Here is a 57671-nt window from a genome sequence, read left to right on the forward strand (position 1 = left end):
AATAAATCCTTTTATATTGCGTGTTGATGGACATAATAAACCTTCTTATATCAAACTTGAAATAAGAACTATATTAATGAGTTTAAAATGAAAAAATAACATTGAAAATATACGAATTGAATTGACAGTTATAAACACAAATTATAGAATTAAGATAAATAAAAGTGATATTTTTTGCTTTTTTTGAGGTATTAATAAGGTTTTTAAAATGAATTTACTGTGAGTTTTTTATCATGGAGAGGTTCTGTAATGAATAAGCAGTACAAAGTCATTTGGAGTAAAGTAAAAAACAGTTACGTAGTAGTATCTGAGTTGGCCAAACGTAATGGCAAAGCCGGATCTACACATAGCCAGTCAGGCCAGAAAATTGGCGTGGCTCTTTCTGTGTTGGCACTGTGTGCTGGGATGACAGCCGGGGTAAGTGCGGCTGATCAGTATTACAGTGTTAATGATATGAATGGTGCATTATCACAATTTGGGAATAAAAGTAACGACGGAGCCCAAGGTGTTGGCTCTGTAGCTGCCGGTGCAGGTGCTAAGGTTGAATCTGCTTCCGGTAGTTTCCAAGGTGCTATGGCTACCGTTGTAGGCTCTTTGAATACTGTAGCAGCTGGAACTCAACAATTTGATGGAGTTGCTAATTCTATTGTTGGTGCAGCTAATGCCACGCAGAATGCCAATGCGACACTTATTTTTGGTGCCGGTAATGCGGTAACTAATTCTTATGGTAATGTAACCTTTAATGTTGGTAATGTTGATCCGACTGATCCAATCGCTACGGCTAAAGCTTTAGCTGCTTCGGTAGGTGACAGTGGTGGTCAAGTTTTGGTTGTTGGTGGTGCTAATACAGTAGACTATGCTCGTTTCTCGGCTGTTACCGGTGTTAGCAATAAGTTGAATGGTGCAGACGGCAATACCAGTGATTATAACTTTATTACCGGTGCAAAAAATACTTTGACCAATACGGATGGCACATATGTAATCGGTTCCAGCAATACTGTGTCAGATGGGACGTCCAATATTGTAATTGGGGATAAACGTAAATTGACGGGGGCGACTAATGACGTTGTCATCGGGTCTGCTGATGCAGAAATGGCAACAACTGTATCCAACGCAACTATCCTTGGACATAATGCTAATGCAACCGTAGATAATGGCGTAGCTTTAGGTTCTAACTCATTGGCTAATGTAGATTATGGTGTTGCAGGTTATGATCCGTCCACAAAAGCTGCTTCTACGGATACATCAGCGACTTGGAAATCTACTTTGGGAGCTGTATCTGTTGGTGTACTTGGTAGTGATGGAACAGCAACTGCAACTCGTCAGATTACAGGTGTTGCAGCCGGTGTGAAAGACACTGATGCTGTTAACGTGGCACAGCTTATGGCTGTTGCCGGTAATAGTTCGGGCGGAAGTTCGGTACATTTTTTCCAAGTTAATTCAGGCACTAGTGGTACTAACTATAATAACGATGGAGCTAAAGGGATAGACTCTATTGCTATAGGTAAAGCTAGTACAGCTGCAGATAATAGCATTGCTATCGGTAACGGTGCAAGCGTTTCTGATAGTAATGGTGGTAAGGGTAGTGGCGATATTGTCATCGGTAACGGTGCAAAAATCAATAACTATGTAGACCAAAGTGCTAGTATTGCAATAGGCCAAAATGCGCAGATTGATAACATGGCCGGTATGCAAGAATTTATGTTTGGGCTAGGACAAACTAATTATAATATAGTTGATAGACCTGGTGGCGGTATGGCATTTATTCCGGAAGATCCTTCGAAAGTAGCTACCGGCATTGCGATTGGTGAAAACACCTTCGTTCGTACCGGTGGTTTGATGATTGGTACGCATAATTATCGTGGAACTCTAGGCGATGTTGATGTAGATAGTGCCAATATCCGTGCTACCGGTGTTAATGTTAATAGTACGACTTTAGGTACAAACAGCTATAACAGCGGAGCTTTTGCCACTATTGTAGGCTCATACTCTATTGCAAGCGGTAACTATGCCAGCGGTGGTGATGAGAATAATGCCGGCAAAAATCTGGGAACTACTATTGTAGGTTCTTTGAACAGTGTAGAATCCTCTACTGCTGAAAATACTACATCAGGTGTAGCCAATAGCGTTGTTGGTTTTGCAAATCGTACCTTTAATTCAAATGGATCTTTAATATTTGGCGCGGGTAACGAGATTACTAACTCTGTAAGCAAAATTGAAGGGGTAGATATTTCGCTTGATGGTTCGGCAAAAGATTTACAAACTGGTTTAATAGAAGGTATTAAGAATGCTAATAGTGGCGGATCCACGTTGGCGATTGGTGGTGGCAACAAGGCAGATTACACGCAACAATCGGCCCTCGTCGGTGTTAATAATACTTTAGAAGGTACTGAGGATTCCGTAGCTCAATATAACGCGTTAACCGGTTTTAACAATACGGCAACCGGTGTAACTAATGTAACTGTAACAGGTAGTAATAACACGGTTAGTGGCTCTACATCAATTGTTAACTTAGGTAATGAAAATGCGGTAGCAGACTCTAACAATACTATTCTTCTTGGCGATAATCGTACTGTAACAGGTTCCGATAATAGCGTTATCTTAGGTCGTGCTAATAAAGAAACTACGACTGCGCTTCGTGCCGCAGCTGATACTACTTTAACTACAACAGCAGATAACGTTGTTGTTATGGGTTACAATGCTAATGCGACTGTTGATGATGGCGTAGCGTTAGGATCTAATTTTGTTGCTAGTGTTAATAAAGGTGTAGACGGTTATAATCCTAGTACAAAAGAATTATCCGGTACTGCATGGACTTCTACGATAGGTTCGGTATCTGTAGGTGATGCAGCAAATGATATCACTCGTCAGATTACTGGCGTAGCAGCTGGCACTGCAGATACAGATGCCGTTAACGTAGCTCAGTTGAAAGCTAATAAAGTAACGGTAACTGCAGGTGATAATGTCACACTTACGACTACAACTGGCACTGATGGATCTACAGATTATAAGATTGCTTCTACAGATAAAAATATATATCTTACTAGTGCAGCTTTTGACAATGGGACATTAACTCTCACTCAGACTGAAGGTACACCTATTACCGTAAGTGGTTTAGCAACAGCCGCTCAAGTTGAAGCTAATAAGATTCATTACTTCCAGGTAAATTCTGCGGCTAATGGCACTAACTATAATAATAATGGCGCAACCGGTACAGATGCAATTGCTATCGGTAAATCCAGTACATCCGGTGCTAATAGTATAGCTATCGGTCAATCGACTACAGCTGCTAATAATAGTATTGCTATCGGTAAAGCAAGTATTTCAGATAGTAATGGTAAAAAAGGTAGCGGTGATATTGCTATCGGTAATGGTGCCAATATTAATAACTACGTTGATCAAAGCGGAAGTATTGCTATCGGTCAAAATGCGAAAATTGAAAACATGTCAGGTATGCAAGAGTATCTATTCTCTATGGGACAAACAACGTTCACTGCAGGTAATTGGCTCGGTACTCTTCAAATACCGAATGATCCATCCAAAGAAGCAACTGGTATTGCTATAGGTGAAAATACCTATGCTCGTACAGGTAGTCTTATGGTTGGTTCGCATAATTATCGTGGATTATTAGGTGATGTAACGGTTGATAGTGCTGATACTAAAGCACAAGGTGTAAATATTAATAGTACTACATTAGGTACGAATAGTTATAATGGTGGTGCATTTGCAACGATTACGGGCGCTTATTCGATTGCCAGTAGTAACTATAATGGCGGTGGTTTTTCTTCTAGTGCAGGGAAAAACTTTGGTGCTACCATTATGGGTTCTTTGAATAGCATAGAGTCTGCTACTGCGTCTAATTCATCCGGTATCGCTAATAGTGTTGTAGGTGTGGCTAATAGAACCTTTAACTCCAATGGTTCCTTAATCTTTGGTGCTGGTAATGAAATTACTAACTCCATTACAACAATAGCAGCACCAAGCTCTGCAGGAGATTCTGCTAAAGCTTTACAGACAACATTGATGAATTCTATTAAGTCGTCCAATAGTGGTGGCTCGACTCTTGCAATCGGTGGCGGCAACAAGGCTGATTATACTCAACAATCTGCCCTCCTTGGTGTTAATAACACCTTGACCGGTGCTAGTGACAATATTAGCCAATACAACTACATTACAGGTTTTAAAAATACCGGTACTAATGTAGATAATGTAACGATTATCGGCACAAATCGTACGGTATCTGATGCGGCTAATAGCGTAGTTATCGGCTCGGCTGATTCTGTAATGACATCGAGTGCAAGTGATGCGGTTACTATTGGTCGAAATGCAAATACAACTATTGATGGTGGTGTAGCTTTAGGCTCTAATTCTGTGGCAAGCGTTGATAAAGGCGTAGATGGATATAATCCTAGCACTAAAGCGTTAACCGGTTCTACATGGACCTCTACAGTTGGTTCCGTATCTGTTGGTGATGCAGCCAATGATATTACTCGTCAGATTACAGGTGTAGCAGCCGGTACTCAAGATACAGATGCTGTTAACGTAGCTCAGTTGAAAGCAAATAAAGTAACCTTGAAACAAGGCGAAAATGTAACGATTACTACTGATGTGGCTGATGATGGTGCAACAACGTATACAATTAAATCAACAGATACAAATACAGTTTTAGCTAAAGGCGAAGTAACATATGTTGGTGCCGATGGTACATTAGTTTTGACTGACTCTGATAATAATCCAATTACCGTGACCGGTTTAAAAAATACATACCTTACGGGAGCATCTTTAGAAAATAATACTTTAACACTTACTCAAAATGAAGGGGCTCCTATTACCGTAACCGGTATTGCTACAACAGCTGAATTGGCGGCTAATAAAGTTAAATACTTCTCTGTAAAATCTGAATTAGCAGCTAACCAGAATAATGACGGAGCTAAAGGCACAAACTCAATTGCTATTGGCCCGAATGCTGTAGCTCAACGTGAAAATGGCATAGCTTTGGGGACCAATGTCTATTCCGGCGGCAAGGGCAGTATTGTCATCGGTAGTGATGCTAAAGTTTCGGAAAATATTGCTTTGGATGGTAGCATTGTTATCGGTAAAGGAGCCGTAGCCTTCACCGGTGGCGGTGAACAAGAAGCCTTATTGGGAATGGATCCAACGAATTGGCCTAAGCGTGGTTCCGGTGGATATGATAATCCGACTGATGCTAGCCGAGTAGCTACATCTATCGTTATCGGCACAAATGCTTTTGGCCGTACGGGTTCGATTGATATTGGGGATCGTGTATACCGAGGCACCATGGGTGGTAAACAAATTACTGATAACAACACCAGTTTTCATGTAAATCAGACTACCTTGGGTACGAATACCTATAATAAAGGCTTGTTTTCGACTATGATGGGCTCTTACTCTATTGCTACGGGTGGTTTTGATGGTAGTGGTAGGTTGAATACCGGTGCTTATGGGGCACAAAACTTTGGTGCTACTGTATTGGGCTCTTTAAATAGTGTTAGATCTAATGAAAAGTTACCTGAATTTTTTGGTGTACCAATAGATTCGTCTTATCAGGGTATTGCAAATACTATTGTTGGCTTAGGCAATATTACGGATAATACTAACGGTTCATTAGTATTTGGTGCCGGGAATAAGATCACAAACTCTATTACCTCTATTTCTATGCCAACGAGTGGCGCTGATTCCGTAGATGCTATGGTGGATAAGCTCCAAACTGTGATTAAAGACTCTAAAAGTGGTGGTGCGACCTTAGCTATCGGCGGTGCTAACACGGCTGATTACACCCGTACATCTTCTATCATTGGTGTGAACAATACCTTGAAGGGGACAAGTAGCAACATTAGTCAGTTTAATGCGTTGACCGGTTATCATAATACAGCAACTAATGTAGATAACGTAACTGTGACCGGTTCTAATAATACTGTAAAAGATACAACGACTGCTGTTGTAATTGGTGATAATCGTACATTAACCGGTGTCAATAATAATGTTGTTATTGGATCCGCAGATTCCGCACTTGAAACAACTGTTAGTGATGCAGTAGCTGTTGGTCGAAATGCTAATGTTACTATTAAGGGTGGCGTAGCTCTTGGTGCTAACTCTGTGGCTCGTACAGATAAGGGTGTTGTAGGTTATGACCCATCCGGTAGAATTACCGATGCGGATAGTATTTTAGGTAGTAATACACAGTATCAGAGCTTACAGACGGAAGTAACTGATGCACAAACAACGGTAAATGATTTAACCGCTAAGGCAGCTGAATATCAAGCTAATATTGATATGATTGTTTCCATGTATCCGGATAATTCGTATGAACAAGATGCGGGATATCAGGGAATAAAAGCATCTCTTGAATCAACACAGGCTCAGTTAGCTACAGCTCAGGCAGATTTGGACAGCAAACAAAGTGCATTGGCTGAAGCAGGTAAAGCTTTGTATACATGGCAGTCCACAGCCGGATCGGTATCGGTGGGCGATGTTTCTAAAGGAATCACCCGTCAAATTACTGATGTGGCAGCTGGTACTGCTGATACTGATGCCGTTAACGTGGCACAGTTAAAACAAGTGGCTGAAGCTGCTGAAGATGCCGGTAAGACAACTTTGAACTTCACAGGTGATGATACCACAGCTACTATTGCTCGTGGCAATGGTCAGACCTTGAATATTACCGGTGGTGCAACAGCAACTGATGCCGATGGCAACAGCTTATTGACTGATAACAATATAGGCGTTGTAAAAGACGGCGATAATGCACTGAAAGTACAGTTGGCTAAAGACCTTACAGGCTTAAATAGTGTTAAAGTTGGTAATGCGGTAACTCTTGGTACAACAGGCTTGATAATCACTAATGGTCCATCTGTTACTACAACAGGCATTGATGCAGGTAGCAAGAAGATTACTAATGTAGTAGCGGGTACAGATGATACAGATGCTGTCAACGTAAGTCAGTTGAATAGTGCTATTAAAGGTGCAAAACATACTGAAGTTACCCTCAATGGCGATGCTCCGACTGCAGGTGCAAATGGTGCTTTAGGTGAGTACATCGGATCTAGCAACCTTACTATGGCTGTGCAAGATGTTGACGGCCAGAAGGTTTACGACTTGAAGATGAGTAAAGACCTAGTAGCTGGTACTAAGCCTGGTGCAGATGGTAAAAACGGCGAAGCCGGTAGTATTACTATTATTGGTGAACCTGGTAAAGATGGTGCTGATGGAAAGAACACAAGTGCCAATATTACCGTTAAAGACGGGAAAAATGGACTTGATGGTACAGATGGAATCACACGTATTGTTTACAAAGATGAAGACGGTACAGATCATGAAATTGCAACCATGGATGATGGTTTAAATTTCACAGGTGACACAGAAAATGTAACCATTGCTAAGAAGCTTAATGAAACCTTGTCAATTACCGGTGGCATCACTAAGGCAGATCAACTTACAACGGAAGATAATATCGGTGTTGTAGCAAGCGACAGTGGCTTAAAAGTAAGATTAGCCAAAGACTTGCAAGACCTCAACAGTGTTCGTATTGGTGGTACAACTGAAAATGGTAAAGGCATCTACATTGCTAACCAGTCTGTAAGCACCTCAAAAGGCAATGCTGAAGAAGGTACGATTGCGTCTGCTGAAGATGCGCTGAGTCTAGGTAGTTATGCCAATGCAAGTAAAGATACAGCTGTTGCTCTAGGTGCGTATGCTAAAACTAATCGTGGTGCCGGTGAATTATTTGGCTATGTACCAGGCTTAACCGGTGATGAATTGACTAAATTCCAGACGGATAACGCAGGTTCTGTTATTTGGAACAGTAATCGTGGTGCGGTCAGTGTTGGTATAAAAGGTAAGGAAACTCGTCAAATTACAAATGTGGCAGCCGGTACCGAAGATACGGATGCTGTTAACATAGCGCAGTTGAAGGCGATAGATAGTAAGGTTGATGCTAATAAAATTTCTTATTTTTCTGTAAATTCTTCAACAGAAAGCAATAAAGATAATGATGGTGCTACCGGTGTAGAGTCTATTGCCATAGGTGGAGGAGCTAAGGCGAAGCACTATCAGAGCATTGCAATTGGTGGATTTACTGAGGCTGCTAATATAGATAGTATTGCAATTGGGTACTTGGCATCGGCAACAGAGATGGCCGATAACGGTGTAAGTATTGGACGAGAAACGAGAAATACAGTTCCTAATGGCATTGCTTTGGGAAGTTATTCTGTTGCTGATCGTAGAGAGAATATTCTTAGTTATGATCCTCTTACAGAAACTAATTTTAACTTTACACCTGAAATGCAGACTGCGTTAGACGCATGGAATGCGGCGGCTGCTGTATATTATCAGAACCCAACTCCGGAAAATGCACAGGCGGCTAAGGATGCCGGTATGAAGTATCGATTGATGGTTGCACCGTGGATGGCCGGCATGGGGTCACTCTCGCTTGGTAATGGTGAAGAAGGTCTTACCCGTCAGATTACTAATGTGGCAGCCGGGACAATTGATACTGACGCAGTTAATATAGCCCAACTTAAAGCTGCCAAAGTTGAAGTGCTTGCAGGCACTAATATCAGCAGCATAGATAAAGATACGAGTGCGGGTTATACTCAGTACAAAGTTAATGCAAAAGATACAATAACTGATAGTGCTACATTGAGTGGCGATACGATTACCTTTACTCGTAATGATGGAACGACTTATAAAGTAAGTGGTTTAGCATCAACTAGTGCACTAGATACTAATAAAACAAGATATTTTTCGGTAAATTCTACTGATGCGGGAAATAGAGGTAATGATGGTGCTACAGGGGCAGGTGCTTTGGCTGCCGGTGTAAATGCTAAAGCTACTAAGTCAGCTGATACAGCTATTGGTAATGGATCGAGTGCGTCAGGCGGCTGGAGTATTGCTGCAGGGGCTGGGAGCAACGCTTCAGGCACAGTTGCAGTAGCAATGGGGTATGGTGCTACTGCGGCTGCTAATCAGTCCGTCGCAATCGGCTATTCGGCTAAAGTAACGAGAAATGACTCGATAGCGATTGGGCGTGAAACGCAGGCAAATGAATTAAATACGGTAGCTATTGGTCTTCAAACAAAAGCTAACGGCAATCAAAGTATGGCTTTAGGTTATGGAGCCCTTACTGAACGTAGTGCTAATAATGGTTTAGCAATTGGTGTAAGTGCTTATGTGGGTCCTATACGTTCTACTGACCCAGTGCAAGGTGTGCCGGGTAATAGTACATCAGTTGTAGATGATGACACTGTGGTTGAAGCAGGCAAAGAACAAATGAACTCAATTGCTCTTGGCAACTCGGCTAAAGCATTTGGCTATCAGACGACTGCTTTAGGTGCCGGAGCTGAAGCACATGATACGAATAGCTTGGCAGTCGGCATAATGGCTATTGGTAAAGGTAACTATGCAACGGCATTAGGCAAACAGGCGTATGCTAATGGTAATGAAGCAACGGCACTTGGGCACTGGGCGCGTGCGTACGGCGATAATGCAATTGCTATTGGATCCTATGCAATTACTAATACCTTGGATGGAACAGGCACGGTAAATAATGGTATTGCTATTGGTCAGAAAGCGCGTGTTGCCTCTAATAATTCAGTCGCTTTGGGGCAAAATTCTTTAGCATATATTCCTGATAGTGTGAAAACGGAAGCCTACTTAACAAACGAAGCTTTTGCAGCGGAAAATGGTGTGGTTTCCGTAGGCAATGCTGAATACACAATCGGTGATGATACTGTAGCAGCTAATCGTCGTCGTATTACGAATGTGGCCGGTGGTGCTGATGATTATGATGCCGTTAACGTGGCACAGCTTAAAGAGTTATCTTCTAAATTAACTCAAGAGGCTACCAACAGTAAATTATCTTCCGGTAAAAATATTACTATTAACACAACAACTGATGATAATGGAGTTAAGACAAATACTATTGATTTGAATGATAAAATTACATTGAATAACGCAGCTGCACCGGGGCAACAAGTAGTAGTTGATGGTACGACATCGAATATTACTGCCGGTACAGGCAATAATCAAGTAGTAGTTAATGGCTCTAATGGGCAAGTAACAATTGGTGCCCAAGGTAGTCAGCTCACTATTGGTAAGCAAGGTGATACGGCGAAAGACAAAGAGGGCAATCTGATTAATCCGGATAAGACAGGTCACTATATTACAGGTCTCGACAATACGACTTGGAAGCCTGAAACGAACGGTATCGTGGAAAACCGTGCCGCAACTGAAGGACAATTGCGTGATGCGGTAAATAATATTGGAACTCAAATCGGTGACATTAATACCGATATTGAGGCCATTCAAAATGCTAAACGTGAGTTTATCAGCGATACCGAAGAAAAAATTGAAGTCGGTAATGCTGAAACCTTAAGTATCACCGGTGGAGCGATGGAACCTCTGACTGAGGGCAATATTGGTGTCGTGAATGACGGAACTAAAGGTTTTAAAGTTAAATTATCATCCAAACTTTCCGGTTTAGAACGTGTTACTGTAGGTTCTGGTGATACAGCAACTGTTATCGGTACTGATAGTGTAACGACTACGGAACTTGTAACGGGTAATACTACGGTTAATACGGATGGTGTAACGATTAAGACTACTGATGCAGTTAAATCAGATATTAAGCTCACTAGTGATACTATCAGCATGGGTAAAAATCAGATTCATGATGTAGTAGCCGGTGAAGCTGAAACTGATGCGGTCAATGTTGGTCAGTTAAATAGTGCGGTAACGAATATCGGTTCCAATATGAACTATTTAGGTAATCAGATTAACAAACTGGATAACCGTGTGAACCGTGTCGGTGCCGGTGCAGCAGCTCTTGCAGCTTTACATCCGTTAGATTACAATCCGACGACAAGATGGGAATTTGCAGCCGGTGTGGGTAACTACAAAGGTGCGAATGCAGTAGCAGTTGGTGCGTTCTATCGTCCACATAGCGACATGATGTTCAGCCTCGGCAGTTCCTTTGGTGGCGGTGAAAACATGGTTAACGCCGGTGTAACTTGGCGTGTTGGTGCCGGTCAGACAACTAACTACGGATCTAGCCAAGCGATGGCTCAGGAAATCGATAGTCTCCGTAGTGTAGTTAACGATCAGCAGTCCATGATTCAGTCGCAAAATCAAAAATTGGATACGCAAAGCGCTCAATTGGAAGAACAGAAACAACGTATAGAAGAGTTGACTCAGCTCGTAAATTCGTTGGTTAACAAATAAGAGTAGAGAACATTTGCAGCTAAATAGTGTGTAGAGGTTAAATGTTGCATTATAACTGCATAGAGCTTACAACTGAATAATTAAAAAGAGCGATAGTACTAACTATAGCCGGATCACCGGGATTAGTATTACTATCGCTCTTTATTTGATTTTAAGTGCAATATATCAAATTTTGGACATAAAAATGGTGGACCACCAGGGGTTCGAACCCTGGACACCCTGATTAAAAGTCAGGTGCTCTACCAACTGAGCTAATGGTCCATAACAACATAGCTATTATATACTTATTGTTTCGAAATGTAAACCCTTATAGCAGTAAAGTTTAAAAATTATGTAAAATTTAAAGAAAACATAAGCTTTTAAAAGTTTCCGATATTCGTTTATTTTTAGGGGCCGGGAGATTTTTATTTTTTACAACATTTTGTAAAAATAATGTAATAACTTATAACGGTGCCGTAATTAAGGGGGAAAGCGTCGCTGTTGGTAGGTAGAAAAAAATGTGTATTTTCGGTATAATTAATTGAAAGAAGTAATAGAGAAATTTTCTATTATTATTTTAGATTAGTAGAAGTATGAGGGTAGAGAGATGAAGTATCGAAGTACACGAAGTGAAGAAACGGTAAGTGAAACGTATGCATTGCTCCATGGCTTGGCAAGTGACGGGGGTCTATATGTGCCGGCCTTATTTCCGGAACGCTGTCTGACTTATGACATGGTGGCGGAGAAATCCTACGAGGACATTGCGTATACCGTATTAAAAAATCTTTTCACAACTTTTGATGAAGCGGAATTACGTTCCATGATTGCGTCGGCTTACAGCAAAGCAAATTTCAGTACGCCTGAAATTGCACCGTTGCATTCTATTTTGGAACGTTTATCGGTGCTCGAATTGTTCCACGGACGTACGCAGGCGTTTAAGGATATGGCATTGTCCTTGTTCCCGTATTTGTTGGTAGCCGCCAAAGAAGCGGAAAAAGAAACGGATGAGGTGCTTATTTTGACGGCCACTTCCGGTGACACCGGTAAAGCGGCGCTGGAAGGTTTTAAAGATGTGCCGGGCACTCACATTCAGGTTTTTTATCCGACCGATGGCGTGAGTCCGATGCAGCAAGAACAGATGCAGAAACAAGAGGGCGATAATGTTAATGTAACGGCTATTCGCGGTAACTTTGACGATGCGCAGCAATTTTTAAAACGCCTCTTTGTGGACGAATCGATGGCTGAAAAAGTGGCGGCTAAGGGAGTTCGTTTCTCCAGTGCCAACTCCATTAATGTCGGTCGTTTGGCACCGCAGGTGGTTTACTATGTGGCAGCCTATGCAGAACTTGTAAACCAGGGTGCTATTCATCGCGATGAAGTGTTTAATGTGGTGGTCCCTACCGGCAACTTCGGCAATATTTTGGCCGCTTATTATGCGAAAAAGATGGGAGTGCCAATCGGTAAGTTGATTTGTGCTTCCAATCGTAATAATGTGTTGACGGACTTTTTCAAAACGGGCACCTATGATATGAAGCGTGAATTCTACACGACCATTTCACCGTCCATGGATATTTTGGAAAGTTCCAACTTTGAACGCTTCTTATATTATGTGAGCGGCGAGGATTACGAAGCCACCAACAGCCGCATGAAGGATTTAAAACAAAACGGTTCCTTGTCGGTAACGGCCGAAGAGTTACAGCGCATTCAGAAGGATTTCAGCGGTCAATTTGTTTCCGACGAAGAAACGAAAGCTGTCATTGCGCAGGTTTATAACTCCTACGGTTATTTGTTGGATCCGCACACGGCGGTGGCCATGGGGGCCTACATGAAGGAATTGCAGGCGCATCCGGAAGATGGTGGCCGTCATACGGTGATTGCGGCGACGGCCCATCCGTTCAAGTTCCCGAATCCGATTTGCGAAGCCTTGGAAATTCAGACCGGCGATACGCCATATGAAAGCCTTGAGCACATCAGTGCGGTGACGGGCGTGGCGTTCCCGAAACAACTGGCTGCTTTGCAGGCGAAGGAATTGCGTTTTACCAAAGTCATTGATAAAGAATCAATGGGGAAAGAAATACTTGCTTTTGTCGATACTTTTAAAAAATAAGCTATATTGAGTCAGACGCATCCTACTTATTAACGATATAAGTTGTTGGTTGATACTATATAGCAATCAAAATAGTAGTAATACATTAAGAAAGTAGTGACAACGTGAGACAAGCTTTTTTCTATGCCATTGCATCCGCTTTGGCGTTTAGTATCATGAATTTATTTGTAAAAATGCTGGGGCAAGCCATGCCGGCGGCGGAGATTACCTTTTTCCGCGGCCTCATCGGCACGGTGGCAGTCCTTATCTATATGCGGGTCAAGGGCATTGCCTTTTCCACGGAAAATCGCGGGATGCTTACGGTTCGCGGGATTTTCGGCGGTTTAGGCAACTTGTGTAACTTTATTGCTTTGGCGTACATGAAGTTGGCCGACGCGGCGATTTTATTTCAGTTGTCCGGCATTTTCGTGTTTATTTTTAGCACACTCTATTTGAAAGAGTCAGTTCCGAAAGGGGCCGGTAAATGGCTTCTTTTGATTTTGGCGGCTGTTTGCCTTATGATTAAGCCTTGGTCGTTTAGTGAGTTCCATTGGTATTCGCTCTACGCCATCGCCGGTGCTGCCTTTGCGGCCGCTGCCTACACTACGATTCGCAAGCTCAGCCAAGTGGGACATCACAGTAATTATGAGATTATGTTTTATTTCTTAGTGACCACCATGATTGTCGGTGGTATCTTGATGGGACCTGATTTTGTATGGCCTGATTTGCGGCAATGGGTAATCCTTGGGATTATCGGCGGGATTTCCGTATTTGCCCAATTCTTCCTAACCGGTGCATTTGTGGCCACCAATGCAGTTGTGGCGCAATTTTTACAATATATCGGCGTATTCTTCAACGCCATGTGGGGCTTTGTGATTTTTGACGAAACCTTATCGTGGCTGACGGTCTTGGCCGGTATTATGATGTTTGTCGCATCGGTTATGATTGCTCGTTTAAAAGAGCAACACGTCAAAGTATAAGCCCTAACAAAGGTAGGTGCCGATATGTACTTAGCAACTTTGGAAATTGAGAATTTTCGTAACTTGAATCAAACGAAGTTGAGTTTTCACGAGCATTGTAATTATCTGATTGGTGAAAACTCGATTGGGAAGTCTAATTTGTTGGCCTTGATTCAGATCATGACATCCGGCAGAAGGCTGGTGGAAGGGGATTTTTTTGATATCGTAAAACCCGTCAAGGTTCGCCTTGAAATCGTGGTGACGCCGCACGAAGAGTTGCCTCCCTTATTGATTAAGGCGGTTAAAAACGGTCGTATTCTGCTCGAGTGGGAGCAGGTGAATGTAGCGACGAAGCCGCGTCTTTATGAGGTGTTGACTACGACGGCACGGCGGTCGGTACCGCTTAAAACGCTCACTTACATGGCCTATTTTGCCTTGAAGGATATTGGCATTTATTCTTTCGACACGAAGGAGGAGTCCTTTTACGAAGAGCTCCGCGATTTGTTGGGCGAGGCCCTCGATGTGGCGATTTGTAAAAAAGATTCGCCCGTCACGAAGTCTATGTCGCTCATTGCGCTGCGCATTCGGCAGTTTCAAATGGTCATGCCTCATTTGCCGATTTACATGATTATTGTATTGGCTCAGTTGACGCAATGGCCGCTTATGGAACGAGGATCCATGACGCATACGAAAATTGATAAGAGCGAGCGTTATGCCGGCTTTTATACGCCTGATGCGCTACGCCTCGTGGCCATGGTGGTATTTCGCTTGGTGCAGAAGATTTTTCGTTTGAAAAAACAAAATCGCCTCGAGTCGCGTATTGTCGTGATGAAGGGAAAACGGTATTTACCGCTGGCTATCAGCCTCGATGAAGTAGAAACCCATTTGAACCCGCTCATGCAGCGGGCCATGGTAGATTATTTTAAAGAAATGATGGCCAATGAGAATATCGGATTTTTGCGCATCTTAAAAGATGTGTTCGGCATTGACGGTATTTTAGGCCAGGTCTTTATCGTTACCCATTCGGCGGAAGTTTTGTCCGATGATTATCGGCAGATTATTCGCTTTTATCGCCAGCCGTCGGGGTCGTTGAAGATTGCCTGCGGGGTGACCTTTGAAGTGTCGTCGGAGGCGGAAGAACATTTGATTGCTTATTTTTCAGCGGTCAAAGAGGCCCTCTATACACGTTGTGTTATGATAGTAGAGGGCGAAACAGAGTACAGTAGTTTTCGGCAGTTTGCCAAAACGCTCGGTATTCCGCTCGACTTTTACGGCATCGGGCTTATCAATGCCCGCGGCCAAGGGTCTATCAGCCGATTGGCTGAATTATTTAATCGTTTTGACATTCCCGTCATTGCCCTATATGATAGGGATGTGCGTACCGACGTACGGGCGGGTAAAAAGCAAGTATATTTCACGGATACAATTTGCTATGAATATGATTTGGTCAGTCACTTGATTCGCCGGCGCCAACGGTCCGTTTTGGATAATATTGTGCGCATGGTAGTCAGTCTTGAAGGCGGTTCACAGCTGGTGTCCAAAAAAGCCATCACCCAAGGGGTGGATAAGCTGATTAAGTACGCCAAGTCGCAAAATGAGTCAGCTCAAGGTCTGGTGAACCGGGCGTTTCACGAACGCAAATTAAATTCGATTCCGAATCGGGAAGAACACCTATTGGAAGTGTATTACTTCAGTTGGCTGTTTTTTCAAAAAGGAATTACTATCGGCAAGTGTATTGCGTATAATATAAAAGAGCGGGAGGATATTCCCCCTGCGTTTGTAAGAGTTATAAAAAAAGCACAGCAGCTGGCGCAACAACAGGACGCCTGGCTGGCTGTGGCAGAGGAGACGAAATATGGAAAATAAGACATATGAATTCGGTTTAGTCGGTTTGGCCGTTATGGGTCAAAACTTAGCGCGTAATGTGGCACACAAAGGTTTTAGCATTGCTGTTTATAACCGTACGCCGCAGAAAACGGATGAGTTTTTGCAAAAATTCGGTCACGAAGGCAACATCGGCGGCGCTCACAGCCCTGAAGAACTCGTTAACATGCTCGCTAAACCTCGCAAAATCATGTTCCTCGTAAAAGCTGGCCAACCGGTAGATGACATGATTGAAGCGTTCTTGCCATATTTGGATAAAGGCGACATCTTAATCGATGGCGGTAACTCGTATTTCAAAGATACGCGTCGCCGCAGCCAGGAACTCGAAGCTAAAGGCTTCCGCTTCTTAGGCGTTGGCGTATCCGGCGGGGAAGAAGGGGCTCTTAACGGTCCAAGCCTCATGCCGGGCGGTAACGAAACGTCCTATAAAGAAGTGGAAAAAATTTTCACGTCCATCGCCGCTCAGGTGGCTGACGGTCCTTGCTGCAGCTATGTTGGTGATGACGGTGCCGGTCACTATGTAAAAATGGTGCACAACGGTATCGAATACGGCGATATGCAGCTCATCTCCGAAGCGTATTTCATGATGAAAGAGTTGCTCCACATGAGTGCCGAAGAAATGGCCGAAGTGTTCACCGAATGGAATAAAGGCGTACTCGATTCTTATTTAATCGAAATCACGTCTAAAATCTTGCGCGTACGTGACAAAGAAACGGGCGAGCCTTTATTGGAAAAAATCCTCGACAAAGCGGGCCAAAAGGGTACCGGTAAATGGACGAGCCAGGAAGCCCTTGATTTAGGAGTACCAATTCCGACTATCGCGGAAGCTGTATTTGCGCGCGGCATGTCGGCTTACAAAACGGAACGCGTGGAAGCGGCTAAGATGCTCAAAGGTCCTGAAGGGGAATACAAAGGCGACAAAAAAGCCTTTATTGATGCTATTCATTCCGCATTGTATGCATCCAAAATCTGTTCTTACGCACAGGGCTTTGCGTTGATTAAAGCAGCAGCCAAAGAATACAACTGGAATATCAACTTTGGTGATATGGCGCTCTTATGGCGTGGTGGTTGTATCATTCGTGCCGTATTCTTGGAAGATATTAAAAAAGCGTTCGAACGCAATCCGGAACTTACCAACTTGCTTCTCGATCCGTTCTTCATTGAAGCCATCGAACAGCATCAGGCTAAATGGCGTGAAGCGATTATCGAAGCCAAACGTTTCGGCATTCCGACTCCGGCGTTCTCCGCATCCCTTGATTACTACGACAGCTATCGTCGTGCCAATTTGTCCGCTAACATGATTCAGGCGCAGCGCGACTTCTTCGGTGCACATACGTATGAACGTGTTGACCAAGACGGTATTTTCCATACCGAATGGGAAGCTGAATTGGAAGGGAAATAAAATTTTTGGTGGGTTAAGTTTGTCGTTACACGAATGCTCTTATTAGATATTTTAGGCTTCGTTTGAATTGAATAAAACTTGCACGAAAGGGGCACATCATGAAGCATAATAAATTTATGGATAGCACATGTTTATTAATGCATAAGGATGTGCCCTGTATTTTATTTTCTTTTGATAATATGATGCTTTGGGCACAGGTTAATGAAGTGTTAAGTATTGCTCATTTGCCACCATATATGATTGATAACTTCCGTGGCTACGAATATAATTTGAATAAATTTTTGGATCATCGAGTTATTCCTAAAGAACGGCCCAATATCAGTGCCATTAAGGATTACTTTGACAGTGATTCCTCGCTGGAACTATCCTTGCGCTCCTATATGCTTAGCGTGTCCGATCATTATTGGATTAAACCGGCCGACAGTAAAGTAACTTGGGCTGATGTAAACTTCTATGATAATTCATTTGAAGATGATTCGATATTTATCTCATCTTTGACGACGTTGAAAAAACAGATTGGCGATAGAACGCTGATTTCGTTTCATAGTCATACGCCGAATACTTCGAATAACGGTACTTTACCGCAGATGTGGTTGCATACAGATGAATCGCCGGTTCTATATAAAACAGGTAATCAGCCGTTTATGCAGGAGCCTTTTAATGAAGCGGTGGTTTCCGATTTATTAGATGTACTGGGTTTTAACCATGTGTTGTATCGTTTGGGAACATTCGGTGGCTCGGTCGTATCCGCTTGTGATGCGTTCACGACGGCGTCCATCGAGTTTATACCGGCTTGGCAATTGGAAAAATCCAGAACCAATCATTTAAACGGGTTAGATAATTATTTGGAATTTCTACGACAAAATGGTTGTGCCGTAACGGATGAAATTCGTAAGCAGCTGGAAGAAATGATTATTATTGATTATCTGACAATGAACGATGATCGTCATTGGGGGAATTTCGGTATCTTACGGAACAGTGAGACACTTGAGTTTATAGGTCTGGCGCCTATTTTTGATAATGGCCGAACCTTTGCATATAACTCTTTTAGTGGTGATTATGAAGCACAGCCGGCACCATATAATTTGTCTAAAGCGTTTGCTGAAAACGGTACTCATGACCGTGAACTTACTTATGTAACAGGGGTTCATGATATCGATTATGCTGCATTGAAAGCGGCAGTGCCGGATATTTTTGAAAAAAGATTAATTGAAGTGATGGCACGCTTTGAGGCGGTTGATACGAGTAGGGAAGTCGTGGTAGTGCTCGAGCGAAAAGTGCCCGGGTTGATTCAGACTTTATTAGGACGTATTGATGCGATGGCGAAAGAACTCGGTTAAGATGGCTTTATTTAAAATTAAATACGGGCATGGTTTGACTTTCTTGCTCTAAATTTATATAATTAGAGCAAGAAAGTTATTTTGTTTTAAGGGGGGAGCTATATGAGTAAAAGTGCTGTAATAAAAATGGCCTATGAAAATAATGGTATTGTTACTTCCTCTATGGTTTCAGAAGCCAATTTATCGAGAAATTATTTATCGCAACTTGTTAAGGATAATAAATTAGAGAAAGTATCTCGTGGTGTATATACGTTGCCGGAAGCATGGGAAGATGAGTTTTTAAACGCACAAGTTAGCTATAAAAGAGGAATTTTTTCATTAGGGACAGCTTTGTATTTACATGGTTTTACAGATAGAACACCAATGCAATTACAGTTTACATTTCCTGAAGGTTATAATACATCGGCCCCCATTAGAAGTGGGTTTAGATGCAATAAAGTAAAGAAAGATGTATTTGAGTTAGGTGTTGAAGAGGTGACTAGTCCATCAGGTAATTTGGTCAGAGCGTATAATATTGAGAGAACACTTTGTGATATTGTGAAAGTCACTAATAGAGTTGAAATTCAAGTGATAACAGATGCCTTCAAACAATATATGAGTAGTAAGTCTAAAAATATTCCCTTATTGTCATTTTATGCCAAAATATTAAAAGTGGATAAGAGAATTAGACCTTATTTAGAGGTATTGCAATGAGTAATGTTATGAAGTAGTATATATGATAATAAAATTGAATTAATTATAAATTTATTGTAACAAGAAGTAGGCGTTATGAAAGAAGTCTGTAACTAAATGGTTCTTTAACCGCATTTAGTTACAGACTTCTTTGTTAAGAAAAAGAATTATCTTTAAAAAGGTTTAACCAATACATTAAATTCCACTTTACTGATTGAACCTAAAATTAAGATGTTATTATTATTAATCATTTGCCAATCGTAATATATAGGTTGTATAGTTTGATAATTTTGTTGATATGGCATGATAGTTTGATTAGGAACATAGGTAACTATGCCTGTAGCAGTATAGTTAAAGCATCTAGGAACGATAGTATCTTGAACTATAGTTTGATTGTTATCAACTGCTTGAATTGCAATAATAGAGAAATTGGGCACGGGTTTTGTAATCGAATCCAAATATACTATATCGCCGTAACTGATTCTGGGGGCAAAGCTATTATCGCCAACCTTATAAGAGTTATTTTTAGGAAATTTATTTGAATATTCAATTTGCTGATCGGTAGGATTAGGTGGTCTATTATCAGCGTTTGAAAATGGGGGAAAATAACTTGAATCTTGAGTAGATGTTTTATATCCCTGTTCATCTACCCATCCCATAAGATATTCAGGAGTTGTATTTAAAGCGTCAGCGAATTCTTTAATTTTGGATAAAGATATATCAATTAATCCCTGCTCGATTTTAATGATGGTATTTCTTGACGTATAATTTACTTTTTTGGCAAACTCTTCTTGTGATAGACCGAGATTTTTTCTTAGTCTTTTTATACGGTCAAATATTGTTTCCATAATTTCTTCCTTCATAGCAATTCATATAAGTGTAATTTAAAGTTGCATTTTTGTTTTTTTGTGTTGACTTTTGGTGTGCATAAATGTTAATATCATAGTGTAAGATAGTTTAGATATCGCCGGCAATGAATAATTCGATTCAAACAATTAGCTATGTGCTTAGCCAATTGGATTATGGAGAAAATAACTGTTTGAATTATGCATTATATAGAATCTAGGTATCTTATTGTAATTTTATAGGGTGTTGTATTTGAAAAACTTAGTTCATCAATAATTTAGAGCGTTGATGTCATTATTCATTGAGCTAAGATAAAACCTTTTAACATTCATTTTTGATGTTTAGTTGCTAGCTGTATTATAGCAAATAGTAGCATATTTTGCAGTAAGGGCCTAATATTATTACAATAATTGAAGGAGGCCAAGGGTTATGGATAACAATATAAGCTATTTATCTGCTGATTTCTATTTAGATGTTGAGCCTAGTGAGGTTAAATATATGATTAGAAACAAGTTTGGCTCATTGACTAAGTTTTGTAAAGCTTATGGATTTGCTTATCGAACTGTATGGAAAATTCTGAATGATGAAGGAGTAAAATGTAATACTGCTGCTAAGTTTTCAGCGGCTCTAGAAGAGGAAGACTTATTTTATCTTGATTTAAGTTATAAAGAAAAGAAGATTTATGCGTAATGTGAAAACTATCGCTTTAATGTAGAAGCTTATATAAAAAGAGAGTATAACATAAACGTTATACTCTCTTTTTGGTATAGTTATACACATAAAAGGAGTATACTAATAATCAAGAGCCGTTATAGTGTGACTAGGTCATCTCTGTTAAGGAGGTGAGATCATGAGTGTATTCGAAGCTTTATCCTTAATGATAGCGTTCGCTACTCTGGTGGTCTTAATTCTTCACGAAAAATGACCTAATCGTTAAGTAACGACTAGGTCATTTCTCAATTTCCAAATTTCACCAGAGATGAGCCTAGCGGTACTAATCACTATGACGGCTCGTCTTATGTATATCTTAACGCAATAAGGTATAAGCGTCAAGTTAATACCCCCGGGCCCCGATATGAAAGCCATAATTTAAAGATAAAACCACCGGCGAAAACCGGTGGTTTGAGAGTAATTATCTTTTTAAAAATCTTCGTAATCTTCGATTTCCGTAATCGGTGCGGACCGTTTAACCGTATTGGTCAAGGTGCCGATGCCCGGTACGGTGATGGATACGAGATCGTCTTCCTGCAAGAAGCGAGGTGGTTCGAGACCGACGCCTACACCCGATGGCGTACCGGTGGCGATGATGTCGCCCGGTTCCAAGGTGATGCCGCGGCTTAAGGTGCTAACCAAGGTCGGGATGGAGAAGATTAAATCTTCCGTGGAGCCCGATTGGCGAAGTTCGTCGTTAACATAGGTGCGAATTTCAAAGTCGCGCGGCTGTTTGTTGCCGATTAAAATGGCCGGGCCCATTGGGCAGAAACCGTCCAAGCTTTTACCTAAGAACCACTGATTGTGATGACGCTGTAAATCGCGTGCCGTTACATCGTTTACAATGGTGTAACCGAAGATGTGATCATATACTTCATCTTCCGGAATGTTGCTGGCTCGTTTGCCGATAATGATGGCCAGTTCACCTTCGTAATCCACTTGTGAAGTTGCATTCGGATGCAACGGAATTACGCGGTTAGGGCCGGTTACGGCTGTCGGCAATTTACTGAAGAAAATAGGGAACTCCGGTTCGTCGGCCGTTTTGTCGAATTCAACGATGTGTTCGCGGTAGTTTTTGCCCACGCAGATAATGTTGCGATGTGGGCTGAACGGTGTATCGATGGTTACATCGCTGAGATTGTAAGGTACGGCTACGGGCGATTCATTGTGTTTTTCCAAAGCGGTAGCTAATAATAACACGCCTTCGTCACCTAAGCTGATGAGCTCTTCAATCGTTTCCGGTAGGAAGGAAAAGTACGCTTCTTCCAAATCGGCACTGCCGAGAATAGTTTGTGATTCGTCGTCGATAACGCCCCATTGGCGGAAGCCAATGGGGCGTTGTAAAGGTTGCGATTTTCATAAGTCCTCCCAAGTGTAATGCTGAGTCATGACCGACCTAAGCCGGTTTTTATATAATTATGTAATTATTATAAATATATTTTTTTCGATATAAAAGAGTTTATATTAAATAAATACGATGTACTTAAAACTAATTTAATGGGTTTCAAGCCGGGTGAATCCATTAGAATATTTATTAAACAGTTTTATATACATCGCCTATTTTTCAAGTAATTTAATCTTTTTGTTAAGCCATTTTTGACAACTGGCACGGTCGTTAAAAAAGCGTAAATCCCGAATGCCGTCAAAATCTACATACAAGCCGTATACAAACGGAATCGGTGTGTTTTCAGCAATATTAAACGTATCAATGGCCATGTAAGTGCCCGGTTCTTTTGGTTCTTCCAACGTTTCAAACGGGATTTCTTTAATGGCAAATGCCTCACCGTTTGAGCGCCGGCGCGTACGTTTCGGTACTAATGAAAATGTACGTGATTCACCATCTTCTTCGATGGTAATCGTAACCGGTTTCTTCGGATTGTAATTGGTCATGAGTCGATTTAATACAGATTTAAAATCACGTAGTGTAACTTCTTGTTCAGTTAATGCGTCGATATATGCCATAGGAAGTTCCTCTTTTCAAATAAATTCACAATACGTAATTGACGAGCTTGGGAGAATGATTAATTGTTTGTATTTATCGATAAGTTAACTATAACATAGATTGATAAATAGATAAAGTAAATAGTTGTAATATTAGTGAAAAACATGAGCACAAAGGAGATATTTTTTTACCATGAAAAAACGATAAAAATATTCTAAAGTACCAAAAGATTTATTTATTTAAAAATATCTATGATTTTGTTTTATCTATGGCCTCAAATTGTATATAATAAGAGAGAGATAATATCAATTTACTTGATTGACAATTCGGCTGTTTTTTTCAGATAAGTTGCAACAGCTTATTAGAGTTTTTATAACTCTTCGAAGTATTAGATTTTTTACATAGAAATGATTTTATATATGTCCGGGAGGTTGACACAAATGAGTAAACCAGTTGTAGTTGTACCAGGTTTGGTTCGTAAAGATGCGCTTGCCTATTTAGGTGAACATGTGACGATTAAGCAATGGACGGAAAAGACACCTATGCCCCGTGAAACTTTGAAAGAATGGCTCAAGGAGGCCGATGCTCTTTGGAGTATTAATACGGTTAAAGTGGATGCCGATTTAATCGCCGATGCACCGAATTTAAAAGTTATCGCCCAAGCTTCAGTGGGCTACGATAATGTGACGGTGGATGATTTGACGGCCCGTCAGATTCCTTACGGCAATACACCTGATGTTTTGACCGAATCGGTAGCCGAATTGGCCTTTACACTTGTGGCAGCGGCCAGCCGTCGCATTGTGGAAAATGCGGATTTTGTCAAAAGCGGTATGTGGGCACAACGTCCGTCCAATATTAAAGGTAAAGATTTAAGTCGTTCTACTTTGGGGATTATCGGACTTGGCGCCATCGGAATTTCCATTTCGCGCCGTGCCCGAGCGTTCGGCATGACCGTTATTTACAACAATCGTCATAAACGTGCGGATGAGCATTTATACATGGTTGAATACCGTGATCGCGATGAGCTCTTGGCCGAAAGCGATGTGGTCCTCGTTATGGCGCCGTTAACGCCGGAAACGTATCACATGTTTGACAAAGAGGCGTTCAAAAAGATGAAAAATGATGCCTTATTTGTCAATGTGGGTCGCGGTAAAATCGTGGACACCGATGCGCTCGTGTGGGCTCTTAATGAAGGGGAAATCGACTACGCCGCTTTGGATGTAACGGATCCGGAACCGTTACCGGCAGATCATCCGCTTTTGCAGACCGGTAAAGTGTTGGTGGTACCGCACATCGGTTCCTTTACAGACCGTACCCGTCGTGACATGGCAATGCTTACGGCCGACAACATTATTCTGGGCTTGCAAGGAAAACCGCTTAAAACATGCGTAAATAAGGAAGTAAACTATAAGGGATAATTATTGTTTGGCCGCTTCGATACGAAGTCCGTTGCGGTCGGACTTTAGCTATCAATAAGTCTCTATTTATGATAAAATAAAGAGATGTAAATAAACGGACAGTAAGTCGCAGAGAGGATGATTGTTGTTGGAAACTCCAAATAATGAAACAGTTAATTTTATAGAGGCGATTATAAATAAAGATAACGAATCCGGTAAGTACGGCAAACGTGTGCATACTCGTTTCCCACCGGAACCGAATGGCTATCTTCACATCGGTCATGCTAAGTCGATTTGCTTAAACTTCGGCTTGGGCAATGACTATAACGGTCTTACGAACCTTCGTTTTGACGACACCAATCCGTCCAAGGAAGAAGTGGAATATGTGAAATCTATTGAAGCCGATGTGAAATGGCTCGGCTTTGATTGGGACGACCGCGAATATTTTGCGTCCGACTACTTTGACACCATGTATGAATATGCAAAAGAATTGATTAAAAAAGGCAAAGCCTATGTGGATGATCAGACGCCGGAACAGATCAAAGAAACTCGCGGCGATTTCGGTACGCCGGGCACCAACAGCCCATATCGTGACCGTCCGGTAGAAGAAAACTTGCGCCTTTTTGAAGAAATGAAGGAAGGCAAGTATAAAGACGGTGAAAAAGTGCTTCGTGCCAAAATTGATATGGCTTCGCCGAACATCGTAATGCGCGACCCTGTATTGTATCGTATTATGCATGCGGAACATCATCGTACGGGCGACAAATGGTGCATTTATCCGATGTATGACTTTGCGCATCCTGTGGAAGATGCTATCGAACGCATTACCCATTCCGTATGTACTTTGGAATTTGAAGTGCATCGTCCGCTCTACAATTGGGTTCTTGAAGATTGGCCGGATACGGAAAAACCGCAGCAGATTGAATTTGCTCGCTTAAACGTTACCAATATGGTCATGAGTAAACGTAAATTGCGTCAGCTTGTTGAAAAGAATCTCGTAAGTGGCTGGGATGATCCGCGTATGCCTACCATTTCCGGTTTGCGTCGTCGCGGTTATACACCGGCTTCGATTCGTGATTTCTGTCAGCGCATTGGCGTAGCCAAAGCGGACAGTGTGGTAGACATTGCGCTTCTCGAATTCTGTATTCGTGAAGATTTGAAGATGAAAGCACCGCGTCAGATGGCGGTTATTAACCCGGTAAAAGTGGTTATTACTAACTATCCGGAAGGTCAGACGGAAATGATGACCATTGAAAACAATCCGGAAAATGAAGCTATGGGTACTCGTGAAGTTCCGTTCGGTCGTGAAATTTACATTGAACAGGACGATTTTATGGAAGTTCCGGTGAAAAAGTTCTTCCGCATGACCCCGGGCAAAGAAGTTCGTCTCAAAGGCGCTTACATCGTTATGTGCGACGAAGTCATTAAAAACGAAGACGGTTCTATTAAAGAAATTCATTGTACCTATGATCCGGAAAGCCGCAGCGGCAGCGGTTGCCAGCGTAAAGTTAAAGGCACCTTGCACTGGGTGGAAGCCTCTACGGCGGTGGACATGGAAATTCGTTTGTACGATTATCTCTTAAAACCGGAAGAAGAATGGGAAAGCAAAGATTTCTTGGAACAGCTTAATCCAAATTCCTTGGTAGTAATGCAGGGGAAAGGGGAACCGGCTTTTAAAACAACGAAACCGGGCGACAACTTCCAGTTCTTGCGTCAGGGGTATTTCGTAACCGATTTGGACAGCACGCCTGAACATATCGTGATGAACCGTATTGTGGGCCTGCGCGATAGCTGGGCGAAAGCACAGAAAAAAGGTTAATGATAGCCGGAGTAAGCTAACCGTTAGCCGGAGTAAGCTAATCGTTAGCCGGCAATAATTGAGCTTAATTTACAGTATATGCCAGTCGGTCCGGCCTTGTTGCCGGACTGTTGGCAGTTAAGCAGAATAGTCAGAATAGTCAGTCAGCAAAAAGGAGTTGTGCATGAAACTAACTACTTGGTGTGCAGCGGCTGTGTTGGTGTTTACCTTTAGTGTGGGGAGCGCTGTGCAGGCGGCCACACCGGCCACTACAGCTATTAAAGATATTAAGACGCCGACTAATGTTACCTTGTCGGCCGGTTCGGAAAAAGCTTTATTTACGAACAGTGAAGATATTCAACAGTACTTATTGAATCGTGGCGTATTGAGTGCCGATGTGTACCAATTGCGTTATAAAAAAGACAATGTGTTCAGCTACGGCATCGTAGCGGATATTCGTCTTGGTGAACAGGGCCTTCGTACTTTGGGCATTGAAAGTGAAATGCCGGTCTTTTCTTTCAGTACGAAAAATAAAGACAAACAAGAAGATTCCGTATTGCCGGAATTGGCCGAATTAATCAATGAAGGCGGCCAAAATGTATTCCAACAGTATCGTGTAATCGAGCCGTTAACTTTGCAGAAAAACGGTACCTATACCGGTACTTTGCGTTTTGACAATATGGTAAGCACTGTAATTTACGGTGAAACCCTTCATGTGGTATTGTACGATAATTTATATTTCGGACCGAGTGTTCGCGTCATCGCGCTTAACAGTGCCGATGATGATACTTTGTGGCCGATTGTTAACGGCTACGCCAAAGTAATCAAATAAAGTCAGCAAATAAGGAGAATAACGAAGCAGAATGAATATGCTATTTCATAATTTATTTCGCTATCATGATTTCGGATTGTTGTTTTATCGCATCGTATTCGGTTTATCCATGATGGCTCACGGATATTTCAAATTTGCCGGTGGTGAGCAAAATTTATATGCCATCGGTCATACGACGGCTCAATTCGGTGTACCGGACGGTTTTTTATTGCTCGGTATGGCCGCGGCCGGGGCAGAACTTTTAGGCGGATTTCTTCTTATTTTGGGCTTTTTGACACGTCTCGGCGCGCTATTGATTGCATTCACCTTATTCATTGCAACCGCAGCCGCATGGGACGCCGGATTTTTTAGATGGGATTATCCTTCACAGATGATGTTCGGCGCCATTATGCTCTTTATCGCAGGTCCGGGCCGCTACAGTGTAGATAGTGCCTTTACCAAACGATAAAATTGCGTATAACAAAGGAAAGAAGATACCTTATGAATTCGACATACTTACAAATGATCCGCGGGGAAGAAACGTCTCATTGCCCCGTATGGTTTATGCGGCAAGCAGGCCGCAGCCAAGCCGAATATCGCCGTATTAAGGAAAAATATTCCTTGTTCGAAATAACACAACAACCGGAGCTTTGTGCGTATATTACGCGCTTGCCCGTTGAAGAATATAATGTAGATGCTGCTATCTTATATAAAGATATTATGACCCCATTGGTGCCTATCGGGGTGGAGGTAGAGCTCAAGTCCGGCATCGGTCCGGTTATCGGCAATCCGATTCGCACGGCGGAAGATATTGCCGCTATCGGCGCTCTCGATATGGCCGAGTCCTTACCTCATGTGTTGGAAACAATTCGTATTCTGACAAAAGAGCAACTTAAGGTGCCGCTCATCGGATTTGGTGGGGCCCCGTTTACCTTAGCCAGTTACATGCTGGAAGGCGGCCCTTCGAAGACATATCAGAAAACGCGGCAAATGCTCGTGACGCGTCCTGATTTGTGGGATGCGTTGATGGAAAAATTGACAGCCATGAGCATTGTCTATTTAGGTGCGCAAATCGAAGCAGGTGCCGCCGCCATTCAGATTTTTGACTCTTGGGTAGGAGCCGTGAGTGCGCGCGAATACGAAGCCCGCATTTATCCGTTTATGAAAGAGTTAATTACGGCCTTAAAGACTAAGTTCCCGACTACGCCAATCACCATGTTCGGCGTAGGGACGTATCACTTATTGCCGTTATGGCGCCAATTGCCGGTTGATGTAATCGGCCTTGATTGGCGTTCACCGATTGCCGATGCCAAAGCTATGGGGATTACTCAGGCGGTGCAGGGCAATTTGGATCCGGCCTATTTATTTGCGGACTGGCCGGTGATTCAGGGCGAAATCGATCGCATCTTGGCGGAAGGCAAGGAACATGGTCGTCATATCTTTAACCTGGGCCATGGGGTTGTGCCGGAAGCTAATCCGGACGTATTGAAGCGCATCGTGTCCTATGTGCATGAAGTGACGGCGCGATGAGGGACGGTATGAAGGAGCGAATCGGCTTATTGGTGATGGATTACGGCACACCAGCCACTGAAGCGGATTTGATGCCTTATTATACAAGCATTCGCCGCGGTTATGCGCCGACGGAGGCGGAAGTAGCGGTTTTGAAAAAACGCTATGAAGCCATCGGCGGTTTGTCGCCCCTAGGAGCTTTAACCGAAGGGCAAGCAAAATTATTAGCTAAGCAGCTTAACGAGCATAGCGATGATGTAAGCTATGAATTATATATCGGCCATAAGCATATGCCGCCATTCATTGAAGATGCAGTGACGGCTATGGGTGAAGCGGGTATCACTAAGGCGGTGGCTATTGTGATGGCACCGTATTTCTCACTCTTTGCGACGGCTTCCTATTTTGAACGAGCCAAACGACGGGCGGCTCGTTATCAAATGGAAATTCGGGAAGTGGCGGCCTGGAATGAAGAACCGGAGTTCTTGGCCTATTGGCATCAGGCGTTGGAAACGACGTTGGCGGAAACAACGAATCCGGCTGAGGTCGGCGTAATCTTTACGGCCCACAGTTTGCCGTACCACGTAATTCACATGGGCGACACTTATCCGGAAGCCGTTCAAGCTACGGCTAAGCGCATTGCTGCATCCGTAGGTCTTACGACTTATGAAATGGCTTGGCAAAGTGCCGGTGTCCGCGGTGACTGGTTGACGCCGGATGTGGCAACGGTGACCCGCGAAGTCGTGGTGAGAGATAATGTTAAAGCGGTTGTGTATGTACCTATCGGGTTCGTATGTGACCATTTGGAAATATTATATGATAATGATATTGCTTGTAGAGCCCTTTGTGAAGAGCTTGGGGTTGCCTACAAGCGCGTACCGATGCCGAATACAGATGCGCTTTTTGTAAAAGCCATGGCGCAGGCGGTACGACATTTACCTTTAGAAGATGAGGTGACAGAATGAGTCGAGTAGCGGTGATTGGCGGTGGTCTGACAGGCCTTTCAACGGCCTACTATTTGGGCCGAGCTAAGCCGGACTGGCAGATTGATGTGTTCGAAGAAGAACAGCGATTTGGCGGTAAAATTAAAACGAAACGTGTGGACGGTTATGTAGTGGAAGTGGGACCTGACTCCTATTTAGCCCGTAAGCAGGCTATGACGGATTTAATCAATGAATTGGGGCTGGGCGATACGCTTGTTACCAATGCTACCGGCCAGGCTTTCATCTATGACAGAGGCAGCATGTTCCCTATACCGGGGGGCTCCATTGTAGGGATTCCTACGGAGTTTGTGCCTTTTGCCAAATCTACTTTGTTGTCATGGTCCGGTAAATTCCGCGCTATGCAGGATATTTTCAAAAGCCCTTATCCGACGGATGGGGATGTGTCCATAGGCGATTTTTTCAAATATCACTTGGGCAATGAAATGATGGATAAACTTATCGAGCCATTGTTGTCGGGGATTTACGGCGGCGATATTTATGAGTTGAGTCTCGATGCGACATTCCCGGAATTTCACAGTTTGGAGCGCAAACATGGCAACATGGTTAAAGGTATGTTGGCAGCGCGCAAGCAACGAGCCGCAACGAATGTAAAACCGAGTGGTCAATTTCGTCAGCTTACCGGCGGTTTGGAATCGATTATCGACGAATTGGTGGCACAAATGCCGGCTAATGTAACCCTTCATAAGAGTACGCCCGTAACATCTATTGAAAAAGTAAAAGACGGTTATGTCTTGGGTGGTACGGTGAAGAGCCCTTACGAAGAAGTAATTATTACCACCCCGCCGCAGAGTTACAAAAAGTGGTTTGCGGAGGATGTTCATTTTTGCGAATTAATGAATATGGACTTATCTACTTGTGCTATCGCCGTTATGGGTTTTGACCGCGCGACTTTTGATGCGCCGCTGGATGGTACCGGTTTTGTAATTACCCGTAAGACGGATACACCGCTTACGGCTTGCACTTATATCACCGCTAAGTGGCCTCAGACGACACCGCAGGACAAAGTCGTGTTGCGCGTGTTCATGGGTAAACCGGGAGATAATACGGTGCAGCAATTCGATGGTGAGGCCTTAAAAGAACTGGCTGTTAAGGAAATTCAGCGCATCATGAAATTTAGCGCCAAACCGTTATGGGTTGAACTGACTCGTCTCGATAAGAGCATGCCGCAGTATAAGGTGGGGCATCGCGATTTGGTAGCACGTCTTAAGGACTACGCCGCTAAAGCGTATCCGGGCCTTCATATGATTGGTACGCCGTTTGATGGTGTGGGCATGCCGGATGGTGTGCGTCAGGCTCATGATTTGGTACAACATTTGGTGAATGAAGATAACTAACATTTGGTGAATGAAGATAAATACCATTTACAGAATGACAATACATACTATTTAGTGAATGAACATAAATAATTTTTTAAAAGGAGGAATTTACAATGAGTGAACAGCATATGGGACATCCCGGAGCTATGAGTCAGAACGACATGAGTGTTGATGAAAAAGCGGTTTTGACCTATGAAGGTTGGTTCAGTATTCACGCTACGTACAAAATTAATTTTGAAAAATGGCAGTCCTGGGATACGGAACGTCAGATTAAAGCTTTAGCTGAATTCAAAGCGTTTATCGCTGAATTGGAAGCAGGCCATGAAGCGGAAACATCCAGTTATGCTTTGTATAATGTAGCGGGCGGCAAAGGGGACATCATGATTTGGTTCTTGCAGCCGACTTTGGAAGACGTTACGGCCAAAGAAATTACCCTTCGTAAATTGGCTATCGGCGCCGTTTTGGAACCGACAGCTTCTTTCGTATCGGTTATTGAAGTAAGTAACTACATGAAAACCGACATTAATCATCCGAAGGTTCAAGCTCGTTTGTATCCGCATATTCCTCGTTTAAAATATATGTGCTTCTATCCAATGAGCAAACGCCGCAATTTGGAAGATAACTGGTACATGACGGACCGTGCGGAACGCGGTCGCATGATGCGTTCTCATGGCCAAATCGGTAAAAAATACGAAGAAACGATTAAAGAGTTTACTACCGGTGCCTGTGGTCTCGATGATTGGGAATGGGGTATTACGCTCATGTCCGATGATGCGGTTCAGTTCAAAAAAATCGTTAACGAAATGCGTTTTGATGAAGTAAGTGCCCGCTTCGGTATGTTCGGACCGTTCACGGTAGGGACTTTACTTGACGAAGACCGTTTGGATTCTTTGTTTGCTTAAGAATTATTTTAATAGGGAGCAATAGTGTATGGGCTTTTTTAAGAAATATAAATCGAGTATCAGCCTGATTATTTTAGGCGGTTTAGTATTTCTGTTCACTATTAAGTTTGATTCGGTACTGACTTCGTTTAAAATTGGGCTGGATGCCGTCATGCCGTTGGTTTGGGGTGTGCTCATAGCGTTCGTCCTCAATATTATTGTGAAGCGCTTTGAGAAGATTTATTTTCCTTCTGCCGAAAGCGGTTGGAAGCATAGTACCAGACGACCGGTTTGTGTTGTCCTGGCTATTTTTACCATATTGTTGGCTATTTTCCTCGTCGGCTATATGGCGATACCGCAACTCGTTCATTCCTTGGGTATTATCGTGCAGGCCTTGCCGGCTTTATATCAGCAATCCTCTGAGTGGGTGAGTCGTTTCATTGAAAACACGCCGTATCTTTCGTCGTCCGGTGTCATGGATTCCATTTAATCGGATAAGACGGTGGAACAGTTGCGCCAAATTGGGGCGGATAGCGGTCGTTACATTGTGAAAACAATGAGTGACACCGTTGAAATGGTGTTTAACTTTGTTATCGGCTTAATTTTTGCCATTTATGTATTGCTTGACAAAGAAGTGCTGCGCCGTCAGATGGGCCGCTTGGCTCGTGCTTACGGCAAAGACCATCATATTAAAAACATGGTTCACGTATGGCGCACGGCCAGTCAGGTGTTCAGCAGTTTCTTTATCGGTCAGTTTCTCGATGCTTTAATTCTGGGCGTCATGGTCGGTGCCGGCCTTGCCGTATTATCCGTTCCTTATGCCATGACAATCGGCTGTGTAATCGGGCTTACCGCTTTGGTGCCGCTCTTGGGAGCGTATATCGGCGGTTTCATGGGCCTCGTGATGTTGTTATCGGTGAGTACCATGGATGCGTTAATTTTTATTATCGTCCTCGTGGTTATGCAGCAGATTGAAGGCAATGTCATTTATCCGCGCATCGTGGGCAGTTCCGTAGGTTTACCGGGCATTTGGGTATTTGCCGCTATTACTATCGGCGGTACCTTGTACGGTGTGCCGGGCATTTTACTGAGCGTGCCGTTGGCAGCTACCGTTTATAAATTGGTAAAAGAAGATGTGGACCAGCGTTTGGCTCATAAGGCATTTTCTTACAAGGCGACGGTTAAAAAAGTGGAAGACGAGGATAAGTAGATTTTTATTGAGTATGCCTGAGTAAACATGGTATACTTAAAGGACAATTGAAGTAATATGCAGGTTTAATCTTACATTATTAAAACGGAATATGTTGACTTTGACAGTTATTCAGATAGCATTAGGGGAAGCAGCATATTTTAGGAGGTTATTGTATGAAAAAGAAGTCTTTTGCCGGTTTATTGGCCGGTGCTATGGCTGTAAGTGCTGTAGCGGTGGCTATGCCTCAAACGGTAGCAGCAGCGGATGTGAATCCGTCAATCAGAATGGAAGGATCCGTACAGTCCATGGTATTATCCATGCGTCAAGTAGCCGGTGTGTTCTTGGCTAAGTATCCGAATTCGGCTGTTCACTCCATTACGTTAAAACCGGATCGCGGTCGCTTCTATTATGAAGTTACCGGTTATACGCTCAAAAATACGTATACAATCCAAGTTGACGTAATTACGGGCAATGTTATTAAGGAAAAATCGGATAAAAAAGAAAAAGACATTCCGAATAAAGTATTCAATCCTAACAATGTTATTGATCCTAAGAAAGCTGAATCCATTGCTGTTGCCAACATTGGTAGCGATGCTATCAGTAAAGGTTGGAAATTGGAAGCTGATAACGGCAAAGTTCAATACGAAGTTACTATTTATCACAATGATGAAACAGACGGCTTAGTTCAACAGGGTGTAATCATCGATGCTGTGTCCGGTGATATTATTACCAGAACATTACCTGAGAAAGTAGTCATCCCTGATGAAGAGGATGACGGTTTCATCTTGTGGGGTGAATAATAGTTATAAAGCTGAAAGTGCACATTGTAAAATGTGCATTTTTCTTTTATATACTGTTTGTGGCTTTTATGATGGTCGTTTGTGGCTTTTGCAATCAACGTTATGACTTTTACAATCAACGTTATGATTTTTACAATCGACTTTATGGTGTTTGTAATCGCCGTTTGCAGCGACTTTATATTGGCGACATATTATTGTCTTTATAGTTGTTTTAGGAGGCTTCTGTGATAGTCAAAACCGCTCGTGAAGAGTTAATTCGGTTTAAGGGAAAGGCTATAGGATTAGGGGTATTCAGTTTATTAGGCACCTTGGGCATTGTCGGTCAGGCATGGTTCTTTGCGGTGTTGCTTGAAAAAACATTTTTTGAAGGTTTGCCGTTGGACGAAGTTTGGTCTACGGTGACTTGGCTTATTACATCCGTCGTGCTTCGCATGGTGGCAACGTATTGCCAGGAGCAAACGGCGGGCAGTTTGGCGGAGCTGGCCAAACAAGATTTGCGCCAAAAAATTTGGCATCATTTATTACGGTTAGGGCCCTTTACCGGTGAACGGCACGGTGACGTGGTTCATTTAATGACAGATGGTCTGGAAAGCGTAGAAGCGTACATAGCCCGTTATGTGCCACAGATGCTGTATGCCATGATGATTCCGCTCATTATGGCCATTGCCATCATTGATGCGGCGCCGTGGGTGGCTATTATTTTACTCATTACATTCCCGCTCATTCCGTTTTTTATGATTTTAATCGGTAAAAAAGCGGAGGCTATGAATAAAGAGCAGTGGGAGCGTATGAGTTTCCTGAGCGGTCATTTCTTGGATGTCCTCCAAGGCATTGTGACGCTTAAACTCTTCGGTCGCTCCGAAGAACAGGTAGACGTCATCGCCCGTCTGTCCGCAGAATTTAGAGATTCTACTTTGCGCGTTTTGCGCGTGGCCTTTTTGTCCGCCTTGGTGCTCGAGTTAGTCAGCACTATCAGTACGGCGTTAATCGCTGTGTACATGGGGATGGCCTTGCTTTACGGTCATGAAACGTTCTTGCCGGCCTTTTTCGTGTTGCTCTTGGCGCCCGAGTTTTACGCACCCCTTCGTCAGTTGGGGGCCGCCTTCCATACCGGTATGGCGGGGCAGGTGAGTCTTGCCAAAATTGATACATTCTTAGCTTTGCCTATTGAAGAACCTAAGTCCGGCACAGTTACAGCGGCGGCGCTTAACACGGTAGAGTTTAAAGAGCTGTCTTATGCGTACGGTGCGACGGGTCATCAAGCACATAATACCAATGAGGCCGAGGTTTCATCTGAAAAAGCGGCTGTCACGTATGCGGTTGAAAATATTAATTTCACTTTGCGCCGCGGTGAAAAAGCCATGCTCGTCGGCGGCAGTGGTGCCGGCAAGAGTACGCTCGCTCATTTACTTTTGCGCCTCATGCAACCGACTAAGGGGGAAATTGTAGTAGACGGCGTGAACTTGCTTGACATGGAGGCGGATTTTTGGCGTGATCAAGTGACGTTCGTGCCGCAACAACCTCATTTATTCCGTGGTACGTTGCGTGAGAATATTACCTTTGGTCAGCCTGTATCGGATGACGAAGTATGGGCAGCCGTTCGTGATGCGGAAGCGGAAACTTTTGTAAATTCCTTGCCTCATGGCCTTGATACAATGCTGGGTGAAGGAGGCCTCGGCTTATCCGGCGGGCAACGCCAGCGTATCGCCATCGCTCGTGCTTTTATTAAACAATCGCCGCTTATCGTGCTGGACGAGGTAACAGCTCATCTTGATGTGGCGACGGAACAGAGTTTGGCAAAAGCCTTGGAACGATTGATGGCGAATAAGATTGTGCTTCTCATCGGGCATCGCTTGCAGACTATGCGTTGGGCCGATACTTTATTGGTGTTAAAACAGGGGCATATCGTTGAAAGAGGATCTTTTGATGAGTTGGTAGCTGTTGACGGCTACTTCAGCGATCTCGTAAAAGCGGGCGTGGGAGGAACCGCTGATGTTATTTCTGACGGCGTGAGTCATAACGGGACTGCAGAGACTGCCTTAGCCGGAGCTACAGAGACTGCCATAGGGACAGCAGATGCTATAGGGAATAGTCACACTAAGCCTGATGTTGATATTGAAAAAGCTGTCCATCCGGTCATTGCCGCCCATGCGGCACCGGGAGCAACGCATATTGAAGTCAGCGAGCCTACGCAGCATATATCGACATGGAATTCGCTAAGTCGGTTATTTGCCGTATTAGGGCCTGCGCGTAATTCCTTATGGCTCAGCTTATTATTCTCCTTCTTGACGGTATTCATGAACGTCGGTCTTTTGACAACGTCGGCTTGGCTTATCACGTCGGCGGCGCTACGCCCTGAATTGGCGGCTTTAAGCCTCTCTATTGTAGGGGTGCGCTTCTTTGGTATCAGTCGCGCCGTATGCCGTTATATCGAGCGCTATGTATCGCATCATATGGCCTTCCAAGGACTTTACGGTTTACGCGTATGGTTTTATAAAAAGCTGGAGCCGTTGATGCCGGCTGCGTTGCATCGACTCGGTTCCGGTGATATTTTAGGCCGCATCATGGCGGACATCGAGACACTCCAATTCTTCTATTTGCGTGTTATTATTCCGCCTGCGGGGGCTGTTTTATTAACTGTTATCGGCTTTTACTTCTTGGCCCAGTTCAGCTATCAGCTGGTGTGGCTATTGGCGATTGTCTTTATCTTGGGGGCCGTGGTCATTCCGTTTATTGTGTATCGTCATAATGCGTTGGCTACGGATGCAGCTCTCGTATATCGCAGCGGTATAAAGGATACGGTGGTGGAAAGCTTGGCGGGCATCATGGATATCATAACGTACAAGCAGGAACCGCGCGTGACAGCTTTGGTGGATCGTCAGTTTAACGATTTGACGTCGGCTCAGCATATCGTTCATCGCGGTACTAATATTGGGGATACGCTCTTCTTGGGGCTCACCCAATTAACCATGGTCCTGGGGGCGCTCATCATGATTCCGCTTGCTAACGGCAGTCAGCAGGAAGGGATTTTTATCGCCGTAGTGGCCATTGCCTTGCAATCCTATTTTGAAGCCTTGGCACCGCTTACTATTGCCTGGTATCATGGTCGTGAAAGTTTAGCCGCCATGAAACGATTGGTTCAATTGGCGGAACAGGCTCCGGCCGTTAAGGAATCGATGGCGACGACTGAAAGGGATGAATCGAACGCTCAAAATAAGGTGATTCAGTCGGTGGCTCCGGCTGCGTCGGTTAAAGTGGGCTCGCCATCTTTTGGTATTGATTTTGATAAGGTAAGCTTCCGCTATGACGAGAGTGAGCCGTATATATATGAGAATTTATCACTTCATATCAAACCGGGTGAAAAAGTGGCCGTAGTAGGGCCGAGCGGCTCCGGCAAAACGACGCTCCTTACTATGTTGGAACGGTTCTACGATTACGAAGGCCGGATTTCGTTGGGCGCCAAGGAGCTTAAATCGCTGTCATTGGCTGAGGCTCGCGAATACTATGGAGCCTTGACGCAGGATACTTATTTATTCCATGCATCGGTGGAAGATAATATTCGCTTGGCTAAACCCCGAGCAACGGCTGAGGAAATGGCAAAAGCCATTGAGTTTGCCGCTTTAACCGATTGGGTTAATACGTTGCCAAACGGTCTTAAGACAATTATCGGCAGTGGCGGCAGCGGTGTGAGCGGCGGGCAGCGTCAGCGTATTGCACTCGCTCGTTTGTGGCTCCGCAACAGTCCGATTTTGTTGCTTGATGAACCATTGGAAGGGCTCGATCAATTGGTTCGCCAAGATATACAGAACTCCTTATACAGTCTTATGAAGGATAAAACGGTTATCTATATTACTCACCATTTGGGCGGTTTGGAGAAGATGGATCGCATTCTATTCTTGGAAAACGGTCAGGTTGTAGAAGACGGTTCCTATGATGAATTGATGGCTAAACGCGGTGCCTTCTATGCGTATCGCAAGCTGTCCATGGAAACTGTTTAACACTTTGTAAAATAGCATACAGGGTATCCATGATATCAAGGGTATAATTTACGACTGCCGGCTCGAAAGGGCTTGGCAGTCATTTTTTTAGAATAAATAATCAAGTTAAATGGACTCAATGGCGATAGAATCGAATTTTTTGAAAACTGTCGATATGCTATGTAGTTTTAAAATCGGGTGCGTTATGTTATAATATGGACTGAAAACGTGCTAAATCCATAGGAGGCGTTATGAACAGTCTAGTCACGCGATTATTGGAATTGGCAGAATCGATGACAAAAGGAACACGCAAGAAAATCGCAGAGAAACCGGTCACGCCTGAGCAACAAATTGAGGCCGAACCTTGCGAAGCGAGCGAAACCGATTTATACGATCATCGTATTATCAGTGTTGAGGAAGATGCGATTAATCGCATTTTGAAAGCTCAATTGCGAAATCACTGGTTATTTTATTCTGTTACCTTTGAGTTTGAAAATAACAATAAGGTCTACATGGGGATTATTACAACCCTCGGGACCGTTATTAATATAGAATTTACCATCGAAGATTTTTGGTTTGACGACTATGCTTCGAGTTTTTCCATAAAATTGAATATGTCCGACGTCGATATGGGCGGCTTCATTATGAATACGATTGTTCATTTATTGGGCAATTGGAGCCTCAGCCTGTTGGGCACCTTCTTTAACCCCTTTGAAATTATCGGTGACGGGTCTACGGTGCGTTTTGAAAAAAAGGGTATCATCCGTTTTGATTTGTCCCCGGACAGTCCGATTCGCCGTTTAATTTCTTGGCCGAACCGCTGTATGAATGCTAAAGGACCGGTTATCTTAATTAATGCCCGCTCGGAACAGTCTGTACTTCGTTTAGAATACTATGCCTTCCGCGATGAGGTGGAGACCTATAATATTCCGGAAGTGCCTGTGAAAACAAGCTGGGTTCGTTCCATTGACTTGGCAGCAGCGTTGTTATTGCCGATTGGTGTGTGGATCAGTTTTATCATCCTTCACCACTATTTGCCGGCAGAGACGATTGAATTCTCCTTTTCCACATATTTCCTTATTTCTCTGGGGATTTTGTGTATCAGTTTTATCGTCATGAACATTCCGCGCTATATTTATATGTATTTTGATTCCCGTAAAAAATGGCAAAGTGTCTTTGTACATAATAATATTAAGATTCAAATGCGTAAATTGCAGCGCCGTATTCAGATTCAACAGGTAGCGCTGAAGGGGAACGGGAAGGAAACCGATGCGGAAAGCCAGGCGAATATTCGCGACTTACTCTTGCAGATTCGTGATAAACGCTTTTTGGCACAGCGCCTTAAAATCGCTGATGAAGACCGAGACCGTAAACAGAAAATTAAGTTTATTATTGCCTATATCGTATGTACCCTGTTGGAATGGATTTTGTTGATTCACTAGTTTTTATGACACCTCCTTGTCGATACATTCTAAATGGAATGTATCTCAATAAGGAGGTGTTTTTATGGAAGAAATTCTAACGGCGACGGCTAATTACGGATTCCCCATGGTGGTTGCGGCGTATTTATTGATTCGCCTGGAACACAAAATGGATTCCCTGAGTGCGTCGATTAATGAATTGGTTTTTACCTTAAGAACCTATGACCATAAGTAAAAAAAATACGTACAAAAGTAAGAAGAACACGTTGCAGTGAATAGGCACTGTAGCGTGTTCTTTTATATATTTACAAATTGATTTCGCAGAGTGAGATTACTATATAAAAAATAGACACTAAGAGTACCTGTAAATAGAATACTCTTTAGTGTCTAAAATAAAATATAGGGTTTGATGTTTATCGTTGCTGTTCGTGATTAAGTGGACTTGCCACTCTTGCTCGTTGCGGGCGGGCTACTCGTTTCTGCGGCCAGATAGCCGGTAAGCCGTATTTGTTCGGTTTTGACGAACCGGGGATGACGAGTAGGATTAAATTTACAATCCAAATGAGTACAGCGAAGGCGGCACTGGTAGATTTAATCGGCAAGTACGGATAGGTGAAAGCGATGAATATACACCATAAAATACCTAGAACGCCGTGGAATGAAAAGTCTTGGAAGCGCCTTGCATAAAGTACGAAATAAAAGGACAAGAGGACCGAGTGGCCCAAAAAACTTAATATACGGACACCCCAATAGGCAATGAGAATAACTACACTATCCATCATTGTGGCAATCATGGTGTTGAACAGTCCGACTACGATGGTCATGCCGATGAGGCCGATTAAGAATTGTAATCGGTTCAAGCGCCCTTGCAGATATAATATTTTTATTTGCTTGACATAACCCCAACGGGTAATGGTAAAGGCGATAAGCCCCATTACAAATGCTTGGCCTATGTTAAATAGAATATCCATAAAATCTTCCTTTACTAGTAATAGAACTTCATTATTATATCATATTTAAATCTTTGACGCCATATAGGGCGTTTTTTTAACAAATTGCATAAAAATAAGCAATAAAAAGACGTAGCAGGGAGAAACTGCTACGCCTTTTTAGAGAGAAAGGATTTATGAGATGGATATATGTCAAAAGTTAATATGTATAAGGTATTAACTTTTAACAACGTATTAACGGAGTATCTTGCGAAGGGCTTTCACCAGGAAGAGGGCCACTACGATACCGATACCGCTGGTTAAGAAGGAAGCCGGTAAATTACCTACGGCTACCATGAAGCTGTCCAATACGTATGCCCAAGCTACCAAATAGCCAAGGGCTGTCCAAACGGCACCGACCAGCATGGCGCTCAAAAGACGGGCAAAGGTTGCTTCTCGAGCTTTTAACGGATTAGGACGAAAACCGACAATCATGTAGCCTACAACGAGACCGGAAATACCCTTGATTACGATGGAGAACAGGGTATAAGCTGAATGACCCATGACTAAGTCGAATAGACCTGAGCCGATGGCACCGGCAAGTCCGCCGTAGAGTCCGCCAAAGAGGGCTGAAATAGTAAATAGCGCAGCGGAACCAAGGTGAACCATGCCGCCACCGGGTAATGGAATAAGAAATGTGGTAGCTAAGGCACAGATAGCGGATAGCATACCGATATAAATAATATCTCGAACTGTTAAATTCACAACAAAGACCTCCCAAGACAGTCGCTTTAGTGACTGTCTATTTTTTATTTCAAATTTATTTAATTAACGCGGTCAAACGGCCCAAGAGGCGTTCAAACAACAAGCCGTCACGCATGGAGCCAATGGTTTCGTGGGTGTATTTTACGGCGTCGGTGGTAAAGTTGGCGGCGATTTCGGCGCTCTTTAAGGTGTCATAGCCCTGCATCAAAGCGCCGGTTAAGACAGCGGTGAAAATGTCGCCCGTACCATGTGCTTTTACCGGCACAAGGTTGGTGCTTACCAATTGCAATTCATCGGTTTTGCCGTCGTACACAGCTACGATAGCTTCTGTCTGATGGGGTACACCGGACATGATGACATGACGGGGACCTAATTCGTGAAGTTCTTTACAAAGCTGACGAATTTTAGCTTCATCCACTGTTTCCGGTTCATATTTATGACCCAAGAGGAAACTTGCTTCCGTGTAGTTAGGTTTAATAATATCTGCATGAGCAATGAGTTTGCGCATTTCCTGCACCATCGTGTCGTTATAAACGGAGTATAATTTGCCGTCATCCGCCATGGCCGGATCGACGATGATTGGTTTATCTTGGCCAAAACGTTCAATTGCTTCGATTACGATGTGGATTTGTTCAGGGGAAGCGAGGAAACCGCTCTGAATAGCATCAAAGGTGATGCCGTTTTTTTCCCAGCAATCCATGAACGGACGAAGATGTTCGGAGAAGTCGACCATTTCATAGTTTGGGTATTCCAAGTGGTTGCACAGTAAAGCCGTTGGGAACGGTACCGCTTGGGAGCCGAAGGCGCTGAGGAGCGGCATGGCTACCGTAAGGGAACAACGACCAATGGAGCTCATATCTTGAATGGAAAGGACTACCGGAACTGGATTCATAAACATACCTCTTTTCTAAAAATAGGCTTACCAAAGGGCAAGCACGTTTGATTTCGTTTGTATGAATAACATTTTAAAAAAATATGTGTCATATGTAAATATACAGAATTTATATTTTTGATAGGACAGATGGAAAGATGTATACAGAACACATGTACTAAATTGAGAATTACTGCATCGCAAATGACCACGACTCGTGTATAATATATATATATATATTATCAACTAAGGAGTGTGATGATTGGTGGGTACTTATTTATTTAAACGTCTAATCGGGGCCGTGGTTGTTATGTGGGCCATAATTACGATTACTTTTATGCTCATGCATGCCATCCCGGGTGGACCGTTTACGGAAGAAAAGAAATTGCCGCCTCAGATTAAGGCGACCATTGAAGCAACCTATCATTTGAATGATCCGGTCTGGGTTCAGTACACAGATTATATGAAGCATGTGGTGCAGTTTGATTTGGGACCGTCCTATAAGTACTTGGGCCGTTCCGTCAATGATATTATTGGCGAGTCGTTCCCCGTGTCGGCACAGCTGGGCCTTGGTGCCTTGGTGTTTGCTGTAATCGGCGGCGTGGCGGCCGGTATCGGCAGTGCCTTGAAGCCGAACACATGGTTGGACTATATTATAACCTTCGGATCTACCTTGGGGATTTCCGTGCCTACCTTTATTATCGGGGCACTTCTGGTATATTGGTTGGGCTTTGTGTGTCCGATTTTTCCGGTGGCTCTGTGGAAGGGGCCGGCCTATATGGTATTGCCGATTTTGACCTTAGGGGCACAGCCGATGGCATTTATTGCGCGACTTACCCGCTCCACCATGCTCGACGTCATGCAGCAGGAGTATATTAAAACGGCACGGGCTAAAGGATTAAGCAATTGGGATGTTATTATGAAACATGCTTTGGGCAATGCCATTTTACCGGTATTAACCTATTTGGGGCCGCTGGCGGCGGCGTTGCTTACGGGTAGTTTCATCGTAGAAACAATTTTCGCCATTCCCGGGCTTGGTAAATATTTTGTAACATCCATCTATAATCGCGATTATACGGTTATTTTAGGGGTTACCATTTTCTACAGTGCCCTCGTAGTAGGTTTTAACCTGTTGGTGGATTTATTGTATCCATTCGTAGATCCGCGCGTTACTATGGAAGAGGAGGATAAGTCATGAAGCTAACCGACGATTTCTTGCCGTTGCGTGCTCATGGCACGACGGCCGATGTGACTGCCGAAGTGGTGTATCGTCCGCGTCCCAATGCGTGGCATCGCTTAAAAGAAAATAAATTGGCTCTCTTTGGGCTGTTCATTATTATATGCATGTTGTTATTGGCTATTGTAGGGCCATGGTTATCGCCGTATACCTATGCGGATCAGAATTTGGCGGAAGCCAATCAGGCTCCGTCGGCGGCGCATTGGTTCGGTACCGATACACTGGGCCGTGATTTATATGTGCGCGTTGTGTATGGCGCTCGTATTTCCTTAGCTGTCGGTTTTGTGGCAGCGGCTATTAATCTCGTTATCGGCGTTATTTACGGTGGCGTAGCGGGCTTCTTCGGTGGCAAAGTAGACAGACTCATGATGAGTTTTGTAGATATTTTGTATGGCATTCCGCTGTTATTATATGTAATTTTGCTCATGGTGGTCTTATCGCCGGGCTTAACCTCCATATTTATCGCTCTCGGTATCGCCTATTGGCTCACTATGGCGCGTATTGTACGCAGTCGTATTGTGACGCTAAAGAATGAAGAATATGTGCTCGCAGCGCGTTCTATGGGCGTGCCGGCGTCGCGTATTTTATTCCGTCATATGTTGCCGAACTGTGTGGGGCCGATCATCATTACTATGACCTTGGCCATTCCGGAAGCAATTTTTACGGAAGCCTTTTTAAGCTTTATCGGTCTCGGTGTCAGTGCCCCTATGGCGAGCTGGGGGGTGCTTGCGGCGGAAGGGATTAACTCCATTCGTTCCTATCCGTTCCAATTGGTGGCGCCGGCCTTGGCCATTGCCATTACTATGCTGGGCTTTACATTCTTTGGGGACGGCCTTCGTAATGCCTTGGATCCGAAAGGAGAGGTGAAACGATGAGTTTAGTTACTATGGAAAATTTACGCGTAACCTTTCATACCTTTGCCGGTGATGTAGAGGTTGTACGCGATGTATCGCTTAATTTAGAGGCCGGGGAAGTGCTGGGCATCGTAGGTGAATCGGGCTGCGGTAAGTCTGTTACGGTACAGGCTTTAATGGGCTTATTGCCGCGAGATATTACTACGGTGAAGGCTGAGGCGCTTCAAGTGGCCGATACTGATTGTAAAAATTTCGGCGAAGCTTCATGGCGTAATTTGCGTGGCTCTTGTGTGGCTATGGTGTTTCAAGATCCTATGACGGCGCTGAATCCTATTTTATCTGTCGGCACGCAGCTGATTGAATCTATTAAGTTACGGGCCAAACGAAGCAGGGAAACTTTGGGCGATGTGAAGGCGGAAGCAGCGGCATTACTCCAAAAAGTAGGCATTTCCGATCCGGACCGTCGTCTATCGCAGTATCCCCATGAACTTAGCGGCGGTATGCGGCAACGTGTGGTCATTGCCATGGCTTTAGCGGGCAAGCCGCGCTTATTATTGGCTGATGAGCCGACGACAGCTCTCGATGTGACGACGGAGGCACAAATTTTATTGCTTCTAAAAGATTTAATAAAAACGGAACACATGGGACTTATTATTATTTCGCATAATTTGCGGGTCATCGCCCAAATGTGTGACCGTATGGCCGTTATGTATGCCGGTCAGATTGTGGAAGAAGGTACGGTGGAAGCTTTATTGGGAAACCCGCGCCATCCGTATTTACAAGGCCTTTTACAATCATTGCCGACTATGGCCACAACTAAATTGCAGGCTATCGGCGGTCAGCCGCCGGATTTATATAGTTTGCCGATGGGTTGTTCTTTTCATCCCCGTTGCCCTAAAGCAATGCGAATTTGCGCACGGGAAATGCCACGATTGGAAGATAATTTACGCTGTTGGCTGGCTAAGGCTAAAATTACGCCGTGTCCTACGGTGTCGGGCGAATTACTGGAGAAATGTGATGCTTATTGTAATCGCTTAGCCGCCGCAAATGATGCTAAAGGGCAATCAGTTGAGGGCGAGCCTGCAACAGCAACCGCGCCTCTAGGGGCGACAAATAATACCAACGCAGAAGGGACGGTGAAATCATGAATATTTGGGAAACCAATGATTTAACGAAGCATTTTACCGTTCGACGCGGTTTTTTAAAACAAAATAGTCAATTGGTGCGCGCGTTGGAAGGTGTGTCGCTGTCACAGGCTGAAGGCGAAACACTAGGCCTGGTAGGGGAATCGGGCTGCGGCAAATCCACTTTTGGGCGAACGCTTATGGGCCTCTATCCGAAAACATCGGGTCGCATTGTTGTGGCGGGCCGTGAAATTGAGAGTCCTGCCGATCAAGAACATGTGTTGCAGCATATTCAAATGGTGTTCCAAGATCCCTATGCGTCCTTGAATCCGCGTATGACGGTGCGGCAAAGCCTCTTAGAACCGTTAACGGTGCGGACCACCGGTCATGTGTCGCTCAGTGAAGCCGACAAATTGGCGAAAGTGGATGCCGTTTTGGAACAGGTGGGCCTCACCAAAGCGCAGGGCGAACGATATCCTCATGAATTCAGTGGTGGCCAGCGTCAGCGTATCGGTATCGGTCGCGCCCTTATCAGTGAGCCGCAGTGTATAATCTGCGATGAACCGATTTCCGCCTTGGACGTGTCCATTCAGGTACAAATTGTGTCGCTGCTGGAGCGCTTGCAGGCGGAGCGTCGCATCAGTTACGTATTTATTTCCCATGATTTGAACATGGTTCGTTATATCAGTCAGCGTATTGCGGTTATGTATTTAGGCGCTGTGGTGGAAGAAGGGCCGACGAAGGCCGTTTATGAAAACCCGCTCCACCCGTATACACAGGCCTTGATTCAGTTAAATGCGCCGTTGGCGCCGCATATGAGTATCGGACCGGTGCTGGCCGGTGAAGTACCGAGCCCGCTGGCTAATATTACAGGATGTCCTTTTGCATCGCGTTGCCCGGAAGTGACGAGTCAATGCAAGGAAGCCAAACCGCCGCTTGTTAAGCGTGAAGGGCGCAAGGTAGCCTGTTGGCGGCGTTAGGAGGTTTTTAGTATGGAAAAAATTCTTGCCGGCAAAGGGCTTGGTATAGAGTTGGATGAATTAATTCAAGATATGGCACCGGACGGGGAGATTTCCTATTTGGTGGCCCGTCTTGATGATGAAAAAGATATGGTTGAAATTGCCGGTCGCGGTATTACGACGGTTCATGCCAGCGCCAGTATGATTAAAGTGCTTATTATGGCCGCTTTGTTTAAAAAAGTGGCGGACGGCGATTTAGCTCTGGATATGACAGTGAGTCTTAAAGAGTCACCGCGCGTTTTGGGGGGCGGCGCCCTGCAGGAACTCGATTTAAACCATCGTTTTTCCTATTTGGAACTGTGCCGACTCATGATGGTACTTAGCGATAATTGGGCGACCAATTTGTTGATTAAAAAGCTCGGCATGGCGACGGTTAACGAATTCGCCGAGTCTATAGGTTTACAGGCTACGCGTCTTAAGCGCTATATGATGGACAGCAAGGCACGAGCGGAGGGCCGTGAAAATGTTATGACCGTCTTGGACCTCATGACTTTATATGAGTACATTTACGTGCAGCGTGAATCGGGGCCCTTAGGTTACGAAATGTGGCAACTATTGGGCCGACAGCAATTTCGCGATAAGCTGCCTTTTTACTGGGGGGAAGACGTGGTGTTTCATCATAAAACGGGTGTTCTCGATGATGTGGAACATGATGGCGGTTTGTTGCCCCTCGTTAAAGGTACCTTCGGTATTATTGTGTTTATTTCCAAGGTGCCCAACACGGAAGGCATACTTTTGGGAGCGCGAATGGGCCGCTGTATTAAAGAGTTTTTAGAAAATAAATTGCCTTAACGGCACATAAGGAGTCGCGTATGAAACGATATGTGATGTACAGTGTATTGCTTATACTAATAACGGGGCTGGTACTCATGGCGGGGTGCAGTCGCAGCGGCGAGGCGATTCCGCCGGACACCTTGCGCTATGCCTTGGAGCAGGAACCTTCCACCTTGGACCCGGCTAAATCGTCAACCTTGCCGGAGTCTTCTGTGGAGCTGGCCGTGTTTGAAGGCCTTACCCGATTAAATGCTAAAGATGTGCCGGAACCGGCGGTGGCCAAGTCGTGGACAATTTCTCCGGACGGGTTGACCTATATCTTCTATCTTCGTCCCGAAGCTACCTGGTCCGATGGCAAGCCCGTAACGGCTCATGATTTTGAGTATGCGTGGAAACGGGCGTTAAATCCGGAAGTGGCGGCCAACAATGCGTTTATGCTCTATGTTTTGAAAAACGGCGAAGCTTATAATACGGAAAAAGCGAAGGCCGAAGATGTAGGCGTTAAGGCCGTTGACAATCATACCTTGTTGGTTACCTTGGAATCGCCGGCACCATATTTCTTGGGGCTGACGGCTTTTCACGCTTACTATCCGGTACGTGAAGACATCGTATCCCAGGCACCTGATACTTGGGCTACGTCGGCGGCTACGCTTATCGGCAACGGACCGTTTAAACTGGTGAAATGGCAGCACAGTGCAGAATTGCAGTTTGTTAAAAACGATAAATATTGGGATGCTACTTCCGTTAAGTTAAAAGGCATGGAATGGCCTATCAGTGAATCTCAAAGCACACGTCTTACCCTTGCTGAAGGGGGCGCCGTAGATATCATGGTAGAGCCGCCCGTGGCCGACCAGGAGCGTCTGACGAAGCTGGGCCTTTTCAAAGTGGCGCCATCCTTGGGGACCTATTATTATGTGTTTAATGTAACGGCCCCGCCGTTTGATAATCCATTGGTGCGCAAGGCGTTTTCCATGGTTATCGATCGTAAGGTTATAGTTGATACCATAGTTCATGGCGGCAAAACGCCGGCTTATGCTTTTGTGCCGCCGGGACTGACTGATGAAGCGACGAATCAGGATTTTAGAGCCGAAGGGGGCAATTTGGTGGCCTATAATGTGGCGGAAGCGAAGAAACTTTTGGCTGAAGCCGGTTACGGACCGAATAAACCATTGCCGCCGGTGACGATTTTGTATAATACCAATGAAATGCATAAGGCTATTGCCGAAGCGGTACAGGCCATTTGGAAGAATGAATTGGGTGCTACCGTAGAACTTCAGAATCAGGAAACGAAGGTGTTCATGGCGAACCGTGAAGAAGGGCATTATCAGGTGGCGCGGGCGTCATGGATTGGTGACTATGCGGATCCGCAAACGTTCCTCGATGTGTTCTATGATTCCGCCAATGACGCGCAATATCACAGTGAAGCGTATAATGCTTTGATAGAGCGCATCCACAATACGACGGATGTGAAACTGCGTAACGAACTCATGCATGAAGCAGAAGCTATGATTTTTGATGACACTGTGGTTATGCCAATTTATTTCACCACCACGCCGTATGTGGCGCGTGATACAGTGGACGGCTATTACTGGTCGAGTTTGGGTACCATAGAGTTTAAACACGCCTTTCGTAAATAAGTGAAAGTGTATAAATGACGAGTATAGCCAATGATTAATCATTGGCTATATTCAATGAGTAGTGGATAGGAGTAGAGTGATGGATTGGATTTTGCCAAAACGGTTACAACCGGGTATGACATTGGCCTTTACGGCACCGGCCTCGGCAACGGAAGAAAATCTGGATGCATTGAAAGATTTGGTTGAAGCCAGGGGTTATAAGGCTGTATTCGGGGCGTCTTGTTATCGCCACGGCCTCTATGGGGGCACACCGGAGGAACAGGCCGCGGAATTTAATACCTTTATGACGGACTCCGATTGTGATGCGGTGATTGCCTTGCGTGGCGGTTACGGCACAGTGCGTTATTTGGATTTATTGGATTATGAAGGCATTCGCAAGGGGCAAAAGCCTTTTGTGGGGTATAGCGATTGTACGGCTTTACATACGGCTATCGGTCGCTACAGCCGTTTGGTCACCTATCACGGACCGATGGGCGTAGATTGGTTAAAACCGGGGCGTGAAAAGGATGTAGCTCACTTATTTGATTTGCTTGAGGGTAAAACTTCCGTAATCGAGCCCTTATTGGCGCCGCCACGGGGATTTATCGGTGCCAATATGGAAGAAGGCAGGCTCATGGGCGGTAATTTGGCCATTCTTTGCAGTCTGGGTGGTACTCCGTATGCCCCGAATCCGGAAGATTGGGACGATGCCATTTTACTGTTGGAAGATATTGGCGAACCGCCCTATAAAATTGATCGCATGCTGCAGCAATTGCGCCGTCAGGGCGTTTTGAGTCGTGTTAAAGGGGTGGCTCTCGGTACGTTTACAAACTGTGAAGACGAAGACGAGCCGGATTATGAAATCGGCGCTCATGTATTGGATTACATGATGGCTGAACGATCGGCAGACGCACCGGAACCGTTTGTCTGCTATGTACCAACCGGTCACGGCACGCCTCATCAGGCTTTGCCGCTGGGAAGCTACGTAAGTTTCAGAGCCATTTCCAATACATTGGTGTTGTTTCCTTATTGTGAGGGGCATTCGTTTGTAAATGACCCGGTGACGAAGAACACGGATTCGGTTGATGAAGTAACTAAAGCGAACCATATTGCCGATTCGGATGTTGCTAACGCTGTAGTGGAGCTGCCTGATGATGGCTCTTTAGCAGCTCGAGAAGCTTCTCTTCACGAAGCCATTCAGAGCGTAGAGCAGGCGCTTGTCGATTTGTCCGCTTATTTACATGCCAATCCCGAAGTAGGCCTTACGGAACATAAAGCGGTGGCCGCTATTACGAAGTTTTTGTCTGACCGGAATTTTAGAGTAAAGACGGACGTCAGTGACGGCCGCATTCCGGAGCTGGCCACATCCCTTAAAGCGGATAAAGGGAATCCGGACAGTGATTATAAAATGGCTTTTCTCGGTGAATATGATGCGTTGCCTGGCCTCGGTCACGGTTGTGGGCATAATTTGATTGCGGCCATGAGCATCGGGGCAGCCATCGGTTTTGCGGCGGCTGTACCGGAAGCCCTGACCACCTTCTTCGGTTGTCCCGCCGAAGAGACGGTAGGGGGCAAAGTCTTTATGGCTGATGCGGGCGTATTTAACGGCTATGACGGTGCCTTGTTGACACATCCGGCGGACGTAAATGAGCTGGGCGGTTCTTCTTTGGCCAGTCACCCGTTGGAAGTGAAGTTTATAGGTCGTTCCGCGCATGTGGCGGATTTAGAAGACAGGGGCATTAATGCTTTGGATTGTGCGGTTGCTTTATATGCGGCCGTGAATGAGTTAAAAGCGCAGTGGGGCGATGAAGTGGTTATCGGGCAAATCTTCACCGAAGCGGGTGAAGCGCCAAACATGATTCCCGCTGAAGCTGTATTACACATGACCGTCAGAGCGCATACGGTGGAGTTTTTAGAAGAGATTGTTTTGCCAACCGTAAAAGCTAAGGCGGTTGAAATTGCCAAAGCGAAAGGTGCCGAAGTTAAGCTTCGCCACTATGAACCGCTGTTTAAAGATTTGCGCGAAGACAGAACTTGGCGTGATTTAGCGCAGCAGGTCATGACGGAGTGGGGGGCTAAGCCAACGATTCTCCCTAATGATGTGGCTGAAGGCAGTACGGACATGGGCAATGTGTCCCATGTGGCACCAACGGTACAATTGACTTTGGCCATCGGTGAAAATATGGGCCTTCATACGCCGGAGTTTGCAGCCCAAGCCGGTTCGCCGGAGGGGCTCGCCATGATTCAAAAAGGGGCGCATATTATGGCGCTTACCGCACTACGCCATTGGTGGCGTTATGGTCGCGATTTTGACAGAGCTGTAAAATAAAGGTAAAATATATATGGTTAAATTAAGCCGTCTTTTTTGAGACGGCTTTTACATTAGATGAGCGGTTGGGAGATGACTGATGAGTGTACTAACGGTGTCACATGTGACGCATGGCTTCGGCGCCCGTCAAATTTTGGATGATGCGTCGTTTCGACTATTAAAAGGTGAACATGTTGGCTTAATCGGCGCCAATGGCGAAGGTAAGTCCACGTTTTTAAATATTATAACCGGTAAAATTTTGCCTGACGAAGGCACGGTGCAATGGTCCAATAAGGGTACCGTAGGTTATTTGGATCAGCATAGCGTGTTGGCTGAAGGGCAGACCATACGCGACGTGCTACGCGATGCGTTCAGCGATTTATTTGAATTGGATAAAGAGTTGCAGGCGGCGTACATGGAGATGACCGATTGTGACGAAGATCGCATGAATGAGCTCTTGGAGAAAACCGGTGAGTGGCAGGAAGAGTTGGAACACCGCGGTTTTTACGAAATCAATGCCACCATTGAGCGCACGGCGCAGGGCCTTGGGCTTGTAGACATCGGTCTCGACCGTCTCGTTAACGAACTCAGCGGCGGTCAGCGTACGAAGGTATTATTGACGAAGCTTTTATTGCAAAAACCGACTATTTTGCTCTTGGACGAACCGACCAACTATTTAGACGTGGAGCATATTGAGTGGCTTAAGAATTATTTGCAAAATTATGAAAACGCCTTTATCCTCATCTCTCATGATATGGAGTTCTTAAATTCCGTAGTCAACGTGATTTATCACATCGAACAGGCGCAGTTGACGCGTTATACGGGGAACTACGAACAGTTCCTTGCAGCTTATGAAGTGCAGCGTGCGCAAGCGGTGAAAGCCTATGAGCGGCAGCAGCAGGAAATTGCCCGCATGGAAGACTTCATTCAGCGTAATAAGGCTCGCGTGGCGACGCGTGGCATGGCGAACTCCAGGGCTAAGCGCTTAGAGAAAATGGAGATTTTGGACAAACCGAAGGTTCATTTGGAAGTATCCTTTGGTTTTAAAGAAGGCCGTACGCCTAGCCGCTTCGTAGTAAGCGCCAAAGATTTGGTGCTTGGTTATGATTCAGCCTTGACTAAACCGGTGGATGTGGTGCTTGAACGAAATCAGAAAATTGCCGTACGCGGTGTGAATGGTCTCGGCAAAACAACGCTTCTCAAAACATTGTTGGGGTTAATCAAACCGTTTGCCGGTGAGGTGGAACGAGGCGACTTTTTACAAGTCGGCTATTTTGAACAGGAAGACAGTGCTCATAATGATATGACGGCACTTGATTATATTTGGAATGCATATCCGGCCATGACGAATGCGGAAGTACGGGCAGCATTGGCTCGTTGCGGGCTAACTAATGAGCACATTACAAGCCAGATGCGCGTTTTGTCGGGCGGTGAAAATGCGAAGGTGCGACTCTGCAAATTGATGCAGGAGCCGTACAATGTGTTGGTTTTGGACGAACCGACGAATCATTTGGACGTAGCCGCCAAGGAAGAATTGGCCGATGCGTTACGTCGTTTTAAAGGAACGATTTTGGTAGTCAGCCATGAGCCGGAGTTTTATCGCTCTTGGATCACTGATGAGTGGAACGTGGAATCGTGGACGACTAAAATCGTATAGGAGGTCTTGTCATGAAAGAACAGGCCAGCGAGGGTGTTGCACAGTTTTTAACAGCCTTGGGCATTGATTTAAAAGCGGCTGATATGGAGAAAACGCCGCAACGGGTGGCCGGTTTATATGAAGAGTTGTTTGCCGGCATGAATAAGTCCAGCGCTGAGATTTGGGGCGATATTTTCCCTACCGAGTACAAAGGCTTGGTAGCGGTAACGAATATTCCTTTCTATTCTGTATGTGAACATCATTTGATGCCTTTTTTCGGCACTGCCGATATTATTTACCAACCGAAGGATGGTCGTGTAGCAGGGCTCAGTAAGCTCAGTGATTTGGTGAACTTGTTTGCCCATCGACCGCAGCTCCAGGAGCGCATGACCCGCGAGATTGCGACGGCTTTGGAGACGGATTTGGAAGCGGAAGGCGTGATGGTACGTATTAAAGCAACACATTTATGTATGCTTATTAAAGGCGAGTTGCAACAAGGAACGGCCGTTGTAACCATGGAATGTCGCGGCGTGTTAAGCCGGACGGGACAGCTTCGGGAAGAAGCTTTGACTATTTTAGGAGGTTCAACGGATGTTCAAACGACGCAGTTATAAATGGGACGACGGTAGAACGTTGGTGCTCAATAACAGTACCTTGATTATGGGAATTTTAAATGGGACGCCTGATTCGTTCTCCGACGGCGGCAAATATAACACACCGACAGCGGCTATCGCGCATGCTCGTGAAATGGAAGCTCAAGGTGCCGATTTAATCGACCTTGGCGTAGAATCGACTCGTCCCGGTCATACGCATATTTCGGTGGCAGAAGAAATCAGCCGTATGGAGGCGCTCTTAGGTCCTGTATTGGAAGCCACGAAGGTACCAATTTCCATTGATACCTATCGGGCTGAAACAGCGGATTATGCACTGTCCCACGGGGCTCATATTCTCAACGATATTTGGGGCCTTCGTTACGACCCGGATATTGCGGCCGTAGCGGCTAAACACAAGGTGCCGGTTATCATCATGCACAACCAGAACGATACGAATTACGGCGATATCATCGAAGACATGAAAGCCTTTTTCTTTGCGTCTGTGGACATTGCCTTAAAAGAAGGAATTTTACCGCAGAACATTTGGCTCGATCCGGGTATCGGTTTTGGCAAAACGGGCGAGCAAAATATTGAAGTTATGCAGCGTCTCGGCGAATTGACGGCCTATGAATACCCTGTTTTGTTGGCACCGAGTCGTAAGCGTTTTATCGGGGCCATGCTCAATGATTGCCCACCGGATCAACGTGACGAAGGCACAGTGGCCGCGTGTATTACGGGCTTAATTCAGGGGATAGATATGGTGCGCGTGCACAATGTAGATATGCACAAAAAAGCATTGACCGTAGCGGATGCCTTGCTGAGAGGAGAGTTCTAATGGATAAGATTGTTTTAAAAAATATGGGCTTTTTCGGGTATCATGGGAACTTGGAATCGGAAAACAGTCAGGGCCAGCGTTTTTTTGTGGATGTAACGATTTTAATCGATTTGACTAAAGCCGGTCAGTCCGACGATTTGGCGGACTCCATTAATTATGTGGAAATATATAATACGGTGGAACGTGTCGTGACGGGGGAACCGCAAAAAATATTGGAAAAAGTGGGTACTTTGATTGCCGATGAATTATGGAATAATTATCGCGGCATTATCGGTCTCGCTGTGGCCATTCGTAAACCGGCCGTGCCGATTCCGGGCATGCTGGATTATGCGGAAATTACCATTACGCGAGGTCAAATGTAGGTGAGACTTTTTGATGAAATATATCTATTATCTCAGTTTGGGATCTAATTTAGGCGACCGTGAGCAATATTTGGCCACTGCCATTGAGGGCTTACGGCGTCATGAAAATATTGAGTCGGTGACACCATCTAAATGGCTGGAAACAGCGCCGTGGGGCAACACGAATCAGGGGCCGTTTTTGAATGGTGCCTGTAAAGTTGTGACTACTTTGGGGCCGGAGGCCATGCTGCAGGTGATGCAGACGCTTGAGAAAGCGGCTGGCCGGGAACGCCTTGTTCACTGGGGGCCGCGCACACTTGATCTCGATATCGTGTGGGCTGAAAAAGAAGACGGACGCATCATAGAGGTGCAAAGTGAAACATTAACGATGCCTCATCCTTATTTGTGGGATAGGGCGTTTGTTTTAGTGCCGCTCAAGGAATTGTATCCTAACTTTATTTTTCAGGGGCAGGCTATTGGGGACAGAATAAAAGAATTGGACGAAGCATAATTGTAAGGAATATGGGTATACTCAAGCGGTGAAATCAATAGACCTTGGCAGTGAATAAATGGGTGAATTTATTTGGCTGACATCAAGGTAATGATTCATTGATGAGTTTCGATATTAATGTTATAATAGGCTCATTCAAGCAGTACGTGACGATGAGGACTAGAATATGGCAGAGGAGATAAAAAAAGGCCCCCGTGCGGGCCATAGGGAACGACCGAAACGTAATAAAATTATAATGTGGGCACAAATTATTATACTTGCGTTAGGTCTTATCTTTATTTTGCGCACGATGTATGATATTTATGTTATCAAACAACAGCAGCATCAGTTACAACTTCAAATCGAAGAATTGAAGAAGAGCAATGAAGCGCTGGAACAGGATAAACAGCGTCTTCAGGATCCAAAAGAGATTGAAGGAGTAGCACGGGATGAATTGGGTTTGGTAAAGCCGGGCGAAGTACCGTATGTGAAATAGGAAACTGAAAAATCGGTACGCGAGCAGTGTATTTACGGCATTTTTTACGGGCTATAATTTATTCTTATGTAAGTTGTACATTCGTTAAATATCAGTTGACAAGGTTTTTCAAAGCCCTATATAATTAAACTAGTGTGCATGTATTACGGCACAACGTTTTTAGTAATTTTAGGAGGACATTGGGTTAGCATGGCCATTGAAGTAGGTAGTGTTCTTGAAGGCACTGTTACGGGGATCACGAAATTTGGTGCGTTTGTGGACTTAGGTAACAAACAAACGGGTTTGGTGCACATTTCAGAAGTTGCGAATGAATATGTGGAAAATATTTCGGATTTTATTAAAGAAGCAGACACAGTTAAGGTTAAAGTTTTGAGTGTGGATGAAAAAGGTAAGATCAGCTTATCGATTAAGCAAACATTACCTAAACCGGAAGCTGCGCCAAGAGCGCCAAAGACTGAGAATCGTGAACCTAGAGAACGAGAGTTCCGCCCACGCCAGCATGACGGGCATGCTCGCAGTGCTCACGATGGTAATCGCCGTAATTCTTTTGAACGCAAAAGCGGCGGTATGTCCTTTGAAGATAAAATGAGTCGTTTCTTAAAAGACAGCGAAGAACGATTGACGGATTTAAAACGAAATACCGAATCCAAACGTGGCGGTCGTGGAGGTCGCAGAGATTAAACAGTGAGATGATGCGAAGCTTCGCATCATCTTTTTATTTATAGCCGGTTGGTATTATATTTTAATTGTGATTAATGATCAATGATTAACTTATAGTTCCGGGATATTTTGGAGGAAAATTATGGCAGATACAACAGTAAAAGCGGCAATCGTTGATTTAGGCTCCAATTCGTTACGTTTGTTGCTCGGCACCTATGACGGTAAAGAGTGGCACAATGAGCCGAAACGCCTTTGGACTACGCGTCTCGGCCAAAGAGCGGCAGACGGTCAATTGACCGAAGAGGCTATGACGCGCAGCTTGGATGCGTTAAAAGAAATCCAAGGGCTCATCGAAAGTTACGGCGCTACCCGTGTAGTAGGGGTGGCTACCAGTGCCGTACGTGAAGCAGCTAACGGTGAGGCATTCATGGCAGAGGCAGCTAAAGTTTGTCCTATGGAACCGAATGTGATTACCGGTGAAGAAGAGGCGGCTCTCGGATTTGCCGGCGCTATAAGCTCATTCCCCGGTGATGAACGCCATTTCGGTTTAATCGACATCGGCGGGGGCAGTACGGAAATCGCTCTCGGCACAGCCGAAGGGGCCTATTGGAATCGTTCTTACCCGATTGGGGCGGTACGCCTCAAAGAACGTTCCGATGAAGGACCGCAGGAAGTTTGGCAGGAGACACGGCCTTGGTTTGATCCGTTGCCGATTGAAGGGCCTTTTGGTGAGTTCATTGCTGTAGGCGGCACGGCTACGACCTTGGCGGCTATGCATCTTAAAATGACGGAATATAATCCGGGCCTCATTCAAGGGCATCAGTTGACGCGTGCCGTCATTGAAGGCATGATTCTGGAACTTCGTTATATGACGCCGGAAGAACGGTTACAGGTACCGGGCTTACCGGCTACCAGAGCGGATATTATTGTGGCCGGCGCCGAAATTTCAACATCCTTCATGGATTGGCACGAAATCCCTCATGTTATCGTGAGTGAACGCGACGGCATGGAAGGAATGCAACAACGTTTGGTGAAATAAATATATAGTGCTGAAAAGATAGTGAGAAGGGAGGTGGACACATGGTTAACATTGAAAAGAAGGAGTTTATTATTGCATCCTTTGAAAATAAAGTAGCAGCCTTTGCCCAAAAGCATGGTACGGTGCCGCCAAATAGTAAAGTGCTGGTAGCTTGTTCCGGCGGGCCCGATTCGATGGCACTGCTGCATTGGCTTATGGCAACTAAAGGTGAGGGCACTGAGGCGGCTCTCGCAATCGGTGTGGCCTGTGTAGACCATTCCTTGCGCGTTGAAAGTAAAGACGAGCTGGCTATGGTAGCGCATTATGCGAAGGCCCACGACTTACCGTTCTATCCCCTTACTATTGATGCAGCTGCGGCGGCCGAGAAATCCGGTGAATCTGTCGAAACGGCCGGTCGCCGTTTGCGTTATGAGTTTTTTAGAAGCATCTGCCAAGCTGAAGGTTATGATTATATTGCCACGGCTCATCATGAGAACGACCAGGCGGAAACTATTTTGGCTCATCTGATTCGCGGCAGCGGTACGGCCGGGCTCACCGGCATGCAAGTAATCGCGGACGATCTTTGGCGCCCCTTTTTAGGAGTTACGAAAGAAGAGATTTTAACGTATGTGAAGGCATTGGCGTTGCCTTTTGCTCACGACAAGACAAATGACGAGCCTATTTATATGCGCAACCGTTTGAGGCTGGAAGTGCTGCCTTTATTAAAAGAGTTTAATCCTAATATTGTGGCCACATTGGCTCGGTTAGGTGAGCATATGGGGCAGGATGAGGCTTTTTTGACCGCTGAAGCAAAGCGAAAATTTAACGAATTGTGCATTGTGTGTACCCAAAAAGAAGCAGACACACCTTATATAGAGTTAAAACGAAATGAAGTGGCCGCTTTGCCGGATGCTTTATTTTATCGTTTGTGGCGATATGTGTT

General features: G+C 44.5%; 44 protein-coding genes, 1 tRNA gene and 1 pseudogene (1 of these 46 running past the window's edge). 39 read left to right on the plus strand and 7 right to left on the minus strand.

The window, feature by feature from the left end:
- Nucleotides 1-249 precede the first annotated feature (249 nt).
- On the plus strand, nucleotides 250-11238 hold the full coding sequence (locus EO124_RS03740) for an ESPR-type extended signal peptide-containing protein (RefSeq protein ID WP_164726541.1): 10989 nt from the start codon (nucleotides 250-252) through the stop codon (nucleotides 11236-11238).
- A gap of 185 nt (nucleotides 11239-11423) precedes the next feature.
- On the opposite strand, the gene EO124_RS03745 is transcribed toward EO124_RS03740, so the two are convergent.
- Nucleotides 11424-11499 (minus strand) — tRNA-Lys (locus tag EO124_RS03745).
- A 325-nt stretch (nucleotides 11500-11824) separates the two neighbouring features.
- Here EO124_RS03745 and thrC point away from each other — a divergent pair.
- From thrC to EO124_RS03775, 6 genes are all read left to right on the plus strand, one after another.
- The gene (gene thrC / locus EO124_RS03750) at nucleotides 11825-13324 is read left to right on the plus strand and encodes a threonine synthase (RefSeq protein ID WP_021841262.1); all 1500 of its coding nucleotides are present in this window, start codon (nucleotides 11825-11827) and stop codon (nucleotides 13322-13324) included.
- Nucleotides 13325-13428: 104 nt separating this feature from the next.
- Nucleotides 13429-14283 (plus strand): DMT family transporter, encoded by an 855-nt coding sequence (locus EO124_RS03755; protein ID WP_021841263.1) that lies wholly within the window; start codon nucleotides 13429-13431, stop codon nucleotides 14281-14283.
- 24 nt (nucleotides 14284-14307) lie between these two features.
- Nucleotides 14308-16128 carry an ATP-dependent nuclease gene (locus tag EO124_RS03760; RefSeq protein WP_021841264.1) on the plus strand — a complete coding sequence of 607 codons (1821 nt, stop codon included), beginning with the start codon at nucleotides 14308-14310 and terminating at the stop codon, nucleotides 16126-16128.
- Nucleotides 16118-17548, plus strand: coding sequence for a decarboxylating NADP(+)-dependent phosphogluconate dehydrogenase (gene gnd, locus EO124_RS03765; RefSeq protein WP_127058399.1), 1431 nt, complete (start codon nucleotides 16118-16120; stop codon nucleotides 17546-17548). Before EO124_RS03760 ends, gnd begins: the two co-directional genes overlap by 11 nt.
- 179 nt (nucleotides 17549-17727) lie before the next feature.
- A complete protein-coding gene (locus EO124_RS03770; protein WP_127058400.1) occupies nucleotides 17728-18888 on the plus strand; it encodes a HipA domain-containing protein in 1161 nt (386 codons plus the stop codon).
- Between the two features lie 102 nt (nucleotides 18889-18990).
- Complete coding sequence (locus EO124_RS03775; protein ID WP_021841267.1) at nucleotides 18991-19581, plus strand: type IV toxin-antitoxin system AbiEi family antitoxin domain-containing protein; 591 nt, start codon at nucleotides 18991-18993, stop codon at nucleotides 19579-19581.
- Between the two features lie 152 nt (nucleotides 19582-19733).
- Here the strand turns inward: EO124_RS03775 and EO124_RS03780 are convergent, their stop codons facing one another.
- Nucleotides 19734-20423 (minus strand): helix-turn-helix domain-containing protein, encoded by a 690-nt coding sequence (locus tag EO124_RS03780; RefSeq protein WP_241230657.1) that lies wholly within the window; start codon nucleotides 20421-20423, stop codon nucleotides 19734-19736.
- Nucleotides 20424-20835: 412 nt separating this feature from the next.
- On the opposite strand from EO124_RS03780, the gene EO124_RS03785 reads away from it, so the two are divergent.
- Complete coding sequence (locus EO124_RS03785) at nucleotides 20836-21096, plus strand: hypothetical protein (protein ID WP_127058401.1); 261 nt, start codon at nucleotides 20836-20838, stop codon at nucleotides 21094-21096.
- 160 nt (nucleotides 21097-21256) lie between these two features.
- Nucleotides 21257-21331 (plus strand): putative holin-like toxin, encoded by a 75-nt coding sequence (locus tag EO124_RS10425; RefSeq protein WP_226974596.1) that lies wholly within the window; start codon nucleotides 21257-21259, stop codon nucleotides 21329-21331.
- A 215-nt stretch (nucleotides 21332-21546) separates the two neighbouring features.
- On the opposite strand, the gene EO124_RS03790 is transcribed toward EO124_RS10425, so the two are convergent.
- Both EO124_RS03790 and EO124_RS03795 read right to left on the minus strand, forming a co-directional pair.
- Complete coding sequence (locus EO124_RS03790) at nucleotides 21547-22386, minus strand: fumarylacetoacetate hydrolase family protein (RefSeq protein ID WP_241230658.1); 840 nt, start codon at nucleotides 22384-22386, stop codon at nucleotides 21547-21549.
- Nucleotides 22387-22674: 288 nt separating this feature from the next.
- Nucleotides 22675-23079 (minus strand): PDZ domain-containing protein, encoded by a 405-nt coding sequence (locus EO124_RS03795; RefSeq protein ID WP_127058403.1) that lies wholly within the window; start codon nucleotides 23077-23079, stop codon nucleotides 22675-22677.
- Nucleotides 23080-23499: 420 nt separating this feature from the next.
- Here EO124_RS03795 and EO124_RS03800 point away from each other — a divergent pair, with 420 nt between their 5' ends.
- The 14 genes from EO124_RS03800 (at nucleotide 23500) to EO124_RS03865 (ending at nucleotide 39397) form a co-directional block, all read left to right on the plus strand.
- Nucleotides 23500-24477 carry a 2-hydroxyacid dehydrogenase gene (locus EO124_RS03800; RefSeq protein WP_127058404.1) on the plus strand — a complete coding sequence of 326 codons (978 nt, stop codon included), beginning with the start codon at nucleotides 23500-23502 and terminating at the stop codon, nucleotides 24475-24477.
- Between the two features lie 127 nt (nucleotides 24478-24604).
- Nucleotides 24605-26275: a glutamine--tRNA ligase/YqeY domain fusion protein gene (locus tag EO124_RS03805; protein WP_127058405.1), complete on the plus strand. Its 1671-nt coding sequence runs from the start codon at nucleotides 24605-24607 to the stop codon at nucleotides 26273-26275.
- A 163-nt stretch (nucleotides 26276-26438) separates the two neighbouring features.
- Nucleotides 26439-27086: a hypothetical protein gene (locus EO124_RS03810; protein ID WP_127058406.1), complete on the plus strand. Its 648-nt coding sequence runs from the start codon at nucleotides 26439-26441 to the stop codon at nucleotides 27084-27086.
- 31 nt (nucleotides 27087-27117) lie between these two features.
- A complete protein-coding gene (locus EO124_RS03815) occupies nucleotides 27118-27534 on the plus strand; it encodes a DoxX family protein (protein ID WP_021841274.1) in 417 nt (138 codons plus the stop codon).
- 32 nt (nucleotides 27535-27566) lie between these two features.
- On the plus strand, nucleotides 27567-28595 hold the full coding sequence (gene hemE / locus EO124_RS03820; protein WP_021841275.1) for a uroporphyrinogen decarboxylase: 1029 nt from the start codon (nucleotides 27567-27569) through the stop codon (nucleotides 28593-28595).
- Between the two features lie 8 nt (nucleotides 28596-28603).
- Complete coding sequence (hemH, locus tag EO124_RS03825; protein ID WP_164726542.1) at nucleotides 28604-29536, plus strand: ferrochelatase; 933 nt, start codon at nucleotides 28604-28606, stop codon at nucleotides 29534-29536.
- Nucleotides 29533-30909 (plus strand): protoporphyrinogen oxidase, encoded by a 1377-nt coding sequence (gene hemG / locus EO124_RS03830; RefSeq protein WP_127058408.1) that lies wholly within the window; start codon nucleotides 29533-29535, stop codon nucleotides 30907-30909. Before hemH ends, hemG begins: the two co-directional genes overlap by 4 nt.
- Nucleotides 30910-31004: 95 nt before the next feature.
- The gene (hemQ, locus tag EO124_RS03835) at nucleotides 31005-31793 is read left to right on the plus strand and encodes a hydrogen peroxide-dependent heme synthase (RefSeq protein ID WP_127058409.1); all 789 of its coding nucleotides are present in this window, start codon (nucleotides 31005-31007) and stop codon (nucleotides 31791-31793) included.
- 28 nt (nucleotides 31794-31821) lie between these two features.
- Nucleotides 31822-32262: an AI-2E family transporter gene (locus EO124_RS03840; RefSeq protein ID WP_127058410.1), complete on the plus strand. Its 441-nt coding sequence runs from the start codon at nucleotides 31822-31824 to the stop codon at nucleotides 32260-32262.
- A 12-nt stretch (nucleotides 32263-32274) separates the two neighbouring features.
- Nucleotides 32275-32982 carry an AI-2E family transporter gene (locus tag EO124_RS03845; protein ID WP_127058411.1) on the plus strand — a complete coding sequence of 236 codons (708 nt, stop codon included), beginning with the start codon at nucleotides 32275-32277 and terminating at the stop codon, nucleotides 32980-32982.
- 155 nt (nucleotides 32983-33137) lie between these two features.
- Entirely contained in the window at nucleotides 33138-33764 is a 627-nt protein-coding gene (locus EO124_RS03850; protein ID WP_127058412.1) for a PepSY domain-containing protein, read from the plus strand.
- A gap of 224 nt (nucleotides 33765-33988) precedes the next feature.
- Nucleotides 33989-37762 (plus strand): thiol reductant ABC exporter subunit CydD, encoded by a 3774-nt coding sequence (gene cydD, locus EO124_RS03855; protein WP_127058413.1) that lies wholly within the window; start codon nucleotides 33989-33991, stop codon nucleotides 37760-37762.
- 230 nt (nucleotides 37763-37992) lie between these two features.
- Nucleotides 37993-39183, plus strand: a complete 1191-nt coding sequence (locus EO124_RS03860; RefSeq protein WP_127058414.1) for a hypothetical protein — start codon at nucleotides 37993-37995, stop codon at nucleotides 39181-39183.
- Nucleotides 39184-39247: 64 nt separating this feature from the next.
- Complete coding sequence (locus EO124_RS03865) at nucleotides 39248-39397, plus strand: YvrJ family protein (RefSeq protein ID WP_127058415.1); 150 nt, start codon at nucleotides 39248-39250, stop codon at nucleotides 39395-39397.
- A gap of 178 nt (nucleotides 39398-39575) precedes the next feature.
- Here EO124_RS03865 and EO124_RS03870 read toward each other — a convergent pair whose 3' ends face one another.
- The 3 genes from EO124_RS03870 to EO124_RS03880 all read right to left on the minus strand — a co-directional run bounded on the left by EO124_RS03870 (nucleotide 39576) and on the right by EO124_RS03880 (nucleotide 41748).
- Complete coding sequence (locus EO124_RS03870) at nucleotides 39576-40133, minus strand: DUF805 domain-containing protein (protein WP_127058416.1); 558 nt, start codon at nucleotides 40131-40133, stop codon at nucleotides 39576-39578.
- 213 nt (nucleotides 40134-40346) lie between these two features.
- Nucleotides 40347-40856, minus strand: coding sequence for an ECF transporter S component (locus EO124_RS03875; protein ID WP_127058417.1), 510 nt, complete (start codon nucleotides 40854-40856; stop codon nucleotides 40347-40349).
- 55 nt (nucleotides 40857-40911) lie between these two features.
- Entirely contained in the window at nucleotides 40912-41748 is an 837-nt protein-coding gene (locus EO124_RS03880; RefSeq protein ID WP_127058418.1) for a pyridoxamine kinase, read from the minus strand.
- 244 nt (nucleotides 41749-41992) lie between these two features.
- Here EO124_RS03880 and EO124_RS03885 point away from each other — a divergent pair, with 244 nt between their 5' ends.
- The 16 genes and pseudogenes from EO124_RS03885 to tilS form a co-directional block, all read left to right on the plus strand.
- Nucleotides 41993-42925: an ABC transporter permease gene (locus tag EO124_RS03885; RefSeq protein WP_127058419.1), complete on the plus strand. Its 933-nt coding sequence runs from the start codon at nucleotides 41993-41995 to the stop codon at nucleotides 42923-42925.
- Nucleotides 42922-43839 carry an ABC transporter permease gene (locus EO124_RS03890; RefSeq protein ID WP_127058420.1) on the plus strand — a complete coding sequence of 306 codons (918 nt, stop codon included), beginning with the start codon at nucleotides 42922-42924 and terminating at the stop codon, nucleotides 43837-43839. The genes EO124_RS03885 and EO124_RS03890 overlap by 4 nt, the downstream gene beginning before the upstream one ends.
- An 11-nt stretch (nucleotides 43840-43850) precedes the next feature.
- A pseudogene (locus tag EO124_RS03895) lies at nucleotides 43851-44699 on the plus strand (ABC transporter ATP-binding protein); the annotation flags it as partial.
- Between the two features lie 263 nt (nucleotides 44700-44962).
- Nucleotides 44963-45922, plus strand: coding sequence for an ABC transporter ATP-binding protein (locus EO124_RS03900; protein ID WP_241230659.1), 960 nt, complete (start codon nucleotides 44963-44965; stop codon nucleotides 45920-45922).
- A gap of 12 nt (nucleotides 45923-45934) precedes the next feature.
- Nucleotides 45935-46753, plus strand: a complete 819-nt coding sequence (locus tag EO124_RS03905; RefSeq protein ID WP_127058423.1) for a serine hydrolase — start codon at nucleotides 45935-45937, stop codon at nucleotides 46751-46753.
- Nucleotides 46754-46773: 20 nt separating this feature from the next.
- Nucleotides 46774-48372, plus strand: a complete 1599-nt coding sequence (locus EO124_RS03910; RefSeq protein ID WP_206512532.1) for a peptide ABC transporter substrate-binding protein — start codon at nucleotides 46774-46776, stop codon at nucleotides 48370-48372.
- Nucleotides 48373-48451: 79 nt separating this feature from the next.
- Nucleotides 48452-50680, plus strand: a complete 2229-nt coding sequence (locus EO124_RS10330; protein WP_241230660.1) for an amidohydrolase — start codon at nucleotides 48452-48454, stop codon at nucleotides 50678-50680.
- Nucleotides 50681-50759: 79 nt separating this feature from the next.
- Entirely contained in the window at nucleotides 50760-52316 is a 1557-nt protein-coding gene (locus EO124_RS03925; RefSeq protein ID WP_127058424.1) for an ABC-F family ATP-binding cassette domain-containing protein, read from the plus strand.
- 11 nt (nucleotides 52317-52327) lie between these two features.
- Complete coding sequence (gene folE, locus EO124_RS03930) at nucleotides 52328-52909, plus strand: GTP cyclohydrolase I (protein ID WP_127058425.1); 582 nt, start codon at nucleotides 52328-52330, stop codon at nucleotides 52907-52909.
- Nucleotides 52887-53723, plus strand: a complete 837-nt coding sequence (folP, locus tag EO124_RS03935) for a dihydropteroate synthase (protein ID WP_127058426.1) — start codon at nucleotides 52887-52889, stop codon at nucleotides 53721-53723. The genes folE and folP overlap by 23 nt, the downstream gene beginning before the upstream one ends.
- Nucleotides 53723-54085, plus strand: coding sequence for a dihydroneopterin aldolase (folB, locus tag EO124_RS03940; protein WP_127058427.1), 363 nt, complete (start codon nucleotides 53723-53725; stop codon nucleotides 54083-54085). The genes folP and folB overlap by 1 nt, the downstream gene beginning before the upstream one ends.
- 13 nt (nucleotides 54086-54098) lie before the next feature.
- Nucleotides 54099-54575 carry a 2-amino-4-hydroxy-6-hydroxymethyldihydropteridine diphosphokinase gene (gene folK / locus EO124_RS03945; protein ID WP_127058428.1) on the plus strand — a complete coding sequence of 159 codons (477 nt, stop codon included), beginning with the start codon at nucleotides 54099-54101 and terminating at the stop codon, nucleotides 54573-54575.
- A gap of 166 nt (nucleotides 54576-54741) precedes the next feature.
- Nucleotides 54742-55050: an FtsB family cell division protein gene (locus EO124_RS03950; RefSeq protein WP_021840851.1), complete on the plus strand. Its 309-nt coding sequence runs from the start codon at nucleotides 54742-54744 to the stop codon at nucleotides 55048-55050.
- Nucleotides 55051-55239: 189 nt separating this feature from the next.
- On the plus strand, nucleotides 55240-55731 hold the full coding sequence (locus EO124_RS03955; protein ID WP_127058429.1) for a S1 domain-containing RNA-binding protein: 492 nt from the start codon (nucleotides 55240-55242) through the stop codon (nucleotides 55729-55731).
- A gap of 121 nt (nucleotides 55732-55852) precedes the next feature.
- Entirely contained in the window at nucleotides 55853-56749 is an 897-nt protein-coding gene (locus EO124_RS03960; protein ID WP_127058430.1) for a Ppx/GppA phosphatase family protein, read from the plus strand.
- A gap of 41 nt (nucleotides 56750-56790) precedes the next feature.
- On the plus strand, nucleotides 56791-57671 hold the 5' portion of the coding sequence (gene tilS, locus EO124_RS03965; RefSeq protein WP_127058431.1) for a tRNA lysidine(34) synthetase TilS. 532 nt of this gene lie beyond the right edge of the window; 881 of the gene's 1413 nt are visible here — the first part of the coding sequence; the start codon lies at nucleotides 56791-56793; its stop codon lies beyond the right edge, outside the window.

Origin of the sequence: Veillonella ratti, assembly GCF_003992115.1 — a bacterium.
Classification (GTDB): Bacteria; Bacillota; Negativicutes; order Veillonellales; family Veillonellaceae; genus Veillonella_A; species Veillonella_A ratti.

Bases quoted from the DNA above. Each gene is read 5' to 3' on its own strand.
- EO124_RS03905 (WP_127058423.1), top strand. From the start codon at position 45,935: ATGGAAAAAATTCTTGCCGGCAAAGGGCTTGGTATAGAGTTGGATGAA.
- EO124_RS03800 (WP_127058404.1), top strand. From the start codon at position 23,500: ATGAGTAAACCAGTTGTAGTTGTACCAGGTTTGGTTCGTAAAGATGCG.
- folK (WP_127058428.1), top strand. From the start codon at position 54,099: ATGAAATATATCTATTATCTCAGTTTGGGATCTAATTTAGGCGACCGT.
- EO124_RS10330 (WP_241230660.1), top strand. From the start codon at position 48,452: ATGGATTGGATTTTGCCAAAACGGTTACAACCGGGTATGACATTGGCC.
- EO124_RS03770 (WP_127058400.1), top strand. From the start codon at position 17,728: ATGATGCTTTGGGCACAGGTTAATGAAGTGTTAAGTATTGCTCATTTG.
- EO124_RS03890 (WP_127058420.1), top strand. From the start codon at position 42,922: ATGAAGCTAACCGACGATTTCTTGCCGTTGCGTGCTCATGGCACGACG.
- EO124_RS03775 (WP_021841267.1), top strand. From the start codon at position 18,991: ATGAGTAAAAGTGCTGTAATAAAAATGGCCTATGAAAATAATGGTATT.
- thrC (WP_021841262.1), top strand. From the start codon at position 11,825: ATGAAGTATCGAAGTACACGAAGTGAAGAAACGGTAAGTGAAACGTAT.
- EO124_RS03960 (WP_127058430.1), top strand. From the start codon at position 55,853: ATGGCAGATACAACAGTAAAAGCGGCAATCGTTGATTTAGGCTCCAAT.
- EO124_RS03795 (WP_127058403.1), bottom strand. From the start codon at position 23,079: ATGGCATATATCGACGCATTAACTGAACAAGAAGTTACACTACGTGAT.
- EO124_RS03910 (WP_206512532.1), top strand. From the start codon at position 46,774: ATGAAACGATATGTGATGTACAGTGTATTGCTTATACTAATAACGGGG.
- EO124_RS03860 (WP_127058414.1), top strand. From the start codon at position 37,993: ATGAACAGTCTAGTCACGCGATTATTGGAATTGGCAGAATCGATGACA.
- gnd (WP_127058399.1), top strand. From the start codon at position 16,118: ATGGAAAATAAGACATATGAATTCGGTTTAGTCGGTTTGGCCGTTATG.
- EO124_RS03865 (WP_127058415.1), top strand. From the start codon at position 39,248: ATGGAAGAAATTCTAACGGCGACGGCTAATTACGGATTCCCCATGGTG.
- folE (WP_127058425.1), top strand. From the start codon at position 52,328: ATGAAAGAACAGGCCAGCGAGGGTGTTGCACAGTTTTTAACAGCCTTG.
- EO124_RS03840 (WP_127058410.1), top strand. From the start codon at position 31,822: ATGGGCTTTTTTAAGAAATATAAATCGAGTATCAGCCTGATTATTTTA.
- EO124_RS03740 (WP_164726541.1), top strand. From the start codon at position 250: ATGAATAAGCAGTACAAAGTCATTTGGAGTAAAGTAAAAAACAGTTAC.
- folP (WP_127058426.1), top strand. From the start codon at position 52,887: ATGTTCAAACGACGCAGTTATAAATGGGACGACGGTAGAACGTTGGTG.
- EO124_RS03955 (WP_127058429.1), top strand. From the start codon at position 55,240: ATGGCCATTGAAGTAGGTAGTGTTCTTGAAGGCACTGTTACGGGGATC.
- EO124_RS03925 (WP_127058424.1), top strand. From the start codon at position 50,760: ATGAGTGTACTAACGGTGTCACATGTGACGCATGGCTTCGGCGCCCGT.
- hemH (WP_164726542.1), top strand. From the start codon at position 28,604: ATGAAGGAGCGAATCGGCTTATTGGTGATGGATTACGGCACACCAGCC.
- EO124_RS03880 (WP_127058418.1), bottom strand. From the start codon at position 41,748: ATGAATCCAGTTCCGGTAGTCCTTTCCATTCAAGATATGAGCTCCATT.
- hemG (WP_127058408.1), top strand. From the start codon at position 29,533: ATGAGTCGAGTAGCGGTGATTGGCGGTGGTCTGACAGGCCTTTCAACG.
- EO124_RS03850 (WP_127058412.1), top strand. From the start codon at position 33,138: ATGAAAAAGAAGTCTTTTGCCGGTTTATTGGCCGGTGCTATGGCTGTA.
- EO124_RS03870 (WP_127058416.1), bottom strand. From the start codon at position 40,133: ATGGATATTCTATTTAACATAGGCCAAGCATTTGTAATGGGGCTTATC.
- EO124_RS03950 (WP_021840851.1), top strand. From the start codon at position 54,742: ATGGCAGAGGAGATAAAAAAAGGCCCCCGTGCGGGCCATAGGGAACGA.
- folB (WP_127058427.1), top strand. From the start codon at position 53,723: ATGGATAAGATTGTTTTAAAAAATATGGGCTTTTTCGGGTATCATGGG.
- EO124_RS03760 (WP_021841264.1), top strand. From the start codon at position 14,308: ATGTACTTAGCAACTTTGGAAATTGAGAATTTTCGTAACTTGAATCAA.
- EO124_RS03810 (WP_127058406.1), top strand. From the start codon at position 26,439: ATGAAACTAACTACTTGGTGTGCAGCGGCTGTGTTGGTGTTTACCTTT.
- EO124_RS03900 (WP_241230659.1), top strand. From the start codon at position 44,963: ATGAATATTTGGGAAACCAATGATTTAACGAAGCATTTTACCGTTCGA.
- EO124_RS03780 (WP_241230657.1), bottom strand. From the start codon at position 20,423: ATGAAGGAAGAAATTATGGAAACAATATTTGACCGTATAAAAAGACTA.
- EO124_RS03815 (WP_021841274.1), top strand. From the start codon at position 27,118: ATGAATATGCTATTTCATAATTTATTTCGCTATCATGATTTCGGATTG.
- hemE (WP_021841275.1), top strand. From the start codon at position 27,567: ATGAATTCGACATACTTACAAATGATCCGCGGGGAAGAAACGTCTCAT.
- EO124_RS03785 (WP_127058401.1), top strand. From the start codon at position 20,836: ATGGATAACAATATAAGCTATTTATCTGCTGATTTCTATTTAGATGTT.
- hemQ (WP_127058409.1), top strand. From the start codon at position 31,005: ATGAGTGAACAGCATATGGGACATCCCGGAGCTATGAGTCAGAACGAC.